The 56,332-nt window shown below is 71.3% G+C and carries 47 protein-coding genes and 2 tRNA genes (1 of these 49 cut by a window edge); 25 read left to right on the top strand and 24 right to left on the bottom strand.

Annotated elements, in window-relative coordinates:
• On the top strand, nt 1-1,509 hold the 3' portion of the coding sequence (locus tag MFF61_RS26410; RefSeq protein WP_238240675.1) for a GMC family oxidoreductase. It extends 102 nt beyond the left edge of the window; 1,509 of the gene's 1,611 nt are visible here — the last part of the coding sequence; its start codon lies beyond the left edge, outside the window; the stop codon is at nt 1,507-1,509.
• 24 nt (nt 1,510-1,533) lie between these two features.
• Here MFF61_RS26410 and MFF61_RS26405 read toward each other — a convergent pair whose 3' ends face one another.
• The 4 genes from MFF61_RS26405 to MFF61_RS26390 all read right to left on the bottom strand — a co-directional run bounded on the left by MFF61_RS26405 (nt 1,534) and on the right by MFF61_RS26390 (nt 6,345).
• Entirely contained in the window at nt 1,534-3,048 is a 1,515-nt protein-coding gene (locus MFF61_RS26405) for a tripartite tricarboxylate transporter permease (RefSeq protein ID WP_238240674.1), read from the bottom strand.
• Between the two features lie 13 nt (nt 3,049-3,061).
• On the bottom strand, nt 3,062-3,520 hold the full coding sequence (locus MFF61_RS26400) for a tripartite tricarboxylate transporter TctB family protein (RefSeq protein WP_238240673.1): 459 nt from the start codon (nt 3,518-3,520) through the stop codon (nt 3,062-3,064).
• Between the two features lie 35 nt (nt 3,521-3,555).
• A complete protein-coding gene (locus tag MFF61_RS26395; protein ID WP_238240672.1) occupies nt 3,556-4,554 on the bottom strand; it encodes a tripartite tricarboxylate transporter substrate binding protein in 999 nt (332 codons plus the stop codon).
• Nucleotides 4,555-4,725: 171 nt separating this feature from the next.
• A complete protein-coding gene (locus tag MFF61_RS26390; protein WP_238240671.1) occupies nt 4,726-6,345 on the bottom strand; it encodes a gamma-glutamyltransferase family protein in 1,620 nt (539 codons plus the stop codon).
• A 239-nt stretch (nt 6,346-6,584) separates the two neighbouring features.
• On the opposite strand from MFF61_RS26390, the gene MFF61_RS26385 reads away from it, so the two are divergent.
• From MFF61_RS26385 to MFF61_RS26365, 5 genes are read left to right on the top strand one after another with little or no spacing between them, the layout of a single operon-like run.
• The gene (locus tag MFF61_RS26385; protein ID WP_238240670.1) at nt 6,585-8,075 is read left to right on the top strand and encodes an ABC transporter substrate-binding protein; all 1,491 of its coding nucleotides are present in this window, start codon (nt 6,585-6,587) and stop codon (nt 8,073-8,075) included.
• Nucleotides 8,075-9,019 (top strand): ABC transporter permease, encoded by a 945-nt coding sequence (locus tag MFF61_RS26380; RefSeq protein WP_238240669.1) that lies wholly within the window; start codon nt 8,075-8,077, stop codon nt 9,017-9,019. Before MFF61_RS26385 ends, MFF61_RS26380 begins: the two co-directional genes overlap by 1 nt.
• On the top strand, nt 9,016-9,918 hold the full coding sequence (locus tag MFF61_RS26375; RefSeq protein ID WP_238240668.1) for an ABC transporter permease: 903 nt from the start codon (nt 9,016-9,018) through the stop codon (nt 9,916-9,918). The genes MFF61_RS26380 and MFF61_RS26375 overlap by 4 nt, the downstream gene beginning before the upstream one ends.
• The gene (locus tag MFF61_RS26370; protein ID WP_238240667.1) at nt 9,915-10,943 is read left to right on the top strand and encodes an ABC transporter ATP-binding protein; all 1,029 of its coding nucleotides are present in this window, start codon (nt 9,915-9,917) and stop codon (nt 10,941-10,943) included. Before MFF61_RS26375 ends, MFF61_RS26370 begins: the two co-directional genes overlap by 4 nt.
• Nucleotides 10,940-11,869 (top strand): ABC transporter ATP-binding protein, encoded by a 930-nt coding sequence (locus MFF61_RS26365; RefSeq protein ID WP_238240666.1) that lies wholly within the window; start codon nt 10,940-10,942, stop codon nt 11,867-11,869. The genes MFF61_RS26370 and MFF61_RS26365 overlap by 4 nt, the downstream gene beginning before the upstream one ends.
• A 154-nt stretch (nt 11,870-12,023) precedes the next feature.
• Here MFF61_RS26365 and MFF61_RS26360 read toward each other — a convergent pair.
• The 4 genes from MFF61_RS26360 to MFF61_RS26345 all read right to left on the bottom strand — a co-directional run bounded on the left by MFF61_RS26360 (nt 12,024) and on the right by MFF61_RS26345 (nt 15,619).
• Nucleotides 12,024-12,108, bottom strand: a tRNA-Leu gene (locus tag MFF61_RS26360).
• A gap of 94 nt (nt 12,109-12,202) precedes the next feature.
• Nucleotides 12,203-13,612, bottom strand: coding sequence for a 3-isopropylmalate dehydratase large subunit (leuC, locus tag MFF61_RS26355; protein ID WP_238240665.1), 1,410 nt, complete (start codon nt 13,610-13,612; stop codon nt 12,203-12,205).
• A 122-nt stretch (nt 13,613-13,734) separates the two neighbouring features.
• Entirely contained in the window at nt 13,735-14,316 is a 582-nt protein-coding gene (locus MFF61_RS26350; RefSeq protein ID WP_238240664.1) for a DUF4267 domain-containing protein, read from the bottom strand.
• A gap of 130 nt (nt 14,317-14,446) precedes the next feature.
• A complete protein-coding gene (locus tag MFF61_RS26345; protein ID WP_238240663.1) occupies nt 14,447-15,619 on the bottom strand; it encodes a zinc-dependent alcohol dehydrogenase in 1,173 nt (390 codons plus the stop codon).
• Between the two features lie 265 nt (nt 15,620-15,884).
• Between MFF61_RS26345 and MFF61_RS26340 the strand changes: the two genes are divergently transcribed.
• The gene (locus tag MFF61_RS26340) at nt 15,885-17,873 is read left to right on the top strand and encodes an AI-2E family transporter (RefSeq protein WP_238240662.1); all 1,989 of its coding nucleotides are present in this window, start codon (nt 15,885-15,887) and stop codon (nt 17,871-17,873) included.
• A gap of 31 nt (nt 17,874-17,904) precedes the next feature.
• Here MFF61_RS26340 and MFF61_RS26335 read toward each other — a convergent pair whose 3' ends face one another.
• Complete coding sequence (locus MFF61_RS26335) at nt 17,905-18,831, bottom strand: DHH family phosphoesterase (protein WP_238240661.1); 927 nt, start codon at nt 18,829-18,831, stop codon at nt 17,905-17,907.
• Between the two features lie 268 nt (nt 18,832-19,099).
• On the opposite strand from MFF61_RS26335, the gene MFF61_RS26330 reads away from it, so the two are divergent.
• Genes MFF61_RS26330 through MFF61_RS26320 form a run of 3 tightly spaced genes read left to right on the top strand, consistent with a single transcriptional unit; the run spans nt 19,100 to nt 21,725 of the window.
• Nucleotides 19,100-20,266 carry a methionine ABC transporter ATP-binding protein gene (locus MFF61_RS26330; RefSeq protein WP_238240660.1) on the top strand — a complete coding sequence of 389 codons (1,167 nt, stop codon included), beginning with the start codon at nt 19,100-19,102 and terminating at the stop codon, nt 20,264-20,266.
• Nucleotides 20,256-20,921, top strand: a complete 666-nt coding sequence (locus MFF61_RS26325; RefSeq protein ID WP_238240659.1) for a methionine ABC transporter permease — start codon at nt 20,256-20,258, stop codon at nt 20,919-20,921. Before MFF61_RS26330 ends, MFF61_RS26325 begins: the two co-directional genes overlap by 11 nt.
• A gap of 27 nt (nt 20,922-20,948) precedes the next feature.
• A complete protein-coding gene (locus tag MFF61_RS26320) occupies nt 20,949-21,725 on the top strand; it encodes a MetQ/NlpA family ABC transporter substrate-binding protein (RefSeq protein ID WP_238240658.1) in 777 nt (258 codons plus the stop codon).
• A gap of 162 nt (nt 21,726-21,887) precedes the next feature.
• On the opposite strand, the gene MFF61_RS26315 is transcribed toward MFF61_RS26320, so the two are convergent.
• Together MFF61_RS26315 and MFF61_RS26310 are read right to left on the bottom strand one after the other, a co-directional pair.
• Nucleotides 21,888-22,859, bottom strand: a complete 972-nt coding sequence (locus MFF61_RS26315) for a TAXI family TRAP transporter solute-binding subunit (RefSeq protein ID WP_238240657.1) — start codon at nt 22,857-22,859, stop codon at nt 21,888-21,890.
• A gap of 14 nt (nt 22,860-22,873) precedes the next feature.
• Nucleotides 22,874-24,916 (bottom strand): TRAP transporter permease, encoded by a 2,043-nt coding sequence (locus MFF61_RS26310; protein WP_238240656.1) that lies wholly within the window; start codon nt 24,914-24,916, stop codon nt 22,874-22,876.
• A gap of 1,061 nt (nt 24,917-25,977) precedes the next feature.
• Between MFF61_RS26310 and MFF61_RS26305 the strand changes: the two genes are divergently transcribed.
• The gene (locus MFF61_RS26305) at nt 25,978-26,466 is read left to right on the top strand and encodes a hypothetical protein (RefSeq protein WP_238240655.1); all 489 of its coding nucleotides are present in this window, start codon (nt 25,978-25,980) and stop codon (nt 26,464-26,466) included.
• A 109-nt stretch (nt 26,467-26,575) separates the two neighbouring features.
• Here MFF61_RS26305 and MFF61_RS26300 read toward each other — a convergent pair.
• Both MFF61_RS26300 and MFF61_RS26295 read right to left on the bottom strand, forming a co-directional pair.
• Nucleotides 26,576-26,660, bottom strand: a tRNA-Leu gene (locus MFF61_RS26300).
• Between the two features lie 47 nt (nt 26,661-26,707).
• A complete protein-coding gene (locus MFF61_RS26295) occupies nt 26,708-27,850 on the bottom strand; it encodes a ceramide glucosyltransferase (RefSeq protein WP_238240654.1) in 1,143 nt (380 codons plus the stop codon).
• Nucleotides 27,851-28,018: 168 nt separating this feature from the next.
• Here MFF61_RS26295 and MFF61_RS26290 point away from each other — a divergent pair, with 168 nt between their 5' ends.
• The gene (locus MFF61_RS26290; protein WP_373324804.1) at nt 28,019-30,103 is read left to right on the top strand and encodes a prolyl oligopeptidase family serine peptidase; all 2,085 of its coding nucleotides are present in this window, start codon (nt 28,019-28,021) and stop codon (nt 30,101-30,103) included.
• Nucleotides 30,104-30,249: 146 nt separating this feature from the next.
• Here the strand turns inward: MFF61_RS26290 and ygfZ are convergent, their stop codons facing one another.
• Nucleotides 30,250-31,080, bottom strand: coding sequence for a CAF17-like 4Fe-4S cluster assembly/insertion protein YgfZ (ygfZ, locus tag MFF61_RS26285; RefSeq protein ID WP_238240653.1), 831 nt, complete (start codon nt 31,078-31,080; stop codon nt 30,250-30,252).
• 115 nt (nt 31,081-31,195) lie between these two features.
• Here ygfZ and MFF61_RS26280 point away from each other — a divergent pair, with 115 nt between their 5' ends.
• Nucleotides 31,196-32,536 carry a dihydroorotase gene (locus MFF61_RS26280; protein WP_238240652.1) on the top strand — a complete coding sequence of 447 codons (1,341 nt, stop codon included), beginning with the start codon at nt 31,196-31,198 and terminating at the stop codon, nt 32,534-32,536.
• A gap of 81 nt (nt 32,537-32,617) precedes the next feature.
• Here MFF61_RS26280 and glcF read toward each other — a convergent pair whose 3' ends face one another.
• Nucleotides 32,618-33,961 (bottom strand): glycolate oxidase subunit GlcF, encoded by a 1,344-nt coding sequence (gene glcF, locus MFF61_RS26275; RefSeq protein WP_238240651.1) that lies wholly within the window; start codon nt 33,959-33,961, stop codon nt 32,618-32,620.
• A gap of 113 nt (nt 33,962-34,074) precedes the next feature.
• Between glcF and MFF61_RS26270 the strand changes: the two genes are divergently transcribed.
• A complete protein-coding gene (locus MFF61_RS26270) occupies nt 34,075-34,674 on the top strand; it encodes an SOUL family heme-binding protein (RefSeq protein ID WP_238240650.1) in 600 nt (199 codons plus the stop codon).
• A gap of 9 nt (nt 34,675-34,683) precedes the next feature.
• On the opposite strand, the gene lepA is transcribed toward MFF61_RS26270, so the two are convergent.
• From lepA to MFF61_RS26250, 4 genes are all read right to left on the bottom strand, one after another.
• Nucleotides 34,684-36,489 (bottom strand): translation elongation factor 4, encoded by a 1,806-nt coding sequence (gene lepA, locus MFF61_RS26265; RefSeq protein ID WP_238240649.1) that lies wholly within the window; start codon nt 36,487-36,489, stop codon nt 34,684-34,686.
• 120 nt (nt 36,490-36,609) lie between these two features.
• A complete protein-coding gene (locus tag MFF61_RS26260) occupies nt 36,610-37,704 on the bottom strand; it encodes an NAD(P)/FAD-dependent oxidoreductase (protein WP_238240648.1) in 1,095 nt (364 codons plus the stop codon).
• Between the two features lie 87 nt (nt 37,705-37,791).
• Entirely contained in the window at nt 37,792-39,402 is a 1,611-nt protein-coding gene (locus tag MFF61_RS26255; protein WP_238240647.1) for a phosphoenolpyruvate carboxykinase, read from the bottom strand.
• A 206-nt stretch (nt 39,403-39,608) separates the two neighbouring features.
• Nucleotides 39,609-40,376 (bottom strand): HugZ family pyridoxamine 5'-phosphate oxidase, encoded by a 768-nt coding sequence (locus tag MFF61_RS26250; RefSeq protein ID WP_238240646.1) that lies wholly within the window; start codon nt 40,374-40,376, stop codon nt 39,609-39,611.
• A 366-nt stretch (nt 40,377-40,742) separates the two neighbouring features.
• Here MFF61_RS26250 and MFF61_RS26245 point away from each other — a divergent pair, with 366 nt between their 5' ends.
• From MFF61_RS26245 to MFF61_RS26225, 5 genes are all read left to right on the top strand, one after another.
• Nucleotides 40,743-41,459 (top strand): response regulator transcription factor, encoded by a 717-nt coding sequence (locus tag MFF61_RS26245; RefSeq protein ID WP_238240645.1) that lies wholly within the window; start codon nt 40,743-40,745, stop codon nt 41,457-41,459.
• A gap of 100 nt (nt 41,460-41,559) precedes the next feature.
• Nucleotides 41,560-43,287, top strand: coding sequence for a sensor histidine kinase (locus MFF61_RS26240; RefSeq protein ID WP_238240690.1), 1,728 nt, complete (start codon nt 41,560-41,562; stop codon nt 43,285-43,287).
• A 32-nt stretch (nt 43,288-43,319) separates the two neighbouring features.
• Entirely contained in the window at nt 43,320-43,742 is a 423-nt protein-coding gene (locus MFF61_RS26235) for an HPr kinase/phosphorylase (protein WP_238240644.1), read from the top strand.
• An 89-nt stretch (nt 43,743-43,831) separates the two neighbouring features.
• The gene (locus MFF61_RS26230) at nt 43,832-44,233 is read left to right on the top strand and encodes a PTS sugar transporter subunit IIA (protein ID WP_238240643.1); all 402 of its coding nucleotides are present in this window, start codon (nt 43,832-43,834) and stop codon (nt 44,231-44,233) included.
• A gap of 76 nt (nt 44,234-44,309) precedes the next feature.
• Complete coding sequence (locus MFF61_RS26225) at nt 44,310-44,630, top strand: HPr family phosphocarrier protein (RefSeq protein WP_238240642.1); 321 nt, start codon at nt 44,310-44,312, stop codon at nt 44,628-44,630.
• Between the two features lie 7 nt (nt 44,631-44,637).
• Here MFF61_RS26225 and MFF61_RS26220 read toward each other — a convergent pair whose 3' ends face one another.
• The 3 genes from MFF61_RS26220 to MFF61_RS26210 form a co-directional block, all read right to left on the bottom strand.
• Nucleotides 44,638-45,606, bottom strand: coding sequence for a hypothetical protein (locus MFF61_RS26220; RefSeq protein WP_238240641.1), 969 nt, complete (start codon nt 45,604-45,606; stop codon nt 44,638-44,640).
• A 76-nt stretch (nt 45,607-45,682) separates the two neighbouring features.
• Nucleotides 45,683-46,801: a CobW family GTP-binding protein gene (locus tag MFF61_RS26215; protein WP_238240640.1), complete on the bottom strand. Its 1,119-nt coding sequence runs from the start codon at nt 46,799-46,801 to the stop codon at nt 45,683-45,685.
• Nucleotides 46,802-46,880: 79 nt separating this feature from the next.
• Nucleotides 46,881-48,176 (bottom strand): MFS transporter, encoded by a 1,296-nt coding sequence (locus MFF61_RS26210; RefSeq protein ID WP_238240639.1) that lies wholly within the window; start codon nt 48,174-48,176, stop codon nt 46,881-46,883.
• An 80-nt stretch (nt 48,177-48,256) separates the two neighbouring features.
• On the opposite strand from MFF61_RS26210, the gene MFF61_RS26205 reads away from it, so the two are divergent.
• Together MFF61_RS26205 and MFF61_RS26200 are read left to right on the top strand one after the other, a co-directional pair.
• Nucleotides 48,257-48,901: a TetR/AcrR family transcriptional regulator gene (locus MFF61_RS26205; RefSeq protein WP_238240638.1), complete on the top strand. Its 645-nt coding sequence runs from the start codon at nt 48,257-48,259 to the stop codon at nt 48,899-48,901.
• Nucleotides 48,902-49,111: 210 nt separating this feature from the next.
• Complete coding sequence (locus MFF61_RS26200; protein ID WP_238240637.1) at nt 49,112-49,918, top strand: CYTH domain-containing protein; 807 nt, start codon at nt 49,112-49,114, stop codon at nt 49,916-49,918.
• 130 nt (nt 49,919-50,048) lie between these two features.
• On the opposite strand, the gene MFF61_RS26195 is transcribed toward MFF61_RS26200, so the two are convergent.
• Nucleotides 50,049-50,474, bottom strand: coding sequence for a L,D-transpeptidase (locus MFF61_RS26195; protein WP_238240636.1), 426 nt, complete (start codon nt 50,472-50,474; stop codon nt 50,049-50,051).
• A gap of 232 nt (nt 50,475-50,706) precedes the next feature.
• Here MFF61_RS26195 and MFF61_RS26190 point away from each other — a divergent pair, with 232 nt between their 5' ends.
• Nucleotides 50,707-52,047: a dicarboxylate/amino acid:cation symporter gene (locus tag MFF61_RS26190; RefSeq protein WP_238240635.1), complete on the top strand. Its 1,341-nt coding sequence runs from the start codon at nt 50,707-50,709 to the stop codon at nt 52,045-52,047.
• A complete protein-coding gene (locus MFF61_RS26185; protein WP_238240634.1) occupies nt 52,044-52,973 on the top strand; it encodes an ROK family protein in 930 nt (309 codons plus the stop codon). The genes MFF61_RS26190 and MFF61_RS26185 overlap by 4 nt, the downstream gene beginning before the upstream one ends.
• 7 nt (nt 52,974-52,980) lie before the next feature.
• Here the strand turns inward: MFF61_RS26185 and MFF61_RS26180 are convergent, their stop codons facing one another.
• Nucleotides 52,981-53,619, bottom strand: a complete 639-nt coding sequence (locus MFF61_RS26180; RefSeq protein WP_373324803.1) for an HdeD family acid-resistance protein — start codon at nt 53,617-53,619, stop codon at nt 52,981-52,983.
• Between the two features lie 255 nt (nt 53,620-53,874).
• Here MFF61_RS26180 and MFF61_RS26175 point away from each other — a divergent pair, with 255 nt between their 5' ends.
• Both MFF61_RS26175 and MFF61_RS26170 read left to right on the top strand, forming a co-directional pair.
• Entirely contained in the window at nt 53,875-55,035 is a 1,161-nt protein-coding gene (locus MFF61_RS26175) for an HlyD family secretion protein (RefSeq protein ID WP_238240632.1), read from the top strand.
• 53 nt (nt 55,036-55,088) lie between these two features.
• Nucleotides 55,089-56,332: DHA2 family efflux MFS transporter permease subunit (locus MFF61_RS26170; RefSeq protein ID WP_238240689.1), on the top strand; the 1,244-nt coding region annotated here is incomplete at its 3' end.

The raw sequence follows: 56,332 nt of genomic DNA, 5'->3' as shown, positions 1-56,332 counted from the left end.
TGCGGAGCCGGAGCGTCGGGCTCGGTGGTGGCGCGCCGCCTCGCCGAGAACCCGCAGGCGCAGGTCCTGCTGATCGAGGCAGGCGGCAGCGACGAGGCCGAGACCGTGCTCGACCCTGCCCTGTGGCCGGCCAATCTCGGCAGCGAGCGGGATTGGGGGTTCCAGGCCGAGCCCAACCCGCACCTGAACGGTCGCGCGCTGTCCATGTCCATGGGCAAGGGGCTCGGCGGCGGGTCCAGCATCAACGTCATGGTGTGGGCGCGCGGGCATCGGAGCGATTGGGATTTCTTCGCCTCGGAGACGGGCGATCCGGGCTGGGGCTACGAGGCCGTCCTCGACCTCTATCGGCGAATCGAGACCTGGCGGGGCACCCCCGATCCCCGCTACCGCGGCAGTTCCGGCCCGGTCTGGGTGCAGCCCGCCCCGGATCCGAGCCCGCTCGCCCACGCGATGCTCGACGCGGCCCGGGACCTAGGGATCCCGACCTTCGACCACCCGAACGGAGAGATGATGGAGGGGGCCGGAGGAGCGGCGATCACCGACCTCACGATGCGGGACGGCCGGCGGCATTCGCTCTACCGGGCCTATCTCCGCCCCTGGCTCGATCGCCCCAACCTGACGGTTCTGACCGACACGACCGTGCGCCGGGTCAGGATCGAGGGGCGGCGCGCGACCGGGGTCGAGATCCTGCGCGGGGGCCGGACCCTGACCATCGGGGCGCGCGCCGAGGTCGTGCTGTGCCTCGGCGCGATTCAGACGCCGAAGGTGCTGATGCATTCGGGCATCGGGGATGCGGCCGACCTCGCCCGCCACGGGATTCCGGTGGTGCAGCACCTGCCCGGCGTCGGACGCAACCTGCAGGACCATGTCTCCTTCGGCTGCCTCTGGGAGTACGCGGAGCCGCTCGCACCCCGCAACAGCGGCAGCGAGGCGACGCTCTACTGGAAGAGCCGTCCCGACCTCGACTCGCCCGACCTCCTCTTCTGCCAGGTCGAGTTTCCGGTCCCGAGCGAGCGGACGGCGGCGCGGACCGTGCCGGCCCATGGCTGGACGATGTTCGCCGGTCTCGCGCATCCGGCGAGTCGCGGCCGCCTGCGCCTGCGGAGCGCCGATCCGCTCGCGCCGCTCGCGATCGACGCCGGCATGATGTCGGATCCTGCCGATATGAGGACCGCCCGCGCCTGCGTCGAGCTGTGCCGCACCCTGGGCAACGCGGCCGCGTTCCGGTCGCTGGTCCGCCGCGAGGCCCTGCCCGGCGACCTCAGGGGCGCAGACCTGGAGGACTTCGTCCGCGACGCCGCCGTGACCTACTGGCACCAGAGCTGCACGGCCAAGATGGGACGGGATGCGCTCTCCGTCGTCGACGGCGCGCTGAAGGTCTACGGGATCGACGCCCTTCGCGTCGCGGACGCCTCGATCCTGCCGCGGGTGACGGCCGGCAACACGCAGGCGCCCTGCGCGGTCATCGGGGAGCGGGCCGCCGCGATGATCCGGCAGGCGCACGGCTGAGCCTGCGGCGCGAGCCGGGTCGGCTCACGGCGCGGACGAGCCGCCCGGAAGGGGAGCGGAACCGCGCCGGCGCCACAGGAAGAGGATCAGCGGGGAGAGCCAGACCAGGATGGTCAGGATGCCGAGCCCCGCCGCGATCGGTCGCTCGAAGAAGGCGGCGAGGTCGCCGTTCGCCTTGATCATCGAGGTGACGAAATTCTCCTCGACCATCGACCCGAGCACGATCCCGAGGATGGCCGGCGCAACCGGGATGCCGTTCTCCTCCATGACGAAGCCGAGCACCCCGAAGGCCAGCATCACGACGACGCCGAACACGCTGTTGTTCACCGCGAAAGCGCCCACGATGCAGAAGATCAGGATGCAGGGCATCAGGATGTGGCGCGGCACCCGCAGGATCTCCTTGGCGCCCTTGATCGCCGCCCAGCCAAACGGGATCATCAGGAGATTGGCCAGGATGAAGATGATGAACACCGCGTAGATGTTCTGCGGGTTGTTGAGGAACATGGTCGGGCCGGGATTCATGCCCTTCATGTAGAGGACGCCGATCACCACGGCCGTGATGCTGTCGCCCGGAATGCCGAAGACCAGCGCCGGCACCCAGGCGCCGCCCAGAGCCGCATTGTTCGACGAGGTGCTCTCGATGATGCCCTCGACGTGGCCGGTGCCGAACTTCTCCGGTGTCTTCGAGAACCGCTTGGAGACGGCGTAGCTCACCCAGGCGGCGATGTCGGCGCCGGCCCCGGGCAGCGCGCCGATGATCGTGCCGACGATGTTGCCGCGCAGCTGCTGCGGCCAGTACTGGACGAACAGGCGGCCCCAATCCTGGAACAGGCTGCCCCGGATGAGCTGCGGCACGCCCGCGAGCCGGATGTCGGCGACCACCGCCCGCAGCACCTCCGAGACGGCGAAGAAGCCGATCATCGCCGGGATGAACTCGATCCCGCCCATCAGGTCGACGTCGCCGAAGGTGAAGCGCGGCACGCCCGCCGGATTGTTGAGGCCCACCGTCGAGACCAGAAGGCCGATGAACAGGCTGACCAGCCCCTTGACCGGATTCGTGGCCCCGATGAACACACCGCAGGTGAGGCCCAGCAGGGCGAGCCAGAAATACTCGAACGAGGAGAACTTCAGCGCGGCCTCGGCGAGCCAGGGGGCGGCCACGATGAGGATTGCGGTGCCGAACAGCCCGCCGAGCGCCGAGAAGAACAGGTTCGCGCCGAGCCCGAGTTCGGCCTGGCCGTTGCGCGTCATGGCGTAGGCCTCGTCCGCGTAGGCGGCGGAGGCGGGCGTGCCGGGGATGCGCAGCAAGGCGGCCGGGATGTCGCCGGCGAAGATCGCCATGGCCGAGCAGGTCACCATCGCGCCGATCGCCGGGATCGGCTCCATGAAGAAGGTGATGGGCACCAGAAGCGCGATCGCCATCGTGGCGGTGAGCCCCGGCGTCGCGCCGACGAACAGCCCGAAGGCCGAGGCGAGCACCATCACGCTCAGGACGTCCCAGCGCAGGACGAGCTCGAAGGCTTGGCCGATCGCGTTCATGTCGAGCCGGAGGTCAGAGCCACAGGAGCCCGCGCGGCAGCGGCACGAGCAGGAGGGAGCCGAAGCTCTTCGCCACGACCAGCGCGACGAGGGCCGCGACCAGGGCTGCGACCCACCAGCGCCCGCCGAGGAGGACAATCAGGGCGAAGAGCACGACGAACGCGACCGGCAGGAAGCCGAGCGGTTCGGCGGCGGCGATGTAGAACAGGATGAGGAGCAGCGTGGCCGATAGCCGCCCCCAGGCCGCCGGCGAGCGCATCCAGGGCGCCGGCGTAACGGCGCCCTCCCAGTGGCGCAGGCCCGCCAGCGTCAGCGCGAGCCCGCAGCCGCCGAGCCCGCAGGCGACGAGCATCGGGAACACGGCCGCCCCGTAGCGTTGCCCCGGCACGTCGGGCAAGGTGCGGGCGGAGAGGAACACCGCGACCGCGAGCGCGAGGAGCAGACCCCCGATCACCGCATCGTTGAGACGCATCGTCCGGCTCCTTGGCGCTCACGCGGAGCGGACGCTCATTTGGCGATGCCGACCTTCTTCATCACCGCGCCGAGATCGGCGTCGCTCTTCTCCCAGAAGGTGCGGAAGTCGCCTCCGGCGGCGTACCGGATGCCGAAGCCGCGCCCGCCCATGAACTCCTTGTAGTCCTTGCCGTTGTAGATTTTCTCCAGGGCCGCCGTCAGTTTCGCGGCGATCTCGTCGGGCAGCCCCTTGGGCGCCACGACCCCGCGCCACGCGCCGATGGCCCAGGGGCTCCCCGTCTCCGCCTTCAGGGTCGGCACGGTCGGGAAGATCGGGTTTGGCGCCTCGTCCATGATGGCGAGGCTCTTCACCCGGCCGGCCTCGATGAGCGAGCGCGCCTCCGGGATCGAGCACGGCACGATCGTGACGCCGCCCGCCACCAGATCCTGCAGGCCGGGCGCCGCACCATTGCTCGGAACCCAGGGGACCGAGGCCGGATCCGCGCCGAGGCTGTCCAGCATGCCGGCGATCGCGAGGTGCCAGATGCCGCCCTGGCCCGTCCCGGACGCCTTGTGCTTGCCGGGATTGCTCTTGATGTCCGCCAGGAGGTCCTTGAGGGTCGCGTAGGGCGCGTCCTGCCGCACCTGCACACCCGCCGGATCGAGGTTCATCAGGGCGATCGGCGTGAAGTCCTTGTGGGTGAGCGGAGTGAGCCCCTGCCAGTGGAGCATGGCGATCTCCACGGTGGCCAGCCCGAGGGTGTAGCCGTCGGGCGCCGCCCTGGCGATGGCCGTGTGGCCCACCACGCCGTTGCCGCCGACCCGGTTGACCACGTTGACCGGCTGCCCGAGTTCCTTCTCCAGCAGCGAGCCGATGATGCGGGCCGTCGCATCCGTGCCGCCGCCCGCGGCCCAGGGCACCAGGAGGGTGATGGGCCGCTCGGGCCAGCCGGCGGCCTGAGCCGGCGACGACCCCGGACTGCCCGCGATCGCCAGGACCGCCAGACATGTGGCGGCACGCAGCAGCCCCAGCACGGAACGGCGCAGGACCATCGACTTCCTCCCCGAGTTATTGCGGCGAGCTTATCGGTCCTGAGTCGTTTGTCACCCCATTGGTCGACATCCGAGCGGAGCCACCTCTGGCTTTTTCCAGGCCTTAGACAGCGACTGATGCAGCCTCGCGGATCACGACGGACGTGCGCGGCGGAAGCCCGGGGCGCGTCGTCAGCAGACGACCGCCTGCCCGTCGCGCCGCGGATCGCTCGCCGCGACGTAGCCGTCCTCATCCGGATCGCCCATCCGCCAGATGAACTGGCCGGCGCCGAAATCCTGGTAGCTGTCGTTGATCACCTCGATGCGATGGCCGCGATCGGTCAGCGCCCGCACCGTCTCGGGCGGCATGGTCGATTCGGCGTTGAGGCTCAAGCCCTCGTTGACGCGCCAGCGCGGCGCATCGCAGGCGGCCTGAGGGTTCTGGTGGTAGTCGAGCATCCGCACCAGCGTCTGCACGTGGCCCTGCGGCTGCATGTTGCCGCCCATCACGCCGAAGCTCATCACCGGTGCGCCGTCCTTGGTGAGGAAGCCCGGGATGATGGTGTGGAAGGGCCGCTTGCCCGGCGCCACCACGTTGGGGCTGGCCGGATCGAGATGGAAGCCGTAGCCGCGGTTCTGCAGGCTGAGGCCCCATTCGGGCACCACGACCCCCGAGCCGAAGCCCATGAAGTTCGACTGGATGAAGCTCACCATCATGCCCGAGGCATCCGCCGTGGTGAGATAGATGGTGCCGCCGCTCGCCGGGTTGCCGGGGCCGAAATCTTGGGCCTTGGTCCGGTCGATGAGCCGGCCACGCGCCGTCAGGTAGGCCGGATCGAGCATCTGCGCGGGCGTGACCGTCATACCCGAGGGGTCGGCGACGTAGCGGTAGGTGTCGGCGAAGGCGAGCTTCATCGCCTCGATCTGCAGGTGCTGGCTCTCGGCTCCGTCTGGCGGCAGGGCGGCGAGGTCGAAGCCTTCGAGGATGCCCAGCGCGATCTGCGCGGCGATGCCCTGCCCGTTCGGCGGGATCTCGTGAAGCGTGTAGCCGCGATAATCCTTCGCGGTCGGCTCGACCCATTCGGGCCGGAAGGCGGCGAGATCCGCCACCTTCATGGCCCCGCCGTGCTCCGCCGCGTGCCGGGCCGTCGCCTCGGCGATCTCGCCCTCGTAGAAGGCCCGGCCCTTGGTGGCGGCGATCGCCCGCAGCGACCGGGCGATGCCCGGCAGCCGCACCCGCTCGCCGACCTCGGGCGCGCGGCCGCGGGGCAGAAACACCTCGGCGAAGCCCGGCTGGCCGGCGAGATCGGCCACGCGGGCGGCAGCCGCCCATTTCTGCTGCACGACGATCGGCGCGAGATAGCCACGCTCGGCGATCGCGATTGCCGGCTCCAGCAGGTCGGCGAAGGGCAGGCGCCCGAAGCGCTCGCTCAGGGCGACCCAGGCTGCGACCGCGCCCGGCACCGTCACCGAATCCCAGCCGCGCATGGGCGGCCGCGCCCTCTCCCCGTACTTGCGGCGGAAGTAGGCGGGGGTCCAGGCGGCGGGCGCGCCGCCCGAGGCGTTCAGCCCGTGAAGCCGCTGGCCGTCCCATAGGATGCAGAAGGCGTCCGAGCCGAGGCCGTTGCTGCACGGCTCGGTGATGGTCTTGGCCGCCGCCGCCGCGATGGCGGCGTCGACCGCGTTGCCGCCCCGCCAGATCATCATGAGCCCGGCCTGCGCGGCGAGCGCGTGCGAGGTCGCCACCACGTTGCGCCCGAAGATCGGCATGCGCAGCGAGGGATAGCCGTGGTTCCAGACGAAGGGCTTCATCGGGTCGCATCCGTGGGTGGCCGCCCTGCACCGCAGGGCTCGGCTGGCGGTTCCGGATCCTGTTGCGCCGTTCCGCCGGGCCGCACAAGCCGTGCGGCCGACACCGCTTCTTGGCACGGTTGGTGCTTGGAACACGGTGTGCCACAGGGCCGCCCTCGCGCGGCCTTGACGGGCCGGTCCCTGCGCCGGACGCTCGCGGCACGATCCGCTCCGATCGACCGAACGAACAGGACACCTGGATGCTGCGTCTCGCCGCCGCCTGCCTCGTCGCCGGGCTCGCGCTCACCGCACCACTCTCGGCCCAGACCCTGCGCTACGGCCTGATGGAGGATCCCGACGCTCTCGACCCGACCCTGGCGCGCACCTTCGCCAGCCGCATGGTCTTCGCCGCCCTCTGCGACAAGCTCGTCGATATCGGCCCCGACCTGAAGCCGGTGCCTCAGCTCGCCACCGCGTGGGAGCTGTCGCCCGACGAGAAGACGCTCACCATGACGCTCCGGCCGGGGGTCCGCTTCCACGACGGCGAGCCGGTGAACGCCGCGGCCGCCAAGTTCTCGATCGAGCGCCACCTGAAGCTGCCGGGCTCGCAGCGCCGCGGCGAGATCGCGCCGATCGATTCCGTCGAGGTGGTGGACGACCTGACCTTCAGGATCACCCTGAAGCAGCCCTTCGCCCCGCTGATGGCCCAGTTCACCGACCGGGCCGGCATGCTGGTCTCGCCGAAGGCCGCCGAGCGGCTCGGCGACAAGTTCGCCACCGGCCCCGTCTGCGCCGGCCCGTTCCGATTCGTGGAGCGGGTGCCCCAGGACCGCATCGTGGTCGAGCGCTTCCCCGACTACTGGAACAAGGACCAGATCCAGATCCAGCGCATCGAGTTCCGGCCGATCCCCGACACCACGGTGCGGCTGACGAACCTGCGCGCCGGCCAGCTCGACCTGCTGGAACGCCTCGCCCCCACCGACGCGCCCCAGGTGGCGCGCGACGCCAAGCTCAAGCTCGCCTCGACCTACGAACTCGGCTTCCAGTCTGTCCTGTTCAACCTGGGCCGGGCCGGCTCGCCGGTCGCCGATCCGCGGGTGCGCGCCGCCTTCGAGCTGTCGCTCGACCGGGCCGCCATCAGCCAAGTGGTGTTCAACGGCGAGTTCCTGCCCGGCAACCAGTGGGTCTCGCCGAAGCACCCGGACTACGTGAAGGAGTACCCCCTCCCGAAGCGCGACGTGGCCAAGGCCAAGGCGTTGCTGGCGGAAGCCGGGCAGCCGAAGCCGCAGATCACCCTGATGGTCTACGCCAACAGCGAGGCGCCGCAGGTCGGCCAGGTCATCCAGGCGATGACCAAGGAGGCGGGCTTCGACGTGAAGCTGCAGGCCACCGACTTCACCACCGCCCTCGATCTCGCCGACAAAGGCCAGTACGAGGCCTATCTCTACAACTGGAGTGGCCGGCCGGATCCCGACGGCAACACCTTCAGCTTCCTCAGCTGCAAGGCGCCGCTCAACTATCCGCGCTACTGCAACGAGGGCGCCGACGCGGCACTCCAGGCCGAGCGCGGCTCGGTCGACCCGGAGAAGCGCAAAGCCGCCTGGAAGGCGCTCGCCGACAAGGTGCTCAGCGACCGTCCGGGCGTCTACCTGATGCACCGCAAGCTGCTCTGGGCCTACAGCCCGAAGATCAGCGGCTTCGTGCCCTATCCGGACGGGCTCGTGCGCTTCACCGGGTTGAAGCTCGACTGATGCTGCGCTTCCTCGCCCATCGTCTCACGCTCGCCATCCCGACCCTCGTCCTCGCCTCGATGATCATCTTCGCCCTGCAGCAATTGCTGCCGGGGGACGTGGCGACCGCGCTCACCGGCGAGGAGCGCGACCCCGAGGTGATCGCCTTCATCCGTCAGAAGTACCACCTCGATCAGCCGCTCCCCGTCCGGTACGCCTACTGGGCGGCCGGCGTGCTGCAGGGCGATCTCGGCGTCTCGGTGCGCCTGCAGAAGCCGGTGGCCGAACTCGTGCTCGAGAAGCTGCCGGTGACGCTCGAACTCGCCTGCCTCGCCATGCTGGTGGCGCTGGCGATCGGCGTGCCGATGGGCATCCTCTCGGCGGTCAAGCGCGGGACCTGGATGGACGCGGCTGCCAACGGCATCGCCCTCTGGGGCCTGTCGATCCCGAACTTCTGGCTCGGCATCCTGCTGATCCTGCTGTTCTCGGTGCATCTCGGCTGGCTGCCGGCCTCCGGCTACGTGCCGCCGGGCGAGAGCCTGGTCGACAACCTCAGGGCCATGGCGATGCCGGCCTTCGTGCTCGGCAACGCGATCGCGGCGGTGATGATGCGCCACACCCGCGCGGCGATGCTGGGCGTGCTCGGCTCCGACTACGTGCGCACCGCCCGCGCCAAGGGCGTGTCGCCGCTGCGGCTCGTGCTGCGCCACGCCCTGCCCAACGCCGCGATCCCGATCATCACGCTGGGTGCGCTCGAATTCGGGCAGCTGCTCTCGGGGGCGGTGCTCACCGAGCAGGTCTTCTCGGTGCCGGGCTTCGGCAAGCTGATGGTGGACGCCGTGTTCAACCGGGACTTCGCCACCGTGCAGGGCGTCGTGATCTGCACCGCCGCGACCTACATCGCCCTCAACCTCGCGGCCGACGTGCTCTCGGCGGTGGTCAACCCTAAGCTGCGCCGGGCATGAGCACCGGCACCCCCGTCACCGGCGCGGCCGGGATCGCCGCGCCCGCACGCATCCGGGAGCCCGGCTCGCTCGCCGCCTTCTGGCGCCGCCTCTGCGCGCGGCCGGGCGCCGTGATCGGCCTCGCCATCGTGGTGGCGGTCGTCGGCATGGCGGCGCTCGCCGACGTCATCGCGCCCTACGACCCGACCGCCACCGACTGGGGGGCGGTGCGCGCCGCGCCAAGCCTCGCCCACCCGTTCGGGGGCGACGAGGTCGGGCGCGACGTGCTCTCGCGCATCATCTACGGGGCGCGCGCCTCGCTCGGGGCCGGCCTCGTCTCGGTGGGCCTCGCCGTGGCGCTCGGCCTGCCGATCGGCCTCGTCGCGGGCTACGCGGGCGGCTGGGTCGATGGCGCGATCATGCGGCTGACCGATGCGCTCCTCGCCATCCCGTTCCTGATCCTGGCGATCGCGCTCGCCGCCTTCCTGGGACCGAGCCTCACGAATGCCATGCTGGCGATCGGCCTGTCGGCCACCTCCATCTTCGTGCGGCTCACGCGCGCGCAGGTGCGGGCGGTGGCGGCCGAGGAGTTCGTGGAGGCCGCCCGCGCGGTGGGCAACCCGCCCTGGCGGATCGCGCTGGTGCACATCCTGCCCAACATCGTGCCGGCGATCCTCGTGCAGGCGACGCTGACCATCGCGGCGGCGATCATCGCGGAGGCGAGCCTCTCCTTCCTCGGCCTCGGCCAGCAGCCGCCCGAGCCCTCCTGGGGCGCCATGCTGAACGTTGCCAAGAACTTCATGGAGCAGGCGCCCTGGATGGCGATCTGGCCGGGCGTCTCGATCTTCCTCGCGGTGCTGGCCTTCAACCTGCTCGGCGACGGCCTGCGCGACGCCCTCGACCCGAGGCAGCGGACATGACGGGATCCGTCGGCCCGCCCCTGCTCGACGTCCGCGACCTGCGCGTGGCCTTCGACACCGAGGGCGGCGTGGTCCATGCCGTCAACGGCATCTCCTACACTCTGCACGAGGGCGAGACGCTGGGCGTCGTCGGCGAGTCGGGCTCGGGCAAGAGCGTGCACGTGCTCGCGATGCTCGGCCTGATCCCACGCCCGCCCGGACGGATCGTCGGCGGGCAGGTGCTGTTTCGCGGGCGCGATCTCCTGGCGCTGCCCGAGCGGCACCTGCGCCGCGTCAGGGGGGCCGAGATCGGCTTCGTGTTCCAGGACCCGATGAGTTCGCTCAACCCGGGCATGACGGTGGCCGCGCAGATCATCGAGCCGCTGCGCATCCATCTCGGCCTCGACCGCCGGGCGGCGCGGGCGCGGGCGCGCGACCTCCTCGACCTCGTGCGCATCCCGGACGCGGCCGCCCGCCTCGACCAGTACCCGCACGAGTTCTCCGGCGGCCAGCGCCAGCGCGTGATGATCGCGATCGGGCTGGCCTGCCGCCCGAAGCTGCTGATCGCGGACGAGGCGACCACGGCGCTGGACGTGACCGTGCAGGCCGAGATCATCGCCCTGGTGCAGGAGCTGAAGCGCGAACTCGGCATGGCGATCATCTGGATCACCCACGACCTCGGCGTGGTGGCGGGCCTCAGCGACACCGTGCAGGTGATGTATGCCGGGCGCATCTTGGAGCGCGGCCCCGTGGACGACATCTTCCGCGATCCGCGCAACGCCTACACGCTGGGGCTGCTGCGCTCGCTGCCCGATCTCAGCCGCGGGCGGGCCGGGCGCCGCCGGCTGCAGCAGATCGACGGCAGCCCGCCCGACATGCACCACCCGCCGCCGGGCGACCCCTTCGCTCCGCGCAACACCTACGCCACCCCCCGCTGCCGGACGGAGATGCCCCCGCTGATCCAGGCCCCGGGCGCGGCGCCCGGCCACCTCGTGGCCGCTTGGTATGACCTGCCGGCGCGGCTCGCCGAGGAGCGCGCGCCATGACGGCCCGCCTGTCGCTCGGGGCGACGCCCCGCCCGGTGATCTCGGTGCGCCACCTCTCGAAGGCCTATCCGCTGCGGGTGTGGTGGGGCGGCAGGGGACACGTGTTCCAGGCGGTGCGCGACGTCAGCTTCGACATCGCGCCGGGCGAGACGCTCGGCCTCGTCGGCGAATCGGGGTCCGGCAAGTCCACGATCGGCCGGGCCGTCACCATGCTGAACCCGCCGACCGCCGGCACCGTCGCCTTCGAGGGCACCGACCTCGCCACGCTCACGCCGCAGGCGATGCGGCGCATGCGCAGCCGCATCCAGACCGTCTTCCAGGACCCCTACGCCGCGCTCAACCCGCGCATGAGCGTCGGCGCCTACGTGGCCGAGGCCTTCCGGCTGCACCGGCCGGAGATGGCGGCGCAGGACCGCCGCGATGCGGTGGCCCAGCTGTTCGGGCGTGTCGGCCTCGACCCGGTCTTCATGGTCCGCTACCCGCACCAGTTCTCCGGCGGCCAGCGCCAGCGCATCTGCATCGCCCGGGCGATCGCCCTGAAGCCCAGCTTCATCGTCGCCGACGAGCCCATCGCCGCCCTCGACGTGTCGATCCAGGCGCAGGTGGTGAACCTGCTGCAGGACCTGCAGGCGGATCTCGGCCTCTCCTACCTGTTCATCTCCCACGACCTGCGCATGGTGCGCTATCTCTGCCACCGGGTCGCGGTGCTCTGGCGCGGGCGCATCGTGGAACTCGCCGAGAGCGACCGCCTGTACGACGATCCGCGCCACCCCTACACCCGGCGCCTGCTCGCGGCCGTCCCCCTCCCCGATCCGGCCGCCGAGCGCGCCCGTCTCGCCGCTGCCGCGCCGGCCCCCCACGGCGCAGGCCTGCCCGGCGATCTCGTCGAGGTCGCACCGGGCCACTGGGTCGCCGCGGAGGACTGACGTCCGGCCGCCTCGCATCACCCACTGCATCGGCTGCGGGGCACGTGCCCGCCTGGACGCCGGCCTCCGCCAGACAACAAAAAATCCCGCACCAGCGCCCTGGATACGGGATAGAACAATGACGTCGGGGAGCATCAACACCTTGGATCGGTGTTGGTGCCCAGGAGAGGACTCGAACCTCCACGGCTTGCACCACTGGTACCTGAAACCAGCGCGTCTACCAATTCCGCCACCTGGGCCCGAGGCGCCGTGAGGCGTCGCGGTGGGGATCGTTTAGTGGGCGGCGCGCTCAGCGTCAACGGCCAAACGGCACCGCCGGCACGGGATTCGCACTCAGGGGCGCGGCCACTCGCGGATGTCGACGAAGTGGCCGGCCACCGCCGCCGCCGCGGCCATCGCCGGGGAGACGAGGTGCGTGCGGCCCTTGTGGCCCTGGCGGCCCTCGAAGTTGCGGTTGGAGGTCGAGGCGCAGCGCTCGTGCGGCTTGAGGCGGTCGGCGTTCATGCCGAGGCACATCGAGCAGCCCGGCTCGCGCCAGTCGAAGCCGGCCTCGGTGAGGATGCGGGCGATGCCCTCCTCCTCCGCCTGCTGCTTCACGAGGCCCGAGCCCGGCACCACCATCGCGCTCACGTTCGGGTGGACCTTCCGGCCCTCGACCATCCGCGCCACGATGCGCAGATCCTCAATGCGCCCGTTGGTGCAGGAGCCGATGAACACCTTGTCGAGACCGATCGCGGTGATCGGCGTGCCCGGCGCCAGGCCCATATAGGCCAGCGCCTGCTCCTTCGAGCGGCGGATGTTCTCGTCGGCGATCGCCGCCGGGTCGGGCACCCGGCCCTGGACCGAGACCACGTCCTCGGGGCTGGTGCCCCAGGTGACGATGGGGGGCAGGTTCGCCGCGTCGAGGCGCACCTCGCGGTCGAAATGCGCGCCCTCGTCACTGGCGAGGCTCTCCCAGTAGGCGCGGGCGCGCTCGAACGCCTCGCCCTTCGGCGCCTTCGGCCGGTCCTTCACGTACGCGAAGGTGGTCGCGTCGGGCGCGACGAGGCCCGCGCGGGCGCCGCCCTCGATCGACATGTTGCAGATCGTCATCCGGCCCTCCATCGAGAGGCTCCGGATCGCCTCGCCGGCATATTCCAGCACGTGGCCGGTGCCGCCCGCGGTGCCGATCTCGCCGATGATCGCCAGGATGATGTCCTTGGCGGTGACGCCGGGCGGCAGGGTGCCGTCCACCGTCACGCGCATGTTCTTCGCCTTCTTCTGGATCAGCGTCTGGGTGGCGAGCACATGCTCCACCTCCGAGGTGCCGATGCCGTGGGCGAGCGCTCCGAAGGCGCCGTGGGTCGAGGTGTGAGAATCCCCGCACACGATCGTCTGGCCGGGCAGGGTGAAGCCCTGCTCGGGGCCGATGATGTGGACGATGCCCTGCCGCCGGTCGAGCGCGTCGTAATACTCGATGCCGAACTCGCGCACGTTGCGCGCCAGGGTGTCGATCTGGGTGCGGCTCTCGGGATCCTCGATGCCGAAGCTGCGGTCCGAGGTCTGCACGTTGTGGTCGACGACCGCCAGGGTCTTCTCGGGATGGCGCACCCGGCGCCCGGCGAGCCGAAGCCCCTCGAAGGCCTGGGGAGAGGTCACCTCGTGCACGAGGTGGCGGTCGATGTAGAGGAGGCAGGTGCCGTCCGGCTGACGATCGACGACGTGGTCGTCCCAGATCTTGTCGTAGAGGGTGCGGGGTGCCATGGCGGGTGGGCCTTGTGGGGATCCATCGGTCAACGGCCGGAAAGACGCGGCCGCCCCGGATGTAATACGATGATCCCGCGCGAGGAAGGGCGCGCCGCGCCGCAAGGCCCTCGGCCGCGCGCTCAGGCCGGCGGGCTGCCCACGAACGGCTTCGCGCCGGCGAAGCGTGCCTGATCGAACGGGCGCATCAGCTCGGGCGTGCGGAAGTCCTTCGGCACGGCGAAGTCGCGGGCCGCCCCCCGCATGGCGCTCGGCGGGCGCGGGAAGCCGCTGCGGTCGCCGAAATCGCGGAAGCTGCCGCGATGGGTGTCGCGCTGCTCGGACAGGGCCTTGGCGCAGACGATGTCCGCCGCCGTCACCCCCGCCACCGCGGCGACCGCCAGCATGACGTGCGGCTTGCGGGCGTTATCGGAATCGAAGCCGGTGGCGAGCGTCGCGAGATCGAGGGCATCGCCCCCGACGCGTGTCCAGATCCAGGGCGCAGGATCGTGCGAGGCCAGGATCGCCACCCCGTTGGTGATCTCGCGCACCCCGTAGGCCTGCACCAGCCCCTCGAAGCCGGGCATCCCGAGGGTGCGGGTCACCCGGCGCGGGGCCAGGAGTTCGACGAGCCCGAGGCCGATCGAGAACAGCCCGAGGCCCTTGGCCAGGGTCTCGGCCGAGCGGCGGGACAGGAGGGTCTGGTCGGGGCGCGTGGCGGGCATGGGCAAAGGTCCTCACGGCAGAGGGCGGCGGACGAGCCACTCAGCAGAGGTCTTCGACGGTTCTGCTGAGTGGCTCTGGATCGCGCATCGCGGTCGCCGCCACAGCGGCGACCCGTTCGGCGAAGGCTGGTCAGGGCTTCAGCACGACCTTGATGCAGTTGTCCTTCTTGTCCCGGAAGGTCTTGTACATCTCCGGGCCCTGCTCCAGGCCGACCGTGTGGGTGATGACGAAGGAGGGGTCGATCTGGCCCTCCTCGATCCGCCGCAGCAGGTCGTCGGTCCAGCGGTTCACGTGGGTCTGGCCCATCCGGAAGGTGAGCCCCTTGTTCATCGCCGCTCCGAACGGGATCTTGTCGAGCAGGCCCCCGTAGACGCCCGGGATCGAGAGCACGCCGGCCGGGCGGCAGACGTAGATCATCTCGCGCAGGACGTGCGGCCGGTCGGTCTCCAGCATCACCGCCTGCTTGGCGCGGTCGTACATCGAATCGAGGGTGGCGGTGGCGTGCGCCTCCAGGCCCACCGCGTCGATGCACTTCTCCGGCCCCTTGCCGTTCGTCAGGTCGTTCAGGCGCTCGACGACGCTCTCCTCGCGGAAGTCGATGGTGATGGCGCCGCCCGCCCGCGCCATGCTGAGGCGCTCCGGCACGCAGTCGATCGCCACGACCTGGCGCGCGCCGAGCAGGATGGCCGAGCGGATCGCCATCTGGCCAACCGGCCCGCAGCCCCAGATCGCCACCGTGTCGGTCGGCTCGATGTCGCACTGCACGGCCGCCTGCCAGCCGGTCGGGAAGATGTCGCTGAGAAACAGCAACTGCTCGTCGGAGAGCGAGCGCGGCACCTTGATGTGGGTCTTGTCGGCGAAGGGCACGCGCAGGTACTCGGCCTGCCCTCCCGGATAGCCGCCGGTGAGGTGGGTGTAGCCGAACAGGCCGGCGGTGGTGTGCCCGAAGACCTTGTCGGCGACGGCCTTGTTGCGGTTCGAGCGCTCGCACACCGAGAAATTGCCGCGGCGGCACTGGTCGCACTCGCCGCAGATGATCGTGAAGGGAATGACGACCCGATCGCCGACCTTGAGCGCGCCCTTCGCGCCGCGTCCCACCTCGACCACCTCGCCCATGGTCTCGTGGCCCATGATGTCGCCCGCCTTCATGCCCGGCATGAAGTGGTCGTAGAGGTGCAGATCGGAGCCGCAGATGGCGCAGGTGGTGACGCGGATGATCGCGTCGCGGTCATCCTCGATCTGCGGATCGGGCACCGTCTCGCAGCGGATGTCCGCCGTGCCGTGCCACACCAATGCCCTCATGATGCTCTCCCGCTGCGAGGCCGGCCGCGGGTGACCGGCCTCGGTCCGTGGCGGGACAACGCGCCCGGCCCGGCGGGAGCCATGCGGTGAATACCTAGGGGGAGTTCTTCGACCCGCGCTGGGCACAGGGCTTTGAGGGGACGACGATGACCCGGCGCGCCGCGCTCGCGCGGCGGGCGCGGCGCGGGGCGATCCTTCGGGCGTCTGGGGCGTTAGCGGGCTTCCGCCGGCCTCCGCGGCCGGGCGGCGCCGTCCGGAGTTCCGCATGCCTCTCCCCGTCGAGCCCACCGCCCCTCGGCCCGCCCGGGTGCCCCCGCCCGCGACGCCGGGCCCGTCCGGTCTGGCGACCTTGGCGATCGCGGTCGTGACGATCGCGGCCCTGTATCTCGGGCGCGAGGTCTTCATCCCGCTCGTGCTGGCGGTGCTGCTGAGCTTCGTCCTCGCCCCGGTGGTCAACGGGCTCCGGCGCCTGCGCCTGGGGCGCGCGCCGTCCGTCATCGCCGCGGTGATCCTCGCGCTCGGCGTCATCGTGGCGATCGGCACCACGATCGGCCTGCAGGTGGCCGATCTCGCCAAGGACCTGCCGCAGTACCAAGCCACCGTGCAGCGCAAGGTGTCGAACCTGCAGGAGGGGGTGCTCGGCCGGGCCAACGCCCTGATCAACAAGGTCCACCACCAGATCAGCGAGGCCTCCGACAAGGCGACCGCCGCCGGCGCGACCGCGGCGCAGGCCGGGGCCGACGCTCCGAAGCCGGTCCTGGTCAAGGTGCAGGAGCCGGACCCGTCGCCCCTCACCCTGGCCGAGCGGATCCTCGGCCCGGTGGTGGAGCCGCTGACGACGGTCGGCATCGTGCTGGTGGTCGTGGTGTTCATCCTGATGCAGCGCGAGGACCTGCGCGACCGCCTGATCCGGCTGTTCGGGTCGAGCGACCTGCACCGCACCACCATGGCGATGGACGACGCGGCGGGACGGCTCGGCACCTTCTTCCTCGCGCAGCTCGGCATCAACGCCGCTTTCGGCCTGCTGATCGGCATCGGCCTGTGGTTCATCGGCGTGCCGAGCCCGATCCTGTGGGGCGTGTTCTCGGCGCTGATGCGCTTCGTGCCCTATATCGGCGCCTTCATCGCCGCGCTCTTTCCGCTGGCGCTCGCCGCCGCCGTCGATCCCGGCTGGTCGATGGTGCTCTGGACGGGCCTGCTGTTCCTTGTCGCCGAGCCGCTGACCGGGCACGTCGTCGAGCCGATGCTCTACGGCCACTCGACGGGGCTGTCGCCCTTCGCGGTGATCGTCTCCACCCTGTTCTGGGGCTTCCTGTGGGGCCCGATCGGCCTGATCCTGGCGACCCCGTTCACCGTCTGCCTCGTGGTGCTCGGCCGGCACGTGGAGCGGCTCGAATTCCTCGACGTGCTGCTCGGCGACCGGCCGCCGCTGACGCCGGTGGAGAACTTCTACCAGCGCATGCTCGCGGGCGACCCCGACGAGGCGCAGGAACAGGCCGAGCTGATGCTCAAGGAGCGCTCGCTCTCCTCCTACTACGATGAGGTGGCGCTCAAGGCGCTGCAGCTCGCCGCCAACGACTACCAGCGCGGCGTCCTCGGCGAGCGGCAGCTGGAGACCATCAAGGGGCTGACGCAGTCGCTGGTGCGCGAGTTCGCCAAGCGTCCGGACGAGGAGCCGGCGGGGGCCAAGCCGAAGGCGCACGCGGAGGTGCCGACCCTGGCCGAGCAGGCGCACCCGAAGAACGAGGCCGTGCCCGGCCAGGCGCCCGCGATGGACCGCCGTCCCCCGATCTGGCGGGGGGAGGCCGCCGTGATGTGCATCGCGGGCCGGGGTCCGCTCGACGAGGCCGCCTCCTCGATGCTCGCGCAGTTGCTCGGCAAGCACGGCCTCGGGGCGCGCGTGGTGCCGCACGAGGCGGTCAGCCGCGAGGCCATCTGGACGCTCGACGTCACGGGCGTGGCGATGGTCTGCATCTCCTACCTCGACATCAGCGGCAACCCGGCCCACCTGCGCTTTCTCCTGCGGCGCCTGCAGGAGAAGCTGCCGGGCAAGCCGATCCTCATCGGCCTGTGGCCGGCCGAGGACGCGATCCTGTCGGACCAGGCGCTGCGGCGGCAGATGGGGGCGGATTACTACGTGACCTCGTTGCGGGGCGGCGTGGAGGCCTGCCTGGAGGCGATCGAGGCGTCCATCGCGGCCGAACCGGCCCGCGGGGTCGCGGAGCGGGCGCCGACCGCTCCCGCTCCGGCGTGATGCCGCGGTCGCGCGGGACCGCGGGCGGCGATCAGGCCGCGGCCTGGGACGGCGGGCCGGACAGGACCGCGATCAGCTTGGCCTTCACGCCCTCAGCCTGTTCGTTCGGCACCTGACAGGTGCCCGCCGCCTTGTGGCCGCCGCCGCCGAAGCCGAGGCAGACCGCGCCGACATCGACGGGCGAGCCGCGGTCGAGGATCGACTTGCCGATGGCGAAGACCGTGTTCTGCTGGCGCAGGCCCCACAGCACGTGGGCCGAGATGTCGCATTCCGGGAACAGCGCGTAGATCATGAAGCGGTTGCCGGCGTAGATCACCTCCTCGGACCGCAGGTCGATCAGGGCCAGCTTGCCGTGGACCGTAGTGCAGCGGCGCACCTGCTCGACGAAGCGCTCGCGGTGGCCGAGGTAGAGGTCGACGCGCTCGCGCACGTCCGGCAGCGCCAGCACCTCCTCGACCGGCCTGTCGCGGCAGCGCTCGATCAGCTGCATCATCAGGTCGTAGTTCGAGATGCGGAAATCCCGGAACCGGCCGAGTCCGGTGCGCGAATCCATGATGAAGTTCAGGAGCACCCAGCCCTGCGGGTCGAGGATCTCGTCGTGCGTGAACTGGGCCGAATCCGCCTTGTCCACCGCCGCCATCAGGTCGGCGCGGACGCGCGGGAAGGCGGCCGGACCGCCGTAGTAATCGTAGACCACGCGCGCGGCGGAGGGCGCGGCCGGGTCGATCACGTGGTTGGGGTGCGCCCGACCGCCCGCGCGCGTCACCTCGCTGGCGTGGTGGTCGAAGGCGAGGTGGCAGCCCTCGACGTAGGGCAGGTTCGTGACGATGTCGCGCGCCGTGATCGGCACGACGCCGTCCTGCATGTCCTTGGGATGAACGAACTTGATCTCGTCGATGAGATCGAGCTCGCGCAGCAGCACCCCGCAAACGAGGCCGTCGAAATCGCTGCGCGTCACGAGGCGGAATTTCGTATGTGACATTGCCGTGCCATTCATCCCGGTCCGAGCCCAGACTAGGCGCGAAGTACTAAGGCGGCCTTACAGGGGCGCAGGCCGAAACGGCCTTCCCCGCGGCCCGGCGCGGGCAGAACGTTGGTCTCCCGCGGTTCGTTCTGCAAAAAGAACGTTTCGGTTGACATGCCGGTCCAATCCGGCTTTTTGTCCGTCACACCAGACAGCGACGGACACAGATGCCCTTCCCTCCCCTCTCCGCCGAGGCCCGGCCATGACGGCGCCGGTCCGCGTCCCCGTTCCCGCCGATCTCGGCGATCGTCTCGGCGCGCCGGACGCGCTCGTGCGGCTGGAGGGCGTCGCCAAGACCTACCCGGCACGCCGCGGCGCCACCGCGGTGACGGCGCTCGACGGCATCGACCTGTCGGTGCGCCGCGGGTCGGTGGTGGGCGTGATCGGCCGCTCGGGGGCCGGCAAGTCGACGCTGATCCGGCTCGTCAACGGGCTGGAGCGGCCGACCAGCGGCCGGGTGATCGTGGATGGGGCCGAGATCTCGGCCCTCTCGGAGCGGGCGCTGCGCCGTGAGCGGCGCGGCATCGGCATGATCTTCCAGCACTTCAACCTGCTCTCGGCCCGCACGGCCGCCGGCAACGTCGCGCTCCCGCTCGAACTCGCGGGCTACGACAAGGCCGCGATCCGCTCCCGGGTCGACGAACTCCTCGACCTCGTCGGGCTCGCCGACCGGCGCGACCGCTATCCGGCGGAGCTGTCGGGCGGGCAGAAGCAGCGCGTCGGCATCGCCCGGGCGCTCGCCACCAACCCGAAGGTTCTGCTCTCCGACGAGGCGACCTCGGCCCTCGACCCGGAGACCACGCATCAGATCCTCGACCTTCTCGGGCGCATCAACCGGGATCTCGGCCTCACCATCCTGCTCATCACCCACGAGATGTCGGTGATCCGGGCCATCGCCCACGAGGTCGCGGTGCTCGACCAGGGCCGCATCGCCGAGAGCGGCGACGTGTTCGAGGTCTTCACCCGTCCGCAGGCGGCGGTCACCCGCACCTTCCTCGACCGCGAGACCGGCCGGACGCTGCCGCCCGTGCTCGCCGCGCGCCTGCAGCCGGCCGAGGCCGGCGGCGCGCTCGTCCTGCGCATCACCTTCCGGGGGCCGCACGCCACCGATCCGGTGCTGGCGCAGCTCGCCCGGGAGGCCGGCATCACGGCGTGCATCCTGTCGGGCACCGTGGACGAGATCGCCGGGCGGCCCTTCGGCACCCTGGTGGTGAGCATCCCGCCCGGCGACGCGGCCCGCGCGACCGCCTTCCTGCACGCCCGGGGCCTCGGCGCCGAGGTGCTGGGCTCGCTCCCGGCCGACCGGCCGGCGCTCCCGGCCGACCGGCCGGCTGCCCCCCCGCAGACCGGAGCCACCCATGTCGCCTGAACTCCTGCGCCTCCTCCTCGCCGCCACCGGGGACACGCTGCGCATGGTGGCGGTGGCGGCGAGCCTCGGCACGCTGTTCGGCCTGCCGCTCGGCGTCTTCCTGGCCACCAGCGGGCGGGGCGAACTCTTCGCCGCGCCGCTCGCCAACCGCCTGCTCGGCGCGCTCGTGAACGCCACCCGCTCGACGCCCTTCATCATCCTCGTCGTGGCGATCATCCCGTTCACGCGGCTCATCGCCGGCACCTCGATCGGCACCGGCGCCGCGACCGTGCCGCTGACCGTGGCGGCCACGCCCTTCATCGCCCGCCTCGTCGAGGGCGCGATCCGCGAGGTCGATGGCGGGCTCGTGGAGGCGGCCCGCGCCTTCGGGGCGAGCCCGCTGCAGATCGTCCTCAAGGTGCTGATCCCGGAGGCGCTGCCCGGCATCGTCCTCGGCCTGACCCTCGCGGTGGTCTCGCTGATCGGTTTCTCGGCGATGGTCGGCGCGGTCGGCGGCGGGGGCCTGGGCGACCTCGGCATCCGCTACGGCTACCAGCGCTTCATGCCCGAGATGATGGCCGCGGTCGTGGCGGTCCTCATCGTCCTCGTCCAGGCCGTGCAGACGATCGGCGACCGCTTGGCGCGCCGGCTCAACAAGCGTCTGCGCCAGGCCTGACCCCTTTCCCCTCGGAGACCCACACCGATGTTGCGTGTCCTCACCCTCGCCGTCGCCCTGAGCCTCGGCGGGCTTCCCGCCCAGGCCGCCGAGCGCGTGCGCGTGGCCGCCACCCCCGGACCCCACGCCCAGATCCTGGAGGCCGTCAAGCCCGTCGCGGCCAAGCGCGGCATCGACCTGCAGGTGCTCGAATTCTCGGACTACGTGGTGCCGAACGAGGCGCTCTCGGCCGGCGAGATCGAGGCGAACTCGTTCCAGAACCAGCCCTACCTCGACAACCAGAAGACCGACCGCGGCTACAAGATCGAGTCCGTGGCGCTCACCGTGAACTTCCCGCTCGGCATCTACTCGAAGCGCCACAAGTCGTGGGATTCGCTGCCGGACGGCGCCACGATCGCGATCCAGAACGACCCGACCAACGGCGGACGCTCGCTGCTGCTGCTGCAGGACAAGGGCGTCATCACCCTCAAGGAGGGCGTCGGCTTCAAGCCGAGCGTCGCCGACATCGTGAAGAACCCCAAGAAGCTGCGCTTCGTCGAGGTCGATGCCGCCCAGACCCCGCGCTCCCTCGACGACGTCGACGCGGCGGCGGTGAACACCAACTACGCCCGTCCGGCCGGCCTCAAGCCCGGCGACGCCATCCTGCGCGAGGACCCCAAGGGCCCCTACGTCAACGTGCTGGCGGTGCGCAGCGCCGACAAGGACAAGCCCTGGGTCAAGGCGCTGATCGAGTCCTACCGCTCGCCCGAGGTGAAGGCCTTCGTGGAAAAGACCTTCGAAGGGGCGGTGCTGCCGAGCTGGTGAGCGGACCCGCTCACCGGCCGGATCCGTGATCCCGGGCTGCCGCGTCCGATCCGGGTGGCCCGGGGATGCGGCAGCATGCCACCGGGACCGCACCGGTACGTGCCCGGTGCCGAGAATCCGGGGCGCCGCAGCACGGGCGGCGCCCGGCCCGCGGACGACGGCTCAGCCGCCGACGCCCCGCTCCTTGAAGTACTTCAGGGCGCCCGGATGGAACGGGATCGGCGAACGGTCGATCGTCTGGTTGTCCAGGGAGAAGCCCTGCGCCTCCTTGTGCACCGCGACCAGCTCGGCCTGCTTCTCGACCAGCGTCTTGACGATCTGGTAGGCGTCGTTCTCGCTCATCTTGTCGCTGGTCACCAGCAGGTTCCACACATCGGCGTTGGCGCTGCTCTTGTCGGAACCCGGGTAGGTGCCGGCCGGGATGGTGCCGGCGGCGTAGAGCTTGCCGTACTTGGCATTCATCTTCTCGACCAAGTCCGAATGGTCGAGGAGCTTCATCTTGACGCCCGGGGTCGCCGCGAGGTCGGTCACGGCGGCGGTCGGGATGCCGCCGACCCAGAAGAACGCGTCGATCTTGCGATCCTTCAGCGCGTTGACCGATTCGGCGACGGAGAGACGCTCGCGCTTCAGGTCCTTGTCCTTGTCCAGGCCGGCCGCCTCGATGACCCGGAAGGCCATCACCTCGGTGGCGCTGCCTGGCGAGCCGGTGGAGACGCGTTTTCCCTTCAGGTCCGCCATCTTGTCGATGCCGGTGCCCTCGACCGTCACGACATGCATCCGGTTCGGGTAGAGCACCATCAGCGTGCGGACCGGGAGCTTGCCCGACTTGAACTTGTCCTGGCCCTGGGCCGCATCCAGCGCCGCGTCCGCCATGGAGAAGCCGACCTCGCTCTGGCCGGAGCCGATGAGCTTGAGGTTATCGACCGAGCCGCCGGTGACCTCCGCGGTGGCCTGCACCCCGGGCAGATGCTTCGTCAGGACGTTGGCGATGGCGCCGCCGAGCGGGTAGTAGACCCCGCCGGTCCCGCCGGTGCCGATCGCGAGGGTCTTCTGCTGCGCCGCTGCGGGCCCCGCGGCCAGGATGGCGCCCATCACGGCGGCGCCGAGGGCGCGCCACATCGTCCCGTTACGCATCGTATCCTCCCGTTTCACGACCGTGCCGTCGGCACCGAGCCGGCCGGCGCGTAGGCCTGTTTCACCATGACCACGACCCCGATCACCAACCCAATGGCGACGAGGTACTGGATGTTGCGTCCCGTCACCGCCTCGAGCAGGGGTTCGATGATGCTCGGGACGACGAGCAGCAGCCCGGACAGGAGCAGGAGTCCTCGCTCGACCGGGGTGGTCCGGCGCAGCGCCCAGTTCTGCGCGGCGGCCGCCAGGGCGGTGAGGCCGAGGGCCGTCTGCAGGGTGATCCAGACGATGCTGAGGATCGAGCCGTCGCTCGGCACCTGCATGAGAAGCCCGACGCCGTCCGGGGCGAGCACGAACACGAACGGCACGATGAAGGCCGGCAGCGTGTACTTCCACGATTGGAGCGTGGTCAGGTACGGGTTGCCGCCCGTGATCGCGGCCGCGGCGAAGGGCGAAAGCGCCGTGGGGGGCGAGACCTCCGACAGCACGGCGTAGTAGAAGATGAACATGTGGGCCGCGTAGTCCGGCACGCCGAGCTTCGTCAGGGCCGGCGCGGCGATCACCGCGCAGATGATGTAGGATGCGGTGACCGGCACGGCGAGGCCGATGATCCAGACGATCAGGGCGGTGTAGAGGGCCGTGAGGATCAGCGACCCGCCCGCGTAGGTGATCACGATCGACGAGAACTTCAGGCCGAGGCCCGTGAGCGTCACCACGCCGACGACGATGCCGGCCGAGGCGCAGGTCACGGCCGCGTTCAGCGACCCGATCGATCCGTCCGCCAGCGCCCGCACGAGCTTGCGCGGCCACAGCGCGGTCTCCGCGCGCAGGAAGCTGAGGGCGAAGGTGACGGCGGTGGCGTAGAACACCGACAGCATCGGCGAGAAGCCGATCAGCATGAAGCCGACGACCGCCGCCAGCGAGACGAAGTGGAAGCCGTACCGGCGCACCATGCGGCCGAGCGGCATCTCCTGCTCGAAACGGACGTCGTGCGCGCCGAAGCGGCGGGCGTCGAGTTCCACCATGATGAGCAGGGAGAGGTAGTAGAGACATGTCGGGATGGTCGCCATCCGCAGCACGTCGAGGTAGGAGATCTTCAGGAACTCGGCGATGAGGAAGGCCGCGGCGCCGAGCACGGGCGGCGACAGGATGGCGCCGAGGCCCCCGGCCGCCAGCAGGCCGCCGGCCGCATCGCGCGTGAAGCCGGCCTTGGCGAGCATGGGCGAGGCCACCGATCCGATCATCACGGTCGTCGCGACGCCGGAGCCCGACGGGCCGCCGAGCAGGAACGACGACAGCACCACGGTGCGTCCCGCGCTGTTCGGGCGCCCGCCCATCAGCGCCAGCGAGAAGTCGATGAAGAACTTGCCGGCGCCGGATTGCTGGAGGAACGCGCCGTAGATCGTGAACAGGATGATGAGCGTCGCCGACACGTCGACCGCGACGCCGAAGATCCCCTCCAGCGTCATGAACAGGTGGCCGACGAGGCGGCTGACGTCGTAGCCGCGATGCGTCCAGGGGGCCGGCAGGTGCGGCCCCAGCATCGCGTAGGCGATGAAGAGCAGCGCGACCACCGGCATGATCGCGCCGGTCGCGCGCCGCGTCGCTTCGAGCAGGATGACGATGAAGACGAGGCCGAGCACGACGTCCATGCGCTCCGGCACGGTGGCGCGGTCGGTGAAATCCTCGCCGCCCCAGAGCGCGTAGCCGATGATGCCGACGGCGAGGAGGCCGGGCACGATGTCCCACAGGCGGATCCGGTCGCGGAAACGGGCGGCGGCGGGAAAGAGCAGAAAGCAGAGCAGCAGCACGAACGCCACGTGGATGTAGCGCAGCTCCTGCGTCGGCACGATGCTGTAGGCGGCGTAGAGGTGAAACAGGCTCATCGCCACGGCGATGGCGGTGACGATCGAGCCGGCCATGCCGCCGAGGCGGTTCGTGGCTCCCTCTTCCGCCTCGATATAGGCCTCGGCCTCGCGCAGCGCCTCGGTGGAAACCTCCTCCGGCGCGCCGGCCGCGGGCGCCGGCCCGGACTCCCTCCTCGTGGCCTCCGTCATGAACGTGTCCTATGTGCGTCGGGTGCAGGGAGGCTGGCGCGGACGGCACGCGCCGCCGCGTGCGCCGGGCGGCGCAAGGTGTATTCGATGGTGGGAACGGTCGTGGCCTGCGCGCGCTGTCCCGAAGGCCGACGACTGCCCATGCCGGGACAGGGTGTGGCCAAGCTCGTCCAGACCGACGCCTTCAGCGCAGCCGTGAGCTGGCGCATTCCCGCATCCCCTCCCGATCAGCGTCAAACTGCGCTGTTGGGCGCGATCTTACACTCCGCCTCGTCATAGTCGAGTAGCTTCCGGCCGGCCTGCACATGTCGATGCTGCGCCGGAGGCGAAGCGGGGCGCCAACGCGGTGGCCCCGCGCCGGAGCCCGCTGCATTGGGGCGCGTGCCGGAGCAGACTCACGAATATTCCAGCTTTCCTTGCGTATAGAGGTGATAATACCATTGGCTTTACTGAGTCGCTCCTCCGCCGCGTCCACGGTGAATGCGCCGCTCCGGCGCCGTGCGGCTGCAGGCCGATGGCGCGGCCTTGGGTCGGCGCTGCCAGACAGATCGCAGGCCTGCACGGCGATCTGCCGGGACGCGGGTGGGCCTGGGAAGAGCCTGCGCCCGGCCCATTGATCGCGGACACGGCGCCTCGTCATGTGCCCCATCGTTCGCCATCGATGGGTCAGGATCGATGCCTGCCGACCTCGTCCGCAAGCTCCAATGAAACCACACCGCTCAACTCGGAAATTATAACATAAATTAATATTTCCGCTATTCAATCTGCGCGGCGGCCAAAGTATGCTATTTTCCTGCCTTCTTTAAGGTGACATACTACAGGAAAACAAAAGCTTTGCTTTGCAAAGCAAGTCCTGACCCACTCCACTGCCGAGCTTGTCTGTCATCAGCGTCGGCGGAGCGGTGAGACAAGGATGCGGATCCGGCGTGAAGGATTCCTCCGCCAATCCCGCCTCGTATCCGGCCGGGCAGGCTGCCGGGACGTATGCAGGCCACTTGACCCTACGATCGCTCCGAGAGGCTGACGCCCGGCCTTACGCAGCCTTCAGGGAGGAGCTTCCGATGCAGACGCCCATCGCTCATCGGCACGCCGACGGATCGGCGCATTTCTCGTATTGCTGCCCGGAGGATCTCGGTCCGTATCCGCGCTTCGCGTGGCAGCGGAGACGTCCGGCCGGATCACGCGGACCTCGATCGAGAACCGCGTTGGGCCTGTTCGGAGCGGCCTTCGCCGTGGCGACAGCCGCGTTCTGGGCGACGATGCTGATCTCTCCACCGGTCTCCGTCGCGACGGCCGTCGCCGAGCCCGCGCGGCACTGTGCGCTGATGGAGCAGACCGTTCGGCCGTGGGTGGACCGCGAGGCGGCGCGGCGGGCCCGCGTGCGCGTTCTTGCGGATCAGGCGACCTTCAACGAACTCCTGCTGCGCTACCAGTCCGCGCACGGCCAATGCCTCTCGGGCAAGATCCGGGAGGCCGAGAGCACCTTGCGGCACCTGGAAGCGATCATCATCGCACGCGCCGACAAGCTTGTTCTGCGGGATGACGACTGAACCTCTTCGCCGCCCCGCCACGCTGAGGGCTTGCGCATCGGGCGCCGTCCTCGCCGGACCGGCGCATGCGGCGGCCGGGCGCGGAATGTGAGCCTCTCACGAGAGGGGCTGGTGCCCGCAGAGGGAATCGAACCCCCACGCCTTGCGGCTGACGATTTTGAGTCGTCCGCGTCTACCAATTCCGCCATGCGGGCACGGCGCCGGTCTGCCGCGGCGTCCGCCGGGTGTCAATCCCGGCGCGTCAGGCGGGCGCGTCCGCTTCGAGCCGGGCGGCGGCCTTGGTCGGAATGTCCATCGCGGTGCCGCGCCAGACCGTGCCGCGGGCGATCCAGGCGGTACACCACAGCGGAATCAGCAGCAGGTCGCGCACGAGGCAGGCGGCCGGCATCCGCCAGGAGCGGTGCCAGCCGTTGCGGGCCGCGAGCCGCCATTCCGTGCCGTACCACAGGCCGCAGACGGACAGCGCCGCGAGGCTGCCGGTCAGGCCGCCACCGGCCGCCAGGAAGCCGAGGAGAGCCGGCGGCACGGCGCCGGTGCCGATCTCGGGGGCGAAGAACAGCGGGAAGGTGACGCGGCGCAGACGCGCCCAGCGCACCTGCCGCGACCAGACCTCGGCGAGCCGGCGCCGCCCGAGCGGCTGCGGGAAGGGTGCGCCTACCAGGTGGACCCGCCGGCCGGCCGCGCGCACCAGCTTCGTCGCCGCCGCATCCTCGGCGATCTCCGCCCCGAGCGCCCGGATGCCGCCCCGCGCGTCGAGGAACGGCCGGTGCCAGAGCATGCTCTTGCCCTGCGCGAAACCGAGGCCGAGGCTCTCGCCCGCGTATTGCCAGCGCGCCTGCAGGGTGTTGAGGAAGGCGCATTCCACCTCGGCCCAGAATCCCTGCGGCCGGGCGCCCACCGGCGTCGAGCAGACGAGACCGGTATCCGGCCGCCACGCGGCGCGCAGGCGCTGCAGGTAGTCGGGCGGCATCAGGACGTTCGAATCCGCCAGCACGATCCAGTCATGGCGCGACGCCTCCCAGCCCCGCACGCAGTTGTTGAGCTTCGGGTTCCGGCTCACCCGCTCGTCGCCGACGATCAGGCGTGAAGGGATGCCGGGATGCTCCGCCATCAGCCGGCGCACCAGCGGCACGATCGGGTCGCCGGCCCGCGCGACGCAGAAGACGAGTTCGTAGGCGGGGTAGTCGAGGAGGAAGCCCGAGCGCAGCGTCTCCTCGCTGAAGGTCTCCAACCCGCAGACCGGGCGCACGATCGAGACCGGCACCGAGGCCTCATCCCCGCCCCGGCGGGTGCGGCCGATGCGGCCCATCGCGATCCCGAGGCTGACGAAGTTGATCAGCGTCAGGCCGAGGCAGAGGGCGGCGGCGAGGACGGTGCCGGTCATGCGGGATCCTGGGACGAGCCGTCGAAGCGGGAGAACCGCCCCTGTCTCAAACCTCCGCCGTGTTGCAGCCGTGTGACGGAGCGCCCCCCTGGACGCCCGGCCGCATCCGGCTAGGTTCGCCGGGTTCCCGTATCGCCCGCTCCCTCGCTTCCGCCCGGACCGATCCCGATGCTTCAGCCCGATCCGCGCCCGACCCTCGCCGCGCCCGACGACGATCCGTACCTGTGGCTCGAGGAGATCGACGGGTCGCGTGCCCTCGCCTGGGTCGAGGCCCAGAATGCCGCCACGCTCGAGGCCTACGCGGACGGGCGCTTCGCCGCCGACCGGGACGGCCTGAAGGCCGCGCTCGACCGGCCGGACAAGATCGCGGGCGTCACGCGGCGCGGCGGGCTCCTCTACAATTTCTGGCAGGATGCCGAACACCCGCGCGGCCTGTGGCGGCGCACCACGCTCGAGTCCTACCGCAGCCCCGATCCGGCCTGGGAGGTGCTGCTCGATCTCGACGCGCTCGCCCGCGAGGAGAACGAGGACTGGGTCTGGGCGGGCGCGATCAGCCTGCCGCCCGCGCACGAGCGGGTGCTGCTCCAGCTCTCGCGCGGCGGCGGCGATGCCACGCTACTGCGGGAGTTCGACCTTTCGACGCGGCGTTTCGTGCCGGACGGCTTCGCGCTGCCGGAGGGCAAGAGCTATCCGGCCTGGCTCGATCCCGACACCGTGCTGCTGGCGAGCCCGCTCGGCGAGGACATGGCCACCCGCTCGGGCTATGCCCGCACGGTGCGGCTGTGGCGCCGCGGCAGCGATCCGATGCAGGCGGCGGTCCTGTTCGCGGCCGGCCCCGAGAGCATGGTGGTGTACGGCGCGCCCGACCGGGGCGTGGTGCCGGAGCGGATCGTGTTCGTCGAGCGCACCGGCTTCTTCGACGCGGCGATCCACATCGGCGACCGCGGCGGGCCGAAGACCCGGCTCGACCTGCCCACCGACGCCGAGGCGCAGTGGCACCGCGGCTCTCTGGCGGTGCGCCCGCGCAAGCCCTGGACCGTGGGCGGAACGACCTACGCCCCCGACACCGTGCTCGGCATCGGGCTCGACGCCTTCCTGGCGGGCGAGCGCGGCTTCCGGGTGCTGTTCGAGCCGGGACCGCGCCGGGCCCTGCAGGGCTTCTTCTGGACCGGCGGGCAGCTCGTCCTGTCGGTCCTCGACGACCTCCAGGCGCGCTTTCCCGTCTTCACGCCCTCGGATGGCTGGCGCGAGAGCGCGGTGGGCGGCCTGCCGGAACTCGGCATGGTGCAGGTCTGGTCCTTCGACGGCGAGGAGGAGGAATCGAACGGCGATCTGCTCGCCGCCGCCAACGACCCGGTCACGCCCGCGACCCTGATGCTGACGCGCCCCGGCCCGGCGTCCCCGACCGTGCTGCGCCAAGCCCCGGCGCTGTTCGACGCGGACGGCCTCGTGGTGACGCGCCACGAGGCCGTCTCGGTGGACGGCGAGCGGATCCCCTACGTGCAGGCCGGGCCGCCGGGGGAGACCGGCGAGGCCCCGGTGCACCTGTCGGGCTACGGCGGCTTCCAGGTCTCGAACCTCGCCGGCTACTCGGCGGTGATCGGGCGGCTGTGGCTCGCCAAGGGCGGCACGCGGGTGGTCGCCAACATCCGCGGCGGCGGCGAGTTCGGCACCCGCTGGCACGAGGCGGGCCGGCGCGAGGGCAAGGCGCTCAGCCACGACGATTTCGCGGCGGTGGCGGCCGATCTCGTCCGCCGGGGCGTGACGCGGCCGCAGCGCATCGCCGCCGAGGGCGGCTCGAACGGCGGCCTGCTCATCGCCAACATGCTGACCCGCTACCCCGAACGGTTCGGCGCGCTGCTGTGCACCATCCCGCTCATCGACATGCGCCGCTACCACCGGCTGCTGGCGGGGGCGAGCTGGGTGGCGGAGTACGGCGACCCCGACATGGCGGAGGACTGGGCCTTCCTGCAGCACATCTCCGCCTATCACGTCGCGGAAGCCGGGCGGTCCTACCCGCCGATCCTGATCGCCACCACCCGCCGCGACGACCGGGTGCATCCGGGCCACGCCCGCAAGATGGCTGCCAAGCTCCAGGCCATGGGCTACGCCGCGCGCTTCTACGAGCCGGAGGCCGGCGGGCACTCCTACGGCAAGAACAGCGCCGAGACCGCCGCCTTCGCGGCGCTCGGGATGGCCTTCCTGCGCCGGTCGATCGGCTGGGAGCCGCAAGTGGCCGAGAGCGCGGCCTGAGCCTGGTGCGCGCCCGGGGCCTTCGGGCGAGCGGCAGGATCCGCGCTCGGCGGAGCGTGAGCTCGTCAGCCGGCCTCGGCCGGCAAGGGGCTTCAGCCGGCCTCGGCCGGCAACGGGCTTCAGCCGGCCTCGGCCGGCAACGGGCTTCAGCCGGCCTCGGCCGGCATGGCAAAGCGCGCGAAGCCGGGTTTTTCCACGCTCACGGGCAGCCCCCCGGCCTCCGCCCCCTCCCCGGCCGCCAGCGCGTCGGCGAGCCGGTCGAGGCGCAGGAGCGCGAGGCCGCGATCGCCCGCGGCGCTGCCGGTCGTGCCGAGGGCCTTGCCGCCGGCGGTGACCGGCGTGCCGGCAGGGGCCGCCGCGCCGCCCGGGTAGCGCAGCATCACCACGCGGGTGCGCGCGGTGCCGCGGTGCTGCATGCGCGACACCACCTCCTGCCCGACATAGCAGCCCTTGCGGAAATCCACCCCGCCGAGCTCGTCCATCAGCGCCTCGTGCGGAAAGGCGTCGCCGAGGGTGAAATCGGCGCCGCTCTCCGGCACGCCGAGCCCGATCCGGTGGGCATGGTAGGCGCCCTCGTCCGCATCCGCGGCGGGCGCCTCGGGCGCGTGGAGGCGCCAGCCGAGCGCCGGCAGGCGCCCGTCGCGCAGCCAGCCCTCGCCGGGCGCCGCGTCCCAGGCCGCGCTCACCGTGAGCGGCGTCTCGGCCAGCGTCACCTTGGCGCGCAGCCGGTAGAGCGTCAGGCGCCGGATCAGGTCCGGCACCAGGGCGCGGGCGACGTCGAGGTGGAAGCCGTCGCCGGCCCGCGCGATCAGGAAGTCGAACAGGATCTTGCCCTGCGGGGTGAGCAGCGCGCCCGGCCGCGCCTCGCCGGGCGGCAGGGTCTCGACGTTGCAGGTCACGAGGCCCTGCAGGAAGCCCGCGGCCTCCTCGCCCGCGATGGCCACGACGGCGCGGTCCGGCAGGGGGGCGATGGGCATGCGGGCGGCTCCTTCGAATCCGGCGGCCGGCTTGAACCGGGACCGGGCCTGACATAAGCCGCCGCGGGGCCGCTCTCAATCGGCCCCGCGCCCTCGTGCCGAAGGACAGTGCCGGATGAGCCAGAGCTTCGACCTCCTCCTGCGCGGCGGCACCATCGTCAATCACGACGGGATCGGCCCGGCCGATCTCGGCGTGCGGGACGGGCGCATCGCGGCGATCGGCGACTTGGCCCAGGCCTCGGCCGGGCGGGTGCAGGATTGCACCGGGCTGCACCTCCTGCCGGGCGTGATCGACAGCCAGGTCCACTTCCGCGAGCCGGGGCTCGACCACAAGGAGGATCTGGAGACCGGCTCGCGCGCCGCCGTGATGGGCGGCGTCACCACCGTGTTCGAGATGCCGAACACCTCGCCCCAGACCACGAGCCCGGAGGCGCTGGCCGACAAGATCCGCCGCGGCCATCACCGCATGCACTGCGACTTCGCCTTCTGGGTCGGCGGCACGCACGAGAACGCCGCCGACGTGGCGGAGCTGGAGCGGCTGCCGGGCGCGGCCGGCATCAAGGTGTTCATCGGCTCGTCCACCGGCTCGCTGCTGGTCGAGGACGATGCCGGGCTGACCGAGATCCTGCGCCGCATCCGCCGCCGCGCCGCCTTCCACGCCGAGGACGAGGCGATGCTGCGCGAACGCAAGGGCCTGCGCGTGCCGGGAGATCCCTCCTCGCACCCGGTCTGGCGCTCGCCCGAGGCGGCGCTGAAGGCCACGCAGCGCCTCGTGCGCATCGCCCGCGAGACCGGCGCGCGCATTCACGTGCTGCACATCTCCACGGCCGAGGAGATGCGCTTCCTCGCGGCGCACAAGGACGTGGCGACGGTGGAGCTGACGCCCCACCACCTCACCCTCGACGGGACGGAGGCGTATGCGCGCCTGGGCACGCTGGTGCAGATGAATCCCCCCGTGCGCGATGCGGCCCATCGCGACGGGCTGTGGTGGGGGCTCTCGCAGGGGGTGGCCGACGTGCTCGGCTCCGACCATGCCCCGCACACGCTGGAGGAGAAGGCCAAGCCCTACCCGGATTCACCCTCTGGCATGACCGGCGTGCAGACCCTGGTGCCGATCATGCTCGACCACGTGGCGGCGGGCCGGCTCAGCCTCGCGCGCTTCGTGGACCTCACCAGCGCCGGTCCCCAGCGCGCCTTCGGCCTCGCCCGCAAGGGCCGGCTCGCGCTGGGCTACGACGCCGACGTCACGCTGGTGGACCTGAAGCGCCGCGAGACCATCACCAACGCCTGGATCGCCTCGCGCTGCGGCTGGACGCCCTACGACGGCACGCGCGTGACCGGCTGGCCCATCGGCACGGTCGTGCGCGGGCAGGTGGTGATGTGGGAGGGCAGCCTGGAGACCCCGTCGCGCGGCGAGGCGGCGCGGTTCGAGGAGGGCTTTCCGGCGCGGGAGTGAGTGCGGCGGCGGAAGGGCCAAGGCGCCGGAGCCCCTCACCCGAGTGGGACAGGGGCTCCCGACGTCGTCGTTCACGCACCCCTACTCGGCTGCCGCCATCGCGGGCCGGCGCTCCTCCAGCCCCTCCAGCGCGGCCGGCTTCGGGCCGCCCGTCGCCCAGTCGAGCAGTTCCACCGTGTGGACGATCGGGATCCCGGTGCCCTTCCCGATCTGCGTCACGCAGCCGATGTTGCCGGTGGCGATCAGGTCGGGGCGGATGCGCTCGATGTTGGCGACCTTGCGGGCGCGCAGGGCCGCGGCGAGTTCCGGCTGCAGGATGTTGTAGGTGCCTGCCGAGCCGCAGCAGATGTGGCCCTCCGGCACGTCCTTCACGGTGAAGCCGGCGCGCTTGATGAGCGCCTTGGGCTCGGTGCGGATGCCCTGGCCGTGCTGCATCGAGCAGGCGGAGTGATAGGCCACCACGAGGTCGCTCTCGACCACGGGCTCCATCAGCCCGAGGCCGGAGACGTACTCGGTCACGTCCTTGGCGATGGCGGAGACGCGCCGCGCCTTCTCGGCATAGGCCGGATCGTCGCGGAACATGAAGCCGTAATCCTTGATGGTGGTGCCGCAGCCCGAGGCCGTCACCACGATCGCGTCGAGCCCCTCGCCGTCCATCTCGGCGATCCAGGCATCGATGGTGCGCCTGGCGAAGGCGTGGGAGGATTCCTCCCGGCCCATGTGGTGGGTCAGCGCCCCGCAGCAGCCCTCCCCCTTCGCCTGCACCACCGTGATGCCGTGGCGGTTGAGGAGGCGGATCGCCGCCTCGTTGAAGTCCGGCCGCAGCACGCTCTGGGCGCAGCCGCGCAGCAGCGCCACCCGGCCCCGGGACGGGCCGGCGGGCGGGAAGCTGCCGGGGCGGTCGCCGGCCGCGCGGTTGGGCAGGGTCGCGGGGGCGAGGTCGAGCATGGCGGCGAGCCGGCTGCCGGCCCGCGGCAGGGCGGCGACGAGGCGCCGGAACGGGCGCCCGAGGGTCGCGGCGAGGAGCGCGAGGCGGAAGCGGTTCGGATAGGGCAGCACCTGGGCCAGCAGGGCGCGCATCCAGCGGTCCCCGACGGGCCGCCGGTAGGTCTCCTCGATATGCGCCCGGGCATGGTCGACGAGGTGCATGTAGTGCACGCCCGACGGGCAGGTCGTCATGCAGGACAGGCAGGACAGGCAGCGGTCGACGTGCTTGACCACCTCGGGCGTCGCCGGCTTGCCCCCCTCCAGCATGTCCTTGATCAGGTAGATGCGCCCGCGCGGCGAATCCAGCTCGTCGCCGAGCAGCAGGTAGGTCGGGCAGGTGGCGGTGCAGAAGCCGCAATGCACGCAGGTGCGCAGGATCTTCTCCGAAGCCGCCATGGCGGGATCGGCGAGCTGCTCCGGGGTGAAGTTGGTCTGCACGGCGGATCCTCGGTCGTGGTTCGGTCGGGTCGGCTTCTCTCGGGCCGGGGCTGTTCTAGAACACTTTCAAGGCGCGCGGGGCGGTCCCGCAACGCCGCATCCCCCGGTCCGCGATGGGAAAGTTCGGCTATTACCTCGTCACGGCGGCCGAGTCGGCACTCTCGGCGGTCGGCATCCGCGCCACCTACGAGCAGCCGCGCTATGCGGTGGTGCACCGCCTGCCGGGCGGCGTCGAGATCCGCGACTACGCCCCGCGGGCGGTGGTGGAGACCGAGGCGAAGGGCCCCGGCGACGCACAGGCCTTCCGGCGGCTCTTCCGCTACATCACGGGCGCGAACCGGGCCGAGCGGCTGGTCGCCATGACGGTGCCGGTGGAGCAGACCGGCGACCTCATTGCCATGACGGCGCCGGTGGAGGCCAGGGCGGGCGCGATGCGCTTCGTGCTGCCGCGGCGCGTCGTCGAGGACGGCGCGCCCGTCCCGACCGACCCGCAGGTGCGGATCGTCTCGCTTCCGGCGCAGCGCCTCGCGGTGCTGCGCTTCTCCGGCCGGCCGACGCAAGCGGCGCGGCGCGCCCGCGAGGCGGAGCTGCTGCGCGTGCTCGCCCAGGCCGGGCTCACGCCCGAGGGCGCACCGGCCTTCCTCGGCTACGACCCGCCGCTGACGCTGCCGTTCCTGCGCCGCAACGAGGTGGCGGTGGCGGTCACGGGGTGAGGCGGCGCCTCAGCTGTCCATCTTGAGGGCGGCGATGAAGGCCTCCTGCGGGATCTCGACCTTGCCGAACTGGCGCATGCGCTTCTTGCCCTCCTTCTGCTTGTCGAGGAGCTTGCGCTTGCGCGAGATGTCGCCGCCGTAGCACTTGGCGGTGACGTCCTTCGACAGGGCCCGGATGGTCTCGCGGGCGATGATCTTGCCGCCGATCGCCGCCTGGACCGGGATCTGGAACAGGTGGCGGGGGATCAGGTCCTTCAGCTTCTCGCACATCGCCCGCCCGCGCGACTCGGCGCGGGTGCGGTGGACCAGCATCGAGAGCGCGTCGACCGGCTCGGCATTCACGAGGATCGACATCTTCACGAGGTCGCCCTCGCGGTAATCGGAGATGTGATAATCGAACGAGGCGTAGCCCTTCGAGATCGATTTCAGGCGGTCGTAGAAGTCGAACACCACCTCGTTGAGCGGCAGGTCGTACACGACCATCGCGCGCTTGCCGACGTAGTTGAGATCGATCTGCGTGCCGCGGCGGTCCTGGCAGAGCTTGAGCACGCCGCCGAGATACTCGTCGGGCGTGAGGATCGTGGCGCGGATCCAGGGCTCTTCGATCGTATCGATCTTCATCACGTCGGGCATGTCGGCGGGGTTGTGCAGCTCCCGCATCTCGCCGTCGGACATGTTGAGGCGGTAGACCACGCTCGGCGCGGTCGAGATCAGGTCGAGGTTGAACTCGCGCTCCAGGCGCTCCTGGATGATCTCGAGGTGGAGGAGCCCGAGGAAGCCGCAGCGGAAGCCGAAGCCGAGCGCCGCGGAGGTCTCCATCTCGTAGGAGAACGAGGCGTCGTTGAGCCGGAGCTTGCCCATCGCCGCGCGCAGGTTCTCGAACTCGGCGGCGTCCACGGGGAAGAGGCCGCAGAACACGACCGGCTGCACCGGCTTGAAGCCCGGCAGCGCGTCCTTGGTCTGGCGCTTGTCCTCGGTGATTGTGTCGCCGACGCGGGTATCGGCCACCTCCTTGATCGAGGCGGTAAGGAAGCCGACCTCGCCGGGCCCGAGTTCGGCCACGTCCTGCATCTTGGGCCGGAACACGCCGATGCGGTCGACGCCGTAGACCGCGTCCGCCCCCATCATGCGGATGGTCATGCCCTTCTTCAGCACGCCGTCGACGATGCGCACCAGCACCACGACGCCGAGATAGACGTCGTACCAGGAATCGACCAGCAGCGCCTTCAGCGGCGCCTCGCGGTCGCCCTTGGGCGGGGGCAGCTTGGCGACGATCGCCTCGAGCACCGCCTCGATGTTGAGCCCGGTCTTGGCCGAGATCGGCACCGCCTCGGAGGCATCGATGCCGATCACCTCCTCGATCTGCTCCTTGACGCGGTCGGGCTCGGCCGCCGGCAGGTCGATCTTGTTGAGGACCGGCACGATCTCGTGGTTGGCGTCGATCGCCTGGTAGACGTTGGCCAGCGTCTGCGCCTCGACGCCCTGGCTCGCATCCACCACCAGCAGCGACCCCTCGCAGGCGGCGAGCGAGCGCGACACCTCGTAGGTGAAGTCCACGTGGCCGGGCGTGTCCATCAGGTTGAGGACGTAGTCGCGCCCGTCCTGCCCCTTGTAGTCGAGCCGGACCGTCTGCGCCTTGATGGTGATGCCGCGCTCGCGCTCGATGTCCATCGAGTCGAGCACCTGTTCGGTCATCTCGCGCGCGGTGAGCGCCCCGGTGAGCTGGATCAGGCGGTCGGCCAGCGTCGACTTGCCATGGTCGATATGCGCGACGATCGAGAAGTTGCGGATCGTGTCGATGGGCTTGGCGGTCATTCCGAGACGGTCTCCGGCGCGCAGGCGCGACGGTCAGCGTGGCGCACGGGGCATTGGGAAAGCGGACGGGAGATAGCAGCGACCCTGCCCCGCGCCAAGACGGCGGCGGGACGCATGGCCTCAGGCGCCCAGCCGGTCCGCCACGTCCTCGGCGAGGGACAGGCTCGACGTCAGGCCCGGGCTCTCGATGCCGAACATCTGCACGAGGCCGGGCAGGCCGTGATCGGCCGGGCCGTCGAGGACGAAATCCACGGCCGGCTGCCCGGGTCCCGACAGCTTCGGGCGGATGCCGGCATAATCGGCAAACAGCGCATCGTCCGGCAGGTCGGGCCAGTAGCGCCGGATGGCGGCGTAGAACAGCGCGCCGCGGCCGGGATCGACCTCGTAATCGGGCGCCTCGATCCACTCGACGTCCGGGCCGAAGCGCATGCGCCCGGCGAGATCGAGGGTGAGGTGGATCCCCAAGCCCCCTTCGACCGGCGCCGGATAGATCAGGCGCGTGAAGGCCGGGCGGCCGAGGCAGCCGAAGTAGTTGCCCTTGGCCAGCACGAGGCGGGGCACCCGCCCGGCCGGGTAGCCCTCGGTGGCGGCCGCGAGCGCGTGCGCCCCGAAGCTCGCCGCGTTGACGACCGCGTCCACGGCGAGGTCCCCGGGCGCCGCGCCGCCGAACACCGCGACCCAGCCGGCCCCGTCGCGCACCAGCCGCTCGACGGGCGTGTGGACGGCGAGCGCACCGCCATGCGCCTCAAGGTCCCCCTGCAGAGCCAGCATCAGGGCGTGGCTGTCGACGATGCCGGTTTCGGGCGAGAGCAGCGCCGCCGTGCAGGCGAGGTTGGGTTCAAGCCGGCGCGCCTGCGCCCCATCGAGGAGTTCCAGCCCCTCGACGCCGTTGGCCACGCCCTGCCGATGGATCGCCGCGATCTTGGCCCGCTCGGGCTCGGTCGCGGCGACGATGAGCTTGCCGGTCTTCGCATGCGGCACGCCGTGGCTGGCGCAGTAGGCGTAGAGCAGGCGCCGCCCCGCCACGCAGTGGCGGGCGCGCAGCGATCCCGCCGGGTAGTACATGCCGCCGTGGATGACCTCGGAGTTGCGCGAGGACACGCCGGTCCCGATGCCACCCTCGGCCTCCGCCACGATCACCTCGTGGCCGCGCAGGGCGAGCGCCCGCCCGCAGGCGAGCCCGACCACACCCGCACCGACGACGAGGATGAGCATCTTCCGCCGTTCTCCCGCGTGGCTTCATCAAGCCGCGGGATCCCTCTCCCGGATGGCAGAGGAATCCCGCGGATTCGCCGGTGAGGCCTACGCGGCGATCGACATGGTCGGCTCGGCGGCGCGCACGTCGGCGTCGACGTGGGCCTCGAACCGCTTGAAGTTCGCCTGGAACATCTCGACGAGGCGCTTGGCCGTTTCGGCGAAGGCCGCCTTATCCTGCCACGTCTTCACCGGGTAGAGGATGTGCGGCTCGACGCCCGGCACCGAGGTCGGCACCGCGAAGCCGAAATACGGGTCGCGGCGGAAATCCGCCTTGGCGAGCGAGCCGTCGAGGGCGGCGGTGAGCAGCCGCCGGGTGACGCGGATCGGCATGCGCCGGCCGGTCCCGACGCCGCCGCCGGTCCAGCCGGTGTTGACGAGCCAGCAATCGACGTGGTGGCGGGCGATCAGGTCGCGCAGCAGGTTGCCGTAGACCGAGGGGTGCCGCGGCATGAAGGGCGCGCCGAAGCAGGTCGAGAAGGTCGCCTCCGGCCCCTTCAGCCCCTTCTCGGTGCCGGCCACCTTGGCGGTGTAGCCCGAGAGGAAGTGGTACATCGCCTCGGCGCCGGTCAGCTTGGCGATCGGGGGCAGCACCCCGAAGGCGTCGCAGGTCAGCATCACGATGTTCCTGGGGTGCCCCGCCCGGCCCGTCGGGCTCGCATTCGGGATGAAGGGCAGCGGGTAGGCGCAGCGGGTGTTCTCGGTCTTCGAGGCGTCGTCGAAGTCGGGCAGGCGCGTGACCGGATCGATGGTCACGTTCTCCATCACCGTGCCGAAGCGCTCGGTGGTGGCGTAGATCTCGGGCTCGGCCTCGCGCGAGAGCCGGATGGTCTTGGCGTAGCAGCCGCCCTCGAAGTTGAAGATGCCCTGCGGGCTCCAGCCGTGCTCGTCGTCGCCGAGCAGCATCCGGGCCGGGTCGTTCGACAGGGTGGTCTTGCCGGTGCCCGACAGGCCGAAGAACAGGGCGGAATCGCCCTTCCCGCCCACGTTCGCCGAGCAGTGCATCGGCATCACGCCGGCCTTCGGCAGAATGTAGTTCAGGTAGGTGAACACCGATTTCTTCATCTCGCCCGCGTAGGACGAGCCGCCGATCAGCACGATCTTGCGGGTGAAGTCGCAGGCGATCACGGTCTCGGAGCGCACGCCGTGGCGGGCCGGGTCGGCCTTGAAGCTCGGCAGGTCGATGATCGTGAGGTCGGGCACGTAGCCGGCGATCTCGCTGCGCTCGGGGCGGATGAGCAGGTTGCGGATGAACAGCGAGTGCCACGCGTACTCGGTGAAGACGCGGGCGCGAACCCGGTGCGCCGGATCGGCGCCGCCGTAGAGATCCTGCGCGAACAGCTCCTTGCCCTCCGCATGGGCGAGGAAGTCCTGGTGCAGGACGTCGAACTGCGCGGGCGTGATCGAGCCGTTGTTGTCCCACCAGACCTCGTTCTCGGTCGCGGCGTCGCGGACCACGAACTTGTCCTTGGGCGAGCGGCCGGTGTGGATGCCGGTCTCGGCGACGAGCGCGCCGCCCGCGGCGAGCTGCGCCTCGCCCCGCTGGAGCGCCTGCTCGTAGAGGCTGGGCGCCTCAAGGTTCCAGAAAACGGCCTTCAGGTTGCGGAAGCCGACCTGACCGGCGCCGCACGCGCCGTTGAATACGCCGAAATCGCTCACGAGTGTTCCTCCTGGCGCCGCTGCCGGGGCGGGGGATCCACCCGGCGCGCGTCGCTCTCCTCGTTGACGCCGGACGCCGGTACCCTCGCCTCGCGACCGCCGCATCCGGACCGCGCGGGTCCGGTGAGCCCCGTTAGTAGGTGGCGAAACTTCGCGGTTCAATCGCTTTCACGATTTCGGGCAACGACAGAAGCGGGGATTTGTCACTAGCCCTGTTGCGCCGCCCGCGCCTCGGCCGCCATCCGCACCAGCACCGGCCGCAGCGCGCCGGGCTCCGCGAGCGGCTGCGGGAAAGCGACCCGGGCGGTGCGGTCGCCGGCCGCGAGGTCGAGCCCCTCCGGATCGAGGCCGGTGAGCCGCCACGGTCCCGGACCGGCGCCCGCGAAATGCGTCGCGTAGAGCGCCAGGGCGTCGGCATGGTCCTCGTTCATGTGCGCGACCGCCCCGGCCTCGCTCTCGGCGAGCGCCTCGAAGCCGGCGAGCGGCGTCAGCAGCTCCGCCGCCGTCAGGGTCGCGGCCTTGGCGAAGCCGCCGTTGAGGTGGCCGGCCGCCGGGTCCAGGCGGAAGAAGGCGAAATCCGGGAAGTCGGCGTAGAGCGCCGCCTTCGGGTGGCGGGCGAGGAAGCGGGCGCGGGCGCGGGGCTCGGGCGTGCGCCCGGCCCGGCCCGCCACGGTGAGGCGCGGGTGGGCGAGCGGGTCGCCCTTGCCGCCGGGGCTCAGCAGCAGCGAGCAGCGCGGCTCGGCCTCCAGGTTGAGCGTGTGCGCCGAGAGCCGCGACAGCAGCATCAGCGGCGCCCCGTCGAGATCGGTGGCGACGGTGACGAGCGAGGCGAAGGGCGATCCGTCCGCCCGGTCGAGCGTCGCGAGCGCCCCGACCCTAGTCGAGCGCAGCAGGTCCTTGGCGAGGCCGATCGCGTCGAAGGGGGCGGCCGCGGCGGGCAGCGGCGCGGCCTGGGGTCTCTCGGTCTCGGCCATCCTGGTCCTCTCACGCAAAGGGGCTCGGGTCCGCCGCAGCGTGCCGCCGGAGGCGGGCGGCGTCCATCGCCCCTCGCGTCGCGGGCGGGACAGTCGCCTCCGCGGCCGTCGCCTCCATGCCGCCGCGCCTGCCCCACGCGGGCGGGGTTGCGCACGAGCCACACCCGGCCTGCGACCAGTGCTCGCTTTTTCGCCGCGATGGTCTTAAGGGTGACGGAATCGTGGCGCCGCAGTCACTGTCCAGCCTTTTTCGGCCGGATGGCGGCACGGCCCGCGCGGCCGGATCGGAACCGGCGACATGTCGGGTGGCGTTCAGCAGGGTTCCGCGATCCTGCCCCGCAACGCCCCCTCATCCAGGGAATGCCCATGCCGACCATCGCCCTCGTCGACGACGACCGCAACATCCTCACCTCCGTGTCGATCGCGCTCGAAACCGAGGGGTATCGGATTCAGACCTACACGGACGGGGCCTCGGCCCTCGACGGCCTGAAGCACTCCCCGCCGGACCTCGCGATCTTCGACATCAAGATGCCGCGCATGGACGGCATGGAACTGCTGCGGCGCCTGCGCCAGAAATCCGACCTGCCGGTGATCTTCCTGACCTCGAAGGACGAGGAGATCGACGAGCTGTTCGGCCTCAAGATGGGGGCGGACGACTTCATCCGGAAGCCGTTCTCGCAGCGTCTGCTGGTCGAGCGGGTCAAGGCGGTGCTGCGCCGCTTCGCCGCCAAGGAGGCGGGGCCGGGCGCCTCGGCCCGCGAGGCGGAGGCCGCCGCCGCCCGCTCGCTGGAGCGCGGGCAGCTGATGATGGACCCCGAGCGCCACACCTGTACCTGGAAGGGCGAGCCGGTGACGCTGACCGTGACCGAGTTCCTGATCCTGCAGGCGCTGGCCCAGCGCCCCGGCGTCGTGAAGAGCCGCAACGCCCTCATGGACGCGGCCTACGACGATCAGGTCTACGTCGACGACCGCACCATCGACAGCCACATCAAGCGGCTGCGCAAGAAGTTCAAGGTGGTGGACACCAACTTCGACATGATCGAGACGCTCTACGGCGTCGGCTACCGCTTCAAGGAAGCCTGAGACGCGCATCGTGAGCAGCGGGGGATTCGGCGCCGTGCGGCGTCTGTTCGGAGCCGAGGCGGGGGCGGCGGGGGCCGAGACGGATTCCGAGGAGGCCCCTCTGCGCGAGCGGCTCGGCCCGCGCAGCATCGGGCGCTGGTTCGCCCAGCGCGCCTCGTCGAGCCTGACGCGGCGCATCGTCGTCCTCAACCTCGCGGGGCTGATCGCCCTGCTGATCGGCTTCCTCTACCTCAACCAGTTCCGCCAGGGGCTGATCGAGGCGCGGGTGCAGAGCCTGCTCACCCAGGGCGACATCATCGCGGGGGCGATCGCGGCCTCCGCCACCGTCGACACCGACGCGATCAGCATCGATCCCGACCGCCTGCTGCAGCTCCAGGCCGGGGAGCTGCAGGGTAGCGGCGACGAGACCCTGTCGGCGCTCGAATTCTCGCTCAACCCGGAGCGGGTGGCGCCGCTGCTGCGCCGGCTGACCACCCCGACCGGGACGCGCGCGCGCGTCTACGACCGCGACGGGACGAGCCTGATCGATTCGCGCAACCTCTACGTCCGCGGCGACCTCGCCCGGCCCGAGGTGCCGGTGCGCAAGGAGAAGCCCAGCCTGATGGAGCGGGCCTGGAACGGGGTGACGCGGCACCTGCCGTTCCTGCGCCGCGGCGAGCCGCAGGACGAGGCCGGCCCGGCGGACGGCCGCAGCCTGCCGGAGGTGCAGCGCGCCTTGCAGGGCGCCCGCGGCACCCTGGTGCGGCGCACGCCGCAGGGGGACACGATCGTCTCCGTGGCGGTGCCGATCCAGCGCGCCCGCACGGTGCGGGGCGCGCTCCTGCTGTCGACGCCCGAGGGCGACATCGACAAGATCATCGCCTCCGAGCGCTTCGCGCTGCTGCAGGTCTTCCTGATCGCCGCGCTCGTGATGGTGGTGCTCTCGCTCCTCGTCGCGGGGCAGATCGTCGGCCCGGTGAGCCGGCTGGCGGAGGCCGCCGAGCGGGTGCGTCTCGGCATCAAGTCGCGCCAGGAGATCCCCGACTTCACCAAGCGCACGGACGAGATCGGCCACCTCTCGGGGGCGCTGCGCGACATGACGCAGGCGCTCTACCGGCGCCTCGACGCCATCGAGAACTTCGCGGCCGACGTCTCGCACGAGCTGAAGAACCCGCTGACCTCCCTGCGCAGCGCCGTCGAGACCCTGCCGCTCGCCAAGACCGACGAGTCGCGCGGCCGGCTGATGCAGATCATCCAGCACGACGTGAAGCGGCTCGACCGGCTGATCAGCGACATCGCGGACGCCTCGCGCCTCGATGCGGAGCTCGCGCGCGCCGAGGCCGCCCGGGTCGACCTCAAGAAGCTCCTCACCACCGTCACCTCGGTGGCCAACGAGCGCCGGCGCCCGCGCGACGCCGCCATCGCCCTCACGGTGGACCCGCCGCCGCCGGGCACCGAGGACCCGTTCGCGATCATCGGCCACGACAGCCGGCTCGGACAGGTGGTGAACAACCTGCTCGACAATGCCCGCTCCTTCTCGCCCAAGGGCGCGACCGTGCGGGTGACCCTGCGCCGGCTGCGCAGCACCATCGAACTCATCGTGGAGGATGACGGCCCGGGCATCCCGCCCCACGCCCTGGAGCGGATCTTCGAGCGCTTCTACACCGACCGGCCCGAACAGGGCTTCGGGCAGAATTCCGGGCTCGGCCTGTCGATCTCCCGCCAGATCGTCCAGGCCCATCGCGGCACGATCCGGGCCGAGAACCGCCTCGGCCCGCCCGACGAGGACGGGGAGCCGACCGTGCTCGGTGCCCGCTTCGTGGTGCGCATCCCGGGGCTCACGCGCTGAGCCCTCCCCTGACGATCCACGCCTCCTGCGTCGTGCTCGGCGAGGTCGGCATCCTGATTCGCGGGGCATCGGGCAGCGGCAAAACGACCCTGGCCCGCGACCTTCTGGACAGCGGCCCTATCTTGCGCTGCTACGCGGCCCTGGTCGGGGACGACCGCATCGGTCTCGACGCCCGGCACGGGCGGCTGATCGCCCGCCCGCACCCGCTGCTGGCCGGGCTGGTGGAGATCCGCGGCTTCGGCCCCCAAACCGTTGAGAACACGCTGCCTTCGGCGGTGGTGCGGCTGGTGGCGGACCTCGCCGAGACCGCGCCGCGGATGACCGGACGGGAGGAGGAGAGCGTCGTTCTCCTCGGCATCCGCCTGCCGAGGATCGTTCTTCCCCGGGACCCGGCCCGGACGAGTACGGTGTTGTGGCGCTGGCGGCGGCACCGTGGCATGATGGTGGCGGGCTGACGCGGATTTCGCCGCAATGCTCTTGCGCTCGCCCTTGCGCTGCACAAAATGGCGGCTCGGCTCTGAAAGGGGCGTCGGATCTCGTGTCGATGATTGGAATGGTGCTCGTCACCCACGGGTTGCTCGCGACGGAGTTCAAGGCCGCGCTGGAGCACGTCGTGGGGCCGCAGGAGCAGATCGAAACCATCACGATCGGCCCTGAGGACGACATGGAGGTCCGGCGCAAGGACATCATGTCGGCGGTCTGCCGGGTGAACAGCGGTGAGGGCGTCGTCGTGCTGACTGACATGTTCGGCGGCACGCCCTCGAACCTCGCCCTCTCCTGCATGAACGGCGGCTCCGTCGAGGTGGTGGCAGGCATCAACCTGCCGATGCTGATCAAGCTCGCGAGCGTCCGGGACGAGGAGAGCCTCGGCGAGGCCGTGCTCCACGCCCAGGAGGCCGGCCGCAAGTACATCAACGTCGCCTCGCGGGTGCTGGCCGGAAAGTAACCGCCGCCGCTCCCCTCCCCACCCACTCCGGACTGGACCGTCGGCGCGGCCGCGGCTCCCGCAGGGTTCAGCCCCGATGAACGACCCCGATCTCGACGCGTGTGGTCCTCCGCCGGTGCCCGAGGGGGCGGCGGCGCGCGAATTGCCGATCATCAACCGGCGCGGCCTGCACGCGCGCGCCTCCGCCAAGTTCGTCCAGGCCGTGGAGCGATTCGACTCCGACGTCACCGTGTCGCGCGGGGGCGAGACGGTGGGCGGGCGCTCCATCATGGGGCTGCTCACACTCGGCGCCGCGCAGGGCACCAGCATCTTCGTGACCGCCCTCGGCCCCGATCAGGATGCCTGCCTCGACGCGATCGCCGCCCTGCTCGCCAACCGCTTCGGCGAGGACGAGTAGCGGCACCTCAGCGCGCCTGCCGCACCGCGGGCGCGGCCGGCCGGGTCTCGGCCTCGCGCCGGCCCGCCCGCGCCAACGAGACCTCCGCCTCCAGGGTCAGGCCCGGCCGAGGCGGCGCCTGCGCCCCGGCGAGCAAGAGGCCGGCCCGCCGCCAGATCCGCTCGCGTCCCGGCGGACCGAGATGGATGGCGGCGGCGATCACCGCCCCGTCGCGCCGCACGAGATCGACGCAGGCCTCGCGGCGATGGGCGAAGCGGCGCACCACCACCCGGAAGGCGGTCGCCAGCGGGGGATCGTCCAGAAGGCAGGGACCCGGCCCAGACGCTTCGAGCGCGAGGAAGCGCTCCACCGCGTCGCGCACCTGACGCGGCTCGCGCACCCGCTCGAGCGAGGTCGGCGCGCGAGGCAGCGGATCGGGGCTCAGCGGCGGGGGCGCGGACCGCTCCTCGCGCGGGCGCAGAGTCAGGCGCCGGCCGGCGCGCGTCGCGGCCTCGCCGAGGGCGGCGGCGATCCGGCCGGCGGGCGCAAGGCCCGACAGGCGCAGCGCATCGATCCTCCGGTCGCCGGCCGCGAGGTCGTCGAGGAGCGTGCGCAGCACCGCCCCGGCCTGCGCGGCCTCGATCACCGGAGCGCACGGGCCGACGATGGGCAGGATCCACGGCCGCGCCGCGCCGCGCAGCCAGAGGCCGCCCGGCAGCCGCACGGGCAGCACCGCCCGTACCGTCGTCCCGTCCTCGCTCCCCTGGCGCACCAGCAGCAGCCGGAGCAGCTGTCCCCGGGCACAATGCTGGGCCAGCGTCAGGACCACGTCCGGATCGGCGAGCACGGAGGTCTCGGCCGCCCGCGCCAGCAGCGCCCGCCAGCCGGCGATGTCCGCCTCGCTCAGCTCCGACGGCCGGACGATCTCGGTCGTCCAGCGGCCCGGTTCCTGATCCGACCCGCCGCCCCGGATGACCGAGAACCTGTGCTGCGCCATTCCTCGCCCTCCCGGCCTGTCCCGATCCGGGACGGATGCCTCACGCATCCGTTCACCAATCAAGAACCAGACCGGATCAGGCCCCCGGGATGGCGAGCGGGTTGTGCACGAGCGCCGCCGCATCCGGGCTGTCCACCGCCGGGCGGCCCAGGAAGGCGTCCCAGAGGCGGCGCACGAAGGCCGGATCGCCGTCGCGCAGGATCAGCACCAGCCGCGAGGTTCGGTCGCCGTCCGGCCACGCCGCCAGCGTCACCGGCGCGTGGACGACGTGCTGGACCCCGTGCACCACCACGGGACGCTCCGGCGCGTCGGCCAGCGCCACCAGCCCCTTGAGGCGCAAGAGGTTCGCCCCCTGCCCCGAGCGCAGGAGGTCGAGGAACATCTCGAAGGCCGGGCGCGGCACCGCCGCCTCGCTCCTCAGGGTGAAGGCGCGGATCGCCGCGTCGTGGCGGTTCACGTCGTGGTGATGGTGGTGCCCGTGGTGATGGTGCCCGTGGTGGTGCCCAGGCTGCTGCTCCTGTGCGGCCACCGCCTCGGCGCCGAGCCACCGGCTCACATCCGAGAGCTTGCCGTCGAGCCCGAACAGGCCGCCGAGCATGGCTTCGGCCGGGGCGTCGGCCGGCAGCAGGGGCGCGGCCGGGTTCAGGGCGGAGAGCCGCGCACGCAGGGCGTCCGCCTCCCCGGCGAGATCCGTCTTGGTCAGCACGATCCGGTCAGCCACGGCGGCCTGCCGCACCGCCTCCGGGTGGGCGTCGAGGGTACCGGCGCCGTTCACCGCATCCACCACCGTCACCACGCCCTGCAGCGCGTAGCGCAGGGCGATGTAGGGGTGGTAGAGCAGCGCATGCAGGATCGGCGCGGGATCGGCGAGGCCGGTGGTCTCGATCACCACCCGGCGGAACGGCTGGATGCGGCCGTTGTCGCGCTTGCGCAGCAGGTCCTCCAGGGTGGCGATCAGGTCGCCCCGCACGGTGCAGCACAGGCATCCCGCCCCGAGCAGCACCAAGCCCTCGTCCACGGTCTCGATCAGCAGGTGGTCGAGCCCGATCTCCCCGAACTCGTTGACGATCACCACCGTGTCGGCGAGCGCGGGCTCGCGCAGCAGCCGGTTGAGCAGCGTCGTCTTGCCGGCCCCGAGGAAGCCCGTGAGGACGGTGAGCGGGATCGGCTGCGGGCGGGCTTGTGTGTCCGTCATGCGGGTCTCGTTTTGGCGAGGGGACGCCTCCATACCCCATCGCGGGGCGCGGGGTCAGATCCCTCGCCCCTCGCCCCCGTCAGGCGGCCACGGGCCGGCGCGCCGCCCGGGCGATCATCAGCGACATCACGGCGGCGATGAGCCCGGTGAGGCCGGCGGCCAGGAAGGCTTCGAGGTAGCGGCCCTCGGCCGCCCGCGACAAGCCGGCCCCGAAGGCGGCCGTCGCCGCCCCGGCCTGGTGGCCGGCCGCGATCCAGCCGAAGACGATCGGCGCGTCGCGCTCGCCGAAGATCTCGTTGGTGAGCCGCACCGTCGGAGGCACCGTGGCGATCCAGTCGAGTCCGTAGAACACCGCGAAGATCGACAGGCTGTAGAACGAGAAGTCGGTGAAGGGCAGCGCCATCAGCGACAGGCCGCGCAGGCCGTAATACATGAACAGGAGCTTGCGCGGGTCGTAGCGGTCGGTGAGCCAGCCCGAGCCGGTGGTGCCGATGAGGTCGAACACGCCCATCATGGCGAGCAGAGCGGCCGCACGCACCTCCGGCAGGCCCTGGTCGGCGCAGAACGAGATCAGGTGCGTGCCCACCAGCCCGTTGGTGGTCAGGCCACAGATGAAGAAGGTACCGAACAGGAGCCAGAAGTCGCCCCGGCGGCTCGCCCGCACCAGCCCGTCGATGGCACTGCGGAAGGGGTTCGCCCGCCGCGGCGGCTCGACCGCGCTGCCCGGCGCGGCGCCGTAGGGCACGAGGCCGATATCGCCCGGGCGCTCCGGCAGCAGCCACCAGACCAGGGGAATGAGCGCCGCGACCGCCACCGAGACGGTGAGCACCACCGGCTGCCAGCCGCCCGCCGCCGCGATGGCGGCCAAGCCCGGCAGGAACACCAGCGTGCCGGTGGCGGTGCTGGCGGTGAGCAGGCCCATGATCAGGCCGCGCCGGACCACGAACCAGCGGTTGACCACCGTGGCGCCGAGCACGATGGCGACGCACCCGCTGCCGAGCCCCGACAGCACGCCCCAGGTCGCCACGAGGTGCCAGGGCTCGCTCATCAGCGCGCTCAGCGCCGTCGCGCCCGACATCAGCGCGAGCGCGCAGAGCAGGGTGCGGCGGATGCCGAAGCTCTGCATCAGGGCCGCCGCGAAGGGACCCACCATGCCGTACAGGAAGATGCCGAGGCCGGCCGCGAACGAGGTGGTAGCGCGGCTCCAGCCGAAGGCCTGCTCCAGGGGCAGGATCAGCACGCCGGGCGCCGCGCGCAGGCCTGCCGCCGCCAGCAGCGCCAGGAAGACCACCCCCACGACCACGAAGGCGTAGTTCTGACCGAACGGCCGGCGCGAGGCGGGGGGAACGCCCCCGGTGGCGATGGCTTGCGACATGTGGGACAGCCCCCGATTCCGTGCTATGATGTTACGTACCAGTCAGTAACATCGTCAAGGGCGAAAGCCAGAGGGGCGTGATGGAGCGCGCGGGCGGCGAGGAGGCGGAGGCAGGGATGCCGGGCGCGGAGCGCAGGCGCGCAGGCGACCGCATCCGTGCGGCCGCGCGCGAGCTGTTCTACCGCCGCGGCATCCGGGCGGTCGGCGTGGAGGAGATCGTCGAGCGCGCGGGCGTGACGAAGCCGAGCCTCTACCGCGGTTTCGCCTCCAAGGACGCGCTCGCGGTGGCCTGCCTGCAGGATTTCGACGCCGCCTTCCGGGCGCGTCTGGAGCGCTTCCTCGACGCACATCCTGACGACCGGCGGGCGGGCCTGATGGCGTTCCTGGCCGACCTCGCCGAGCGCACCGCCCGTCCGGGCTATCGCGGCTGCGGTCTGTCCAACGCGGCGATCGAGCATCCTGAGGCGGATCATCCCGCCCGGGCGGCGGCCTGCGCGAGCAAGGCCGTGCTGCGGGCGCGGCTCGTCGCGGTCTCGGCCGAGATGGGCGCGCGCGATCCCGGCCTGCTCGCGGACGGCCTCCTCCTGCTCATCGAGGGCACCTTCGCCAGCGGCCAGATCTTCGGGGCGGACGGACCCGCCCGTACGCTCACCCGGATCGCGGATTCACTGATCTCGGCCAGTCTCGACCGGCCGGTGCCGCCTCATCCGACCTCATCCGTCTAGGATTGTTGGAGATCAGATCGCGATCGGTTACGATTTGCGCGATCAAGGCCGGCGGCCGGGCAGTCCCGGCCGCGGTTCCGGCGCGCGACGAATCTGTGGGAAAGCCGCTCCCGCACGGGGCTCGGTCCTGCTCTCGCCGCATTGCCCGCGCCTTGAAGTCCGCGGGGTCTCGCGCCCCGTCCGTTGAGTGATCGAGTGGAGTTGACGGCCATGACCCTGGCGCGGCGTTTCCTGGTGGCGCCTTCCCTCGTCCGGCTGATCCGGAAGGAGCGGGGGGCTTCGCGCGTCACCGAGGGCTATTTCCAGCCCCAGGGCGGACGCACCTCGCTGGTGCGGGTGGACGGCCAGCAGTGCCACCTCGTGCTGGTGACCACGGATGCGAACGGCGCCGCCACCGAGGAGCGCACCGAGGTGCCGCGCGCCCACGGCGATGCCCTTCTCGACGTCTGCGCCGGCAAGGCCGCCTACGACCGCACCGTGGTGGCGCTCCAGGGCGGGCGCGAGGCGCTTGTGGACCGTTTCGTCACGCCCGGCGCCCTCGACGTCGTCACGGTGGCGTTCGGGCCGGACGAGGATGCAAGCGCCTTCGCGGCGCCGGCATGGTTCGGCCCCGAGGTGACGGGGGACGCCGCCTACGAGGCGCGCACCGTCGCGCTGCAGGGACCGCCGCAGGTGGACGAGGTCGCGCTCAGCAACGCCGCCCTCGACGCAGTGCTCGACCTCGTCGAGACGCGATACGGATTCGGACGCTACGGCTCCGGGCAGGGCGCGCGCGACGAATCCAGCGTGACGAACGCCCTGCGCCGCCTCGCCAGCCGCACGCCCGCCGCCGAGGGAGCCCCTCCGGCCGCCGCGAAGCCCGAGGGCGCGGAGGGCGGCGACGCGCGCATCGACGACGTGATCGAGAGCCTCTCGCAGGCGCTGGGGGCCGCCACGCCCGGCGAGGGACGCAGCGACGAGGGCGCGGCCGCCTTCGAGCGCTGGACGGTGCGCCCCCGCCGCACCCAGCCGACCTGACCTCTCATGCCACATCCGCTTGATCCCTTCGGGATGGCGGATGTGGGCTTCGCTCAGTCGCGTGGAGCCTTGGGCTCCACCGCGCGGGCTTTGCTGATTCCGTCTCCGCTTCGATCAAGCGGAGACGGAATCAGCGGATCACCACCCGGGCCCCGCCGGCGCTCCGCACAATCTCGAACAGCCATCGGGCATGGGAGGGCGCGAGGCGCACGCAGCCGTGGCTGGCGGGGCGCCCGAGCCGGCCCACCGCCGCCGTGCCGTGGATCGCGTAGCCGCCGCGGTAGAACATGGCGTACGGCATCGCCCCGCCGTACTTGCGCGACCACCACCACCGCTCCAGGCGGTAGACCCGGTACTGCCCGGCCGGAGTGACGAAGCCGGAGCGCGCCGTCGAGACCGGCCAGACATGGGCGAGCGCCCCATCGACGTAGACGCGCATGCGCTGGGCGTTGCGGTCGACCTGCGCCACCACGCCCGCGCGGGCGGGCGCCGCGCCGATCGGCGCCGCGCAGGCCAGCATGAGGCCGAAGACCGACGGAACGACGCGCTGGAGCACGGGCCTCCTCCCTCAGCCCGGAGGCCATTCCCCGCATGGCCTCCGGGCCGAAGTGTCCCTGAGGAAGCTTGGGCGGAAAAGCCCTCCGTCCCGCCTTCACGATGTTTTTCCACCACACGGTATTGTGCTGGATTACGCAGCAGGACTAAGGCGTGTCGCGGGTCCATAGAATGCGGGCCCTCAGGCGTGGCCGCGGGATTGCCTGCGGCCCGGTCCGGGGAGGGGGGGAGACATGCAGCACACCGCCACGCACGCCGCCGCACCGCAACAGCCCTGGTACAGGGTGCTGTACATCCAGGTGCTGATCGCCATCGCCCTCGGCGTCCTCCTCGGCTATGTCGCGCCGGACACGGCGAAATCGATGAAGTGGCTCGGCGACGCCTTCATCGCGCTCATCAAGATGATGATCGCGCCGGTGATCTTCTGCACCATCGTGCACGGAATCGCGTCGATCGGCGACCTCAAGAAGGTCGGCCGGGTCGGGCTCAAGGCGCTGATCTACTTCGAGGTGGTGTCGAGCCTCGCGCTGCTGATCGGCGTGATCGTCGGCGAGATCATCCAGCCGGGCGCCGGCTTCGGGGCCGACCCGTCCAAGCTCGATGCGGGGGCGGTGGCGGGCTACGCCAAGAAGGCGGCCGACGATTCGACCATCGGCCACCTGATGGCGATCATCCCCAAGAGCTTCTTCGACGCCTTCGCCACCGGCGACCTTCTGCAGGTGCTGCTGATCTCGATCCTCACCGGGGTCGTCATCACGGGGCTCGGCGAGCGCGGGCGCGGCGCGATCCACGCCATCGACGTGGCGGGCGAGATCTTCTTCCGCATCATCGGGCTCATCGTGAAGCTCGCGCCGCTCGGCGCCTTCGGGGCGATGGCCTTCACCATCGGGCAGTACGGCATCGGCAAGCTCGGCAACCTCGCCGGCCTCGTCGCCACCTTCTACATCACGAGCCTGCTGTTCGTGCTGGTGGTGCTGGGCGCCATCGCCCGGGTCTGCGGCTTCTCGATCCTGAAGTTCCTGGCCTACATCAAGGACGAGCTGCTCATCGTGCTCGGCACCTCCTCGTCCGAGACGGTGCTGCCGCACATGATGCAGAAGATGAAGCGGCTGGGCGCCTCGGATTCGGTGGTCGGTCTCGTCATCCCCACCGGCTACTCGTTCAACCTCGACGGCACCAACATCTACATGACGCTGGCGACGCTGTTCCTGGCGCAGGCGGTGGGGGCCGACCTCTCGTTCGGGCAGTACGCCACCATCATCCTGGTGGCGATGCTGACCTCGAAGGGCGCCTCGGGGGTGACGGGCGCCGGCTTCGTGACGCTCGCCGCGACGCTGGCGGCCATCCCGGGCAACCCGGTGCCGGTGGCCGCGATGGCGCTGATCCTCGGCATCGACAAGTTCATGTCCGAGTGCCGGGCGCTCACCAATCTCGTCGGCAACGGCGTCGCCACCATCGTGGTCAGCCGCTGGGAAGGCGAACTCGATCCGGTCAAGCTGCGCGAGGTGATGGCGAACCCGGTGGCGATCGGCACCGAGATCGCCGACGACAAGCCGGTGCCGGCCGGCCCGTGACGCAGCCCCCTCCCCTGCTCATCGGGCTCGACGTCGGCGGCACCAAGATCGCCGGCATCGTCCTCGACCAGGACGGCCGCGTGCGGGCGGAGCGCCGCGTGCCGACCCCGCGCGGCGACTACGAGGGCTCGCTCGCCGCCATGACCGGCCTCGTCGCCGCGCTGGAGCAGGAGGCGGGCGGCACCGGCTCGGTCGGCCTCGGCATCCCGGGCGCGGTCTCCCCGGCGACCGGCCTCGTCAAGAACGCCAACTCCACCTGGCTGATCGGGCGCCCGTTCAAGGAGGATCTGGAGCACCGGCTCGGGCGGCCGGTGCGGATCGAGAACGACGCCAACTGCCTCGCGGTTTCCGAGGCGGTGGACGGCGCGGGCGCGGGGGCGCCCCTGGTCTGGGCGGTGATCCTCGGCACCGGCGTCGGCTCCGGCATCGCCGTGGAGGGCCGCGCGCTCTCCGGCCGCCAGCGCATCGCCGGCGAATGGGGCCACAATCCCCTGCCCGCCCCGCAGGACGACGAGCGCCCCGGCCCGCCCTGCTATTGCGGGCGGCGCGGCTGCGTCGAGGCGTGGCTCTCCGGCCCGGCGCTCGCCGCCGACCATGCCCGCACCACCGGGCAGAGGCTCGCCGGCGAAGCCATCGTCGCGGCGATGCGGGCGGGCGACGCGGGCGCGCGCGCCACCTTCGAGCGCTGGCGCGCGCGCCTCGCCCGCAGCCTGGCCGTCGTCGTCAACATCCTCGATCCCGACGTGATCGTGCTGGGTGGCGGCCTCTCGACCGTCGACGAGGTCTATCCCGGCCTCACCGAACTGACCGCGCCGCACGTGATCTCGGACACGTTCACGACCCCGATCGTGCGCAGCCGCTACGGCGATGCGTCGGGCGTGCGGGGCGCGGCGTGGCTGTGGAAGGACGCGGCGATCGCCTCGTGAAGCGCGCTCAGGCCGGCCGCACCGTCCCGGCCGGCGGCGCGCCCGTCGCCGCCGCGTTCCGGCTGCGCAAACGGAAGGCGAGGACCAGCATCAGGATGCCGAAGACGATCGCGTAGGCGGCGAGCCACGCGGTCAGCACCGCGAGCGAGACCACCGGGTTGATCAGGAGCGCGATCCCGAACAGCACCGAGCAGACGCCGCCGAGCACCAGCCACCAGCGCCCGTGGTCGAGGTGCAGCCGGAACGCCGCCGCGATCATCAGGCCGCCCGTCACCAGCGCCCAGGCCGCCGCGAGATAGACGAAGGCGAGCAGGGTGCTGCCCGGCCAGATGAAGGCCAGCACGCCGACCGCGATGTCGAGCAGGCCCTCCGCCAGGAGCAGTCCCCAGCGCTCGTGCCGCTGGGCCGCGCGCACCGCCGCCACGATCCCGGCGATGCCGTCCACCAGCATGTAGGCCGAGAAGAAGATCACCAGCGTGAGCAGCGTCGCGAAGGGCGAGACCAGCGCGATGATGCCGAACAGGATCGAGGCCGCGCCGCGCAGCGCGATCAGCCACCAGTTGCGGGCCAGCACCGCGCTCATGGCCCCGAGGCGATCGAGACCCGGATCGGAGGTCGGAAGAGGCGTTCCGGCGGTCATGGTCATCTCCGGCAATGAAGGGGTGCGCGCAAAGCTGGGCCGGCGCATCCTCGGGTTGAACGCACCGCGCTGGCCGGCGTTCCTCCACTTCCCTTGCGTCATGATCGCTCTGCCGAGAGGATGTCGCCGGGCGCAAGATCGTGCCGACCGTCGCGGAAGAATCGTCTCACCCTGGGGAACCGGTCCGCGGTGCGAACATTTGTTTGCGCGAGGCGGGCTCCTGCAAGGGCCGCACACGCGGCCGTCCCGGGATCAACAGAGATGTTGGACGAGCGAACCGACGCGAAGCACCGCGACGGACAGGATCCTGCCGTGCCCGCCGACGGCCGGCCGGCCCAGGCGCGCCCGCCAGCCGAGCCCGAGCGGGCGGCAGGCCGCGATCGGGCGGGCAGCATGGGCCTGCTGCGCCGTCACCCGGTCTGGTTCGCGCTGGGCGCCCTGGTGCTGCTGGCGGCGGGGGCGGGCGGCTACTGGTATTGGCTGACCTTCCTGCATCCCTACGAATCCACCGACGATGCGTTCGTGGCGGCGCGCCAATTCGCGATCGCCCCGAAGGTGTCGGGCTACATCGTCGAGGTGCCGGTCACCGACAACCAGCACGTCGAGGCGGGCGCCGTCCTGCTGCGGATCGACCGGCGCGATTACGAGACCGCCCGGCAGCAGGCCCTGGCCCGGGTCGCCGCGGCGCAGGCCTCGATCCTCAGCGCCGAGGCCCAAATCGCCGCCCAGCAGGGCACCATCGCCGAGGCGAAGGCGCAGGTCGAGCAGACCAAGGCGGCCCTCGCCTTCGCGCAGGCCGACGCGGCCCGCTACCAGGATCTCGCCTCGCGCGGGTCCGGCAGCGTGCAGCGCTCGCAGCAGACGACCTCCGAGCAGCAGCAGCAGCAGGCCAACCTGCAGCGCGCCAACGCCGCCGTGACGGTGGCCGAGCGCCAGATCGGCTCCCTCGAAGCCCAGAAGGCGAGCGCCCAGGCGAGCCTCGCCCAGGCGCGCGCCCAGGAGGCGCAGGCCCGCCTCAACCTCGACTACACGACCGTGACCGCCGCCCAGAGCGGCCGGCTGGTGCGCCTCACCGGCGCGGTCGGTCAGTACGCGCAGGCGGGCCAGGCGCTCAGCATGTTCGTGCCGGACGACATCTGGGTGACCGCCAACTTCAAGGAGACCCAGATCACCGACATGCGCCCGGGCCAGAGCGTCGATGTCGAGATCGACGCCTATCCGGACCGCCGGATCACCGGACGGGTCGCTTCGGTGCAGCCCGGCTCCGGCACCGCCTTCAGTCTGCTCCCGGCCGAGAACGCCACCGGCAACTACGTGAAGGTCGTGCAGCGCGTGCCGGTGAAGATCGTGGTCGATCGCTGGCCCGACGACGTGGCGATCGGCCCGGGGATGTCCATCGTGCCGACGGTGCGGGTGCGGTGAGCGCGCCCTGCCCCGCCGAGGGGGCCGGCGGGCGCAATCCCTGGATCGTCGCCATGGTGGTCGCGCTCGCGACCTTCATGGAGGTGCTCGACACCACGATCGCCAACGTGGCGCTGCGCTACATCTCGGGCGGACTCGCGGTCGGGCCGGACGAGGCGGCCTGGGTGGTGACGAGCTACCTCGTCGCCAACGCGATCGTGCTGACCGCGTCGAGCTTCCTCGCCAAGCGCTACGGGCGCAAGGCGTTCTTCATGGCGGCGATCACGCTCTTCACCGTCTCGTCGGTGCTGTGCGGCCTCGCCTGGAGCCTCGAATCGCTGCTGTTCTTCCGGGTGCTGCAGGGGCTCGGCGGCGGTATGGCCCCGCTCGCGCAGTCGATCCTGGCGGATTCCTTCCCGCCGGAGAAGCGCGGCCAAGCCTTCGCGCTCTACGGGGTCGCCATCGTGGTCGCGCCGGTGGTCGGGCCGACCCTCGGCGGCTGGCTCTCCGACACCTATTCCTGGCACTGGTGCTTCCTGATCAACGCCCCGGTCGGCGTGGTGGCCCTGGTGCTGATCCACCTCCTCGTCCAGGACCCGCCCGCGGCGGTGGAGGAGCGGCGGCGCCTGCGGCGCGAGGGCGTGCGCTTCGACCTCGTCGGCTTCCTGCTGGTGGCGACCTTCCTCGGCTCGCTGGAGGTCGTGCTCGACGAGGGGCAGCGGAAGGACTGGTTCGGCTCGAACCTCATCGTCACCTTCGCGGCCATCATGGCGGTCGCCTTCGTGGCGATGATCCCGTGGGAGCTGAACCACCGGAACCCGGTGGTGGACCTGCGGCTCCTGGGCCGGCGCCAGTTCGGCTCCTGCTTCCTCGTGATGATGGCGACCGGCGCGATCCTGATCGCCACCACGCAGTTCCTGCCGCAGCTGCTGCAGGATTATTTCGGCTACACCGCCACCTGGGCCGGCCTCGCCCTCTCGCCGGGGGGCGTCGTCACCTGCCTGATGATGTTCGTCATCGGCCGGGTCTCCGGCTTCGTCCAGCCCAAGTACCTCATCGCCGCGGGCGCGACGATCATCGCCTTCGCGATGATCGACCTGACGAACCTGTACGGCGACCTGAACTTCGGCTTCTTCGTCTGGTCGCGCATCTACATCGGCATCGGCCTTCCGATGATCTTCCTGTCGATCACCGCCGCCTCCTACGAGGGCATCCCCAAGGAGCAGACCGACCAAGCCTCGGCCTTGATCAACGTGGCGCGCAATGTCGGCGGCTCGATGGGGGTCTCCCTCGCACAGAACGTACTGGCCTACCGCCA

Source organism: Methylobacterium isbiliense, from assembly GCF_022179325.1.
In the GTDB taxonomy this organism is placed as follows: Bacteria; Pseudomonadota; Alphaproteobacteria; order Rhizobiales; family Beijerinckiaceae; genus Methylobacterium; species Methylobacterium isbiliense.
The sequence above is the reverse complement of the archived record's forward strand: the minus strand, read 5'-3'. Positions and strand labels throughout refer to the sequence as shown.

What these genes read in the sequence shown, in the direction of transcription:
- lepA (WP_238240649.1), bottom strand. Translation starts at nt 36,489, where the DNA reads ATGACCGCCAAGCCCATCGACACGATCCGCAACTTCTCGATCGTCGCG.
- MFF61_RS26350 (WP_238240664.1), bottom strand. Translation starts at nt 14,316, where the DNA reads ATGCCCGCCACGCGCCCCGACCAGACCCTCCTGTCCCGCCGCTCGGCC.
- MFF61_RS26215 (WP_238240640.1), bottom strand. Translation starts at nt 46,801, where the DNA reads ATGACGGACACACAAGCCCGCCCGCAGCCGATCCCGCTCACCGTCCTC.
- MFF61_RS26245 (WP_238240645.1), top strand. Translation starts at nt 40,743, where the DNA reads ATGCCGACCATCGCCCTCGTCGACGACGACCGCAACATCCTCACCTCC.
- MFF61_RS26400 (WP_238240673.1), bottom strand. Translation starts at nt 3,520, where the DNA reads ATGCGTCTCAACGATGCGGTGATCGGGGGTCTGCTCCTCGCGCTCGCG.
- MFF61_RS26365 (WP_238240666.1), top strand. Translation starts at nt 10,940, where the DNA reads ATGACGGCCCGCCTGTCGCTCGGGGCGACGCCCCGCCCGGTGATCTCG.
- MFF61_RS26270 (WP_238240650.1), top strand. Translation starts at nt 34,075, where the DNA reads ATGGGAAAGTTCGGCTATTACCTCGTCACGGCGGCCGAGTCGGCACTC.
- MFF61_RS26225 (WP_238240642.1), top strand. Translation starts at nt 44,310, where the DNA reads ATGAACGACCCCGATCTCGACGCGTGTGGTCCTCCGCCGGTGCCCGAG.
- MFF61_RS26200 (WP_238240637.1), top strand. Translation starts at nt 49,112, where the DNA reads ATGACCCTGGCGCGGCGTTTCCTGGTGGCGCCTTCCCTCGTCCGGCTG.
- MFF61_RS26295 (WP_238240654.1), bottom strand. Translation starts at nt 27,850, where the DNA reads ATGACCGGCACCGTCCTCGCCGCCGCCCTCTGCCTCGGCCTGACGCTG.
- MFF61_RS26405 (WP_238240674.1), bottom strand. Translation starts at nt 3,048, where the DNA reads ATGAACGCGATCGGCCAAGCCTTCGAGCTCGTCCTGCGCTGGGACGTC.
- MFF61_RS26395 (WP_238240672.1), bottom strand. Translation starts at nt 4,554, where the DNA reads ATGGTCCTGCGCCGTTCCGTGCTGGGGCTGCTGCGTGCCGCCACATGT.
- MFF61_RS26205 (WP_238240638.1), top strand. Translation starts at nt 48,257, where the DNA reads ATGGAGCGCGCGGGCGGCGAGGAGGCGGAGGCAGGGATGCCGGGCGCG.
- MFF61_RS26330 (WP_238240660.1), top strand. Translation starts at nt 19,100, where the DNA reads ATGACGGCGCCGGTCCGCGTCCCCGTTCCCGCCGATCTCGGCGATCGT.
- MFF61_RS26210 (WP_238240639.1), bottom strand. Translation starts at nt 48,176, where the DNA reads ATGTCGCAAGCCATCGCCACCGGGGGCGTTCCCCCCGCCTCGCGCCGG.
- MFF61_RS26375 (WP_238240668.1), top strand. Translation starts at nt 9,016, where the DNA reads ATGAGCACCGGCACCCCCGTCACCGGCGCGGCCGGGATCGCCGCGCCC.
- MFF61_RS26280 (WP_238240652.1), top strand. Translation starts at nt 31,196, where the DNA reads ATGAGCCAGAGCTTCGACCTCCTCCTGCGCGGCGGCACCATCGTCAAT.
- ygfZ (WP_238240653.1), bottom strand. Translation starts at nt 31,080, where the DNA reads ATGCCCATCGCCCCCCTGCCGGACCGCGCCGTCGTGGCCATCGCGGGC.
- MFF61_RS26385 (WP_238240670.1), top strand. Translation starts at nt 6,585, where the DNA reads ATGCTGCGTCTCGCCGCCGCCTGCCTCGTCGCCGGGCTCGCGCTCACC.
- MFF61_RS26310 (WP_238240656.1), bottom strand. Translation starts at nt 24,916, where the DNA reads ATGACGGAGGCCACGAGGAGGGAGTCCGGGCCGGCGCCCGCGGCCGGC.
- MFF61_RS26340 (WP_238240662.1), top strand. Translation starts at nt 15,885, where the DNA reads ATGCCTCTCCCCGTCGAGCCCACCGCCCCTCGGCCCGCCCGGGTGCCC.
- MFF61_RS26290 (WP_373324804.1), top strand. Translation starts at nt 28,019, where the DNA reads ATGCTTCAGCCCGATCCGCGCCCGACCCTCGCCGCGCCCGACGACGAT.
- MFF61_RS26345 (WP_238240663.1), bottom strand. Translation starts at nt 15,619, where the DNA reads ATGAGGGCATTGGTGTGGCACGGCACGGCGGACATCCGCTGCGAGACG.
- MFF61_RS26180 (WP_373324803.1), bottom strand. Translation starts at nt 53,619, where the DNA reads ATGACCATGACCGCCGGAACGCCTCTTCCGACCTCCGATCCGGGTCTC.
- MFF61_RS26320 (WP_238240658.1), top strand. Translation starts at nt 20,949, where the DNA reads ATGTTGCGTGTCCTCACCCTCGCCGTCGCCCTGAGCCTCGGCGGGCTT.
- MFF61_RS26315 (WP_238240657.1), bottom strand. Translation starts at nt 22,859, where the DNA reads ATGCGTAACGGGACGATGTGGCGCGCCCTCGGCGCCGCCGTGATGGGC.
- MFF61_RS26190 (WP_238240635.1), top strand. Translation starts at nt 50,707, where the DNA reads ATGCAGCACACCGCCACGCACGCCGCCGCACCGCAACAGCCCTGGTAC.
- MFF61_RS26380 (WP_238240669.1), top strand. Translation starts at nt 8,075, where the DNA reads ATGCTGCGCTTCCTCGCCCATCGTCTCACGCTCGCCATCCCGACCCTC.
- MFF61_RS26390 (WP_238240671.1), bottom strand. Translation starts at nt 6,345, where the DNA reads ATGAAGCCCTTCGTCTGGAACCACGGCTATCCCTCGCTGCGCATGCCG.
- MFF61_RS26325 (WP_238240659.1), top strand. Translation starts at nt 20,256, where the DNA reads ATGTCGCCTGAACTCCTGCGCCTCCTCCTCGCCGCCACCGGGGACACG.
- MFF61_RS26250 (WP_238240646.1), bottom strand. Translation starts at nt 40,376, where the DNA reads ATGGCCGAGACCGAGAGACCCCAGGCCGCGCCGCTGCCCGCCGCGGCC.
- MFF61_RS26370 (WP_238240667.1), top strand. Translation starts at nt 9,915, where the DNA reads ATGACGGGATCCGTCGGCCCGCCCCTGCTCGACGTCCGCGACCTGCGC.
- MFF61_RS26220 (WP_238240641.1), bottom strand. Translation starts at nt 45,606, where the DNA reads ATGGCGCAGCACAGGTTCTCGGTCATCCGGGGCGGCGGGTCGGATCAG.
- leuC (WP_238240665.1), bottom strand. Translation starts at nt 13,612, where the DNA reads ATGGCACCCCGCACCCTCTACGACAAGATCTGGGACGACCACGTCGTC.
- MFF61_RS26305 (WP_238240655.1), top strand. Translation starts at nt 25,978, where the DNA reads ATGCAGACGCCCATCGCTCATCGGCACGCCGACGGATCGGCGCATTTC.
- MFF61_RS26230 (WP_238240643.1), top strand. Translation starts at nt 43,832, where the DNA reads ATGATTGGAATGGTGCTCGTCACCCACGGGTTGCTCGCGACGGAGTTC.
- MFF61_RS26260 (WP_238240648.1), bottom strand. Translation starts at nt 37,704, where the DNA reads ATGCTCATCCTCGTCGTCGGTGCGGGTGTGGTCGGGCTCGCCTGCGGG.
- MFF61_RS26175 (WP_238240632.1), top strand. Translation starts at nt 53,875, where the DNA reads ATGTTGGACGAGCGAACCGACGCGAAGCACCGCGACGGACAGGATCCT.